This is a genomic window from Candidatus Nitrosopumilus sp. bin_7KS (assembly GCF_054095835.1).
This window is the reverse complement of sequence record NZ_JBSWSO010000005.1, coordinates 56,608-105,437: the sequence shown is the minus strand read 5'-3', so window position 1 is coordinate 105,437 and position 48,830 is coordinate 56,608. Positions and strand designations below refer to the sequence as shown.

The following is a 48,830-nucleotide window of genomic DNA, read 5'->3' as shown; positions in this document are numbered from 1 at the left end:
AAACTGTCTCGTGGGCTCGGAGATGTGTATAAGAGACAGCACCAGAACCAACACCAGAACCAACACCAGAACCAACACCAGAACCAACACCCAAAGTACAATCAACCTCTGATGATCCCTTTGATGGAATCAAAGACGAAGACATTGCAACATATTCTGATTTGTTTGATATTCCTCCACCTGAAAATGACAACGACGCAATCAGTTTAGGAAACAAGATTCGTAAATGGATTAAAGATGGCAGACCTGAACCTGGACTAACAAAAAATGATCAAGATGATACAACAGATGAAGAAGAGATACAAAAACATGATAAGGAAGAACCTAAAAAGAAGAAAGGTAGGTTCGGGTTCTTTAAGAAATGAAATTAAAAACAAAAAATTTACTCACTTTGGGAGAATTGTCCTCAAAGGAATTTGTAGGACTAATTGATGAATCAATCAAACTAAAAAAAGAACTCAAAAAAGGTGGAAACAAACCTGTTCTAAAAAATAAAACATTAACAATGATTTTCCAAAAACCATCTACACGAACACGTGTTAGTTTTGAGATAGGTATGTATCAGTTGGGTGGACATGCAGTTAATCTCTCATCAAATGAAATGCAACTCTCTCGTGGAGAATCAATTGAAGATACTGCAAAAACTCTTTCACGATACTCAAACTGTATCATGGCACGTGTATATGATCATAAATTACTTGAAACACTTTCTGAACATGCAAGTGTACCTGTGATAAATGGTCTTTCTGATACTTTTCATCCTTGTCAAATCTTGGCAGACTTTATGACGATTAAAGAAAAAAAGAAAAAATTCAAGGGATTAAAAATTGCCTGGATTGGTGATGGAAATAATGTATGCAACTCAATGATTTACGGTGCAGCACTAGCTGGTGCAAAAATATCTATTGCAACTCCAAAAGGATTTGAGCCAAACAAAGATGTTGTAGCGCAAGCAAAAAAATCAACTACCGTTGAATTGACAACTGATCCCTTTATAGCATCTAAAAATGCAGATGTGATAGTTGCTGATACTTTTTCATCGATTCATAATGTAGATAAAAAAAGATTACACAAATTCTTGCCAAAGTATCAAGTCAATGACAAACTAATGAAGTCTGCAAAAAAAGATGCGATCTTTTTACATTGTCTTCCAGCAAAGCGAGGGGAAGAAGTTACTGCATCTGTAATTGATGGTCCGCAATCAGTTGTTTGGGATGAGGCAGAAAATCGATTACATACACAGAAATCTTTGCTAGCTGCTCTAATTCACGCTTAACGTATATAAGAGCAGATTCAAACTCGGTCTCTATAGATGGCTTATTCGAAAATATTGAGACGTTTAAGAGAGGAAAAGACCAATTATAAAAAACGTGGAACCATGTTGATGGGAAAACGAGATTTTATCACTGTAAATATTACTAATCAAAATACCCAAGTCCAAATTCTAACACCTGGCATGACTGGTGACACTGTTGTCGCCTCTGCTCATTCTAGATATCTACTTGAAAAAGGATGGAAGGGTTCTAGAAAAAGTGTACCTGCAGCATATCTAACTGGTTACTTGGCAGGAAAGAAAGCAATAGGAAAAGGTGCAAAGGGTGCTATCATGTATTCTGGAACAAGAAGATTTACTCAAAGAATGGCAGCAGCTCTTAAAGGAATAATTGATGCTGGTCTTGAAGTCCCAGCAGATCCTGCAAGATTTCCAGCAGAGGAGAGAATTAACGGTGAACACTTGACAGTAAAAAATGAAGTTTCAAAAATAAAATCCGCAATTGATAGCGAGGTCAAATAGAAATGAGTCAAGCAGCATCAACTAAACCGGGACAAAAACCAGGACAAGGAGGACGAGGTAGAGGTCCACCAGTTTATGGTAGAGGACCACCAGGTGGAGTTAAAGACCGTCCAAGAAGACCAAGAAGAGAACCAGAAGAAGAAGTTTGGGTACCAAAAACTGTTTTGGGACAAAAAGTTTCATCTGGAGAAATATCATCATTAGAAGAAATTATCGAAGCCGGATTACGTATTCAAGAATCTGGAATTATCAAGAAACTATTACCTGACTTGAAAAGTGAAGTAGTAGATGTAGGTATCATTCAAAAAATGACTTCAAACGGTCAATCAACTAGATTCAAAGCAATTGTTGCAACAGGCAATGAGAATGGATACTTGGGAATTGGTCAAGGAAAATCAAAACAAATGAGAATTGCAATTGAAAAAGCAACTAGTCAAGCTTTCCTAAATGTACAACCAATCAAAATGGGATGTGGCAGTTGGGAATGCAGATGTGATCAAAAACATTCTGTACCATTCAAAGTAAGAGGAAAAGGTGGAAGTGTTACAATTGAAATTATTCCTGCACCTAGAGGATTAGGTCTTGTAGCAGGTGGTAAAATTAAACGATTATTGGAATTAGCCGGTCTCAAAGACGCATGGACCACTGCTAAAGGTTCTACCCCAACTATGAACTCAACTTCTAAAGCCGTATTGGATTGTCTGAGACAGACATTTAGTCAGGGTTGATAAATTATGGCAAATGCATATCTTGTTGTTAGAATAAAAGGTCAAGCAGACTGTCCATACTGGGCAACCACTACTATGACTTTGTTGAAATTAGACAAAAAATATCGTGCAACTATTCTTCCTGCCAAAGACAATACTTTGGGTATGCTAAGAAAAGTACAACACTATGTTTCTTGGGTAGAAATTGATGCATCTTTGGCAACTGAGTTGCTAGACAAGAAAGCAAGAAAAGGTGGTTATCAAAAAGTAACTGATGAAGATTTGAAAGAATTAGGATTTGCAAATACTAAAGAACTGGGAACAGCTTTGGCTGAAGGTAAAGCCACATTATCAAAATTAAAACCACTCAAACCTTGGTTTGCTTTAGCACCTCCAGTCCACGGATTCAAAAAAAGCACAAAGAAACTTTATGGACAAAAAGGTGTTCTTGGACAAAACAAAGAACTTGACACTATAGTAAGGAGAATGATTTAACATGGCAACTAGATTAAGAAAAACAAGACGACTTAGAGGCGGACGACACATGGGATGGGGACAAGTAGGTCAACACCGTGCTAGTGGTCACAAAGGTGGTCTTGGAGTTACTGGAATGAAGAAACATCATAGAAGTACTATGATTAAAGAAGAACCAGATCATTACGGCCATGATATACCTAAAACACCTCACCCAAATATTATCAAAAACTGGGCAAGTCTTAGAGATCTAGATGACCTGTTCATAAAATTCGGTAAAGAAGAAGGAGGCAAAAAAATTGTAGACCTTGTAAGTGCAGGGTACAAAAAACTCCTCGGTGGCGGAAAAATAACAAATGCTTATTCCGTCAAAGTTGAACAATTTACTGCATCTGCTGAAGAAAAACTAAAAGCTGTTGGGGGAGAAGTGTTAACTGAAAATGGCTGAGGGTACACTCACTGCAACTATTCGAAAAATCGTTTTCAAAGCAGAACCATATTTACCACAAGTTCCAAAACCTAAAAAGAAAATTCCACTACAAGTAAGATTACTCTGGTGTGGAATTGCATTACTTATCTACATGATAATGGGCCAGACTCCACTATTTGGAGCAACTGCCCCTCAATTTGATTTCCTAGCCTTTGCTAGAGTTATTTTTGCATCACAACAAGGAACTTTAGTTGAACTGGGGATTGGACCGATAGTTACAGCTGGACTCTTGATGCAATTGCTGAGAGGTTCAGACATTCTAAAATTTGATTTCAAAAAACCAGAAGAGAGAGGAATCTTTCAGACTGCAACTAAACTTGTAACATATGTCGTAATTGTTGCTGAATCAATTGTATATGCCATGGCAGTGTATGGTCCTGGAGTTACAGAACCATATGTCTTGTATGTCCTGATAGGGCAGCTGATGGCAGCGTCAATTATCATCATGTTCTTAGATGAACTAATTCAGAAAGGATGGGGACTTGGCAGTGGAATCAGTCTGTTCATTATGGCAGGTGTTGCACAGCAAATTCTTTGGAGTATGTTCAGTCCGTTGCCTGCTGGAGATGGAGGAATGATTGGTATTATTCCATATATTATCGAATCCTTAACTGGCAGTGGAAATATCGAAAATGTTTTCTTCCGTTCAAATCAATTACCGAGTATCTTTGGATTGTTCCTTACCGCAGGAATTTTGCTAGTACTTGTATTTACTCAGGGAATCAAAATTGAAATTCCAATTGTCTCTACAAAATACAGAGGATTTTCAGCAGTTTATCCTATCAAGTTAATGTATGTCTCAAACATTCCAGTCATTTTAGCATCTGCTTTAACTGCAAACGCAGTTTTCATCTTCCAGATGCTGTGGGCAAACATGAACCCGCGTAACAATAATTTCTTCATGAACTTTGTAGCCCAATTTGATCCTACTAGTCCTAACACTCCAGTTGGAGGTATCATTTACTATATCACTCCGCCAAGAGGATTGGATGTTGCAGCATTAGATCCAATGCGTGCAGTAGGTTATGTTCTGTTTATGATTGGAATTGTAATTGTATTTGGTAGATTGTGGGTCGAGCTTGGTGGTTTGTCACCAAAGAGTGCGGCTCAAAACTTACTTGATGCAGATGTGCAAATTCCTGGATTTAGAAGATCAAATGCACCAGTTGAAGCATTACTAAACAAATACATCCCATCAGTTACCATCATTGGTTCTGCAATTTTGGGTGGATTAGCCGGAGTATCAGATGTCCTTGGAGTCTTTGGTTCTGGAATCGGTATTTTACTTATGGTCGATATTCTCATCAACTATTACACACAGTTAGTCCGAGAACAAGTTGAAGTCGTCATGCCGCGTTTGGGTGCTTTACTTGGTAGAAAATAAAAAAGTTGTAATGGTAGGAATACCTGGTGTTGGAAAAACCACCCTGCTATCTCAAATGGAGCAAATAATAAAAAATAATAAAAAAAGTGTCTGCGTTATTAGTTTTGGAACTTTGATGTTTGAGCTTGCAAAAGAAAATGGTCTTAAAGATAGAGATGAATTGCGAAAACTATCTGTATCTGAACAACAAAAACTACAAAAACTTGCAGCAGAGAAAATTGCCTTACGTGATGAAGATGTTGTAATTATTGATACACATGCATTCATCAGTTCTTCAGAAGGATACTATCCTGGTTTACCTGAACACGTTCTCAAAATTATAAAACCTACAAACTTTGTCTCAGTTTCTGCAAAACCTGAAGAAATTTACAATAGACGAATGAAAGACGATACTCGAAATAGAGATAAAATCACTTTGGCCAACATTAAGAAGGAGTTAGATGCTCAATCAGGTATGATTTCCGCCTGCTCAGTAATTTCAGGCTCCCCAGTAAAGCATATTCTAAATGGTGAGGGAAAGGTTGATGAAGCGGCTGATAAAATCATTAATGCAATAGGACTGTAAAAATGGATTTCAACTTTATTCTACTCTTTATCGATGTAATACATCTCCAGATGCCCGACTTCCTCGGCGGCGAAAGAGGAGCTTTGGGTAGTGATGATCCTATTATTCAAGGAGTAATTCTCTCAATGTTTGCAGTATCTGGATTTGGTATCTTACTGAACATCTTCAACGCTGCAGTTAGAAAGAAAATGGTAGACCAAGTAAAACTAAAACGAATTATGAAAGAGACTCGTGGATGGCAAAAAGAAAGAATGGCTGCAATGAGAGCAAAAGACCAAGCAAAGATTGCAGAACTTGGAAAAAAATCATCGTACATGAACAAAATGTCAATGGAGATGATGCAGATGAATATGAGACCAATGATGATTACATTTGTTCCTTTAATCTTGATCTTCTATCTAGTATTACCACAACTATTTTCATACACTGTAGCTTTCTCCCCAATTCCTCTAAATGTAATCCCTGGAGACATGTTCCAATTGACATGTACTGCAGAACAAGCACTTGAAGAAGGACATCATTGTTTTGGCAAAGAAAATGCTCTGTATCTTTGGGCTTGGTATTTCCTTTCATCTATTGCATTTAGTGGAATTATAATGAGACTCACCAAAACATCTATGGATCTCAGTTGACCAAATCTATTGTTATTTCTGGTCCTCCCGCAGTAGGAAAAACAACTGTTGCTAAAGGATTGGCAGAAGAATTTCAATTAAAATATCTTAGTGGTGGTGATGTTCTAAAAGAAATGGCAGAAGAACACGGATTTAATTCTAAGGGTGATGATTGGTGGGATACTGAAGAGGGAATGAAGTTTCTCAAACAACGCGAAGAAAATTCTGAATTTGATAAAAAACTAGATGAAAAATTAATTGATTTTTTTGACAAGGGTGGAATGGTAATTACCAGTTACACTTTGCCTTGGCTGATTAAAGACGGGATAAGAATTTGGCTTGAGGGTTCCCATGAAAGTAGCACCAAAAGAATGCAGTCAAGGGACAGCATGAGCCCAGAAGATGCCTATGAGATTACAAAAAAAAGATTTGATAGGAATAAAGCATTGTACAAGAAATTATACGATTTTGATTTCGGAGAAGACAAATCTGTATTTGATTTAATTATAAATACGGATAATTTAACAGCAAAACAAGTTATTGATGTAACTAAAGAAACTGTGAGAAAATTACTATGACGCTAAAACAATTACAAAACCTTGTAGAAATTGATCAAGACATCACTGATGATGCATACGGAACGTATTATGATAAAAGAACAATTGAACAATTACTAAATTACGGAATCATTCTCTTGGATAAACCTCCTGGCCCTACAAGTCATGAGACTGTTGCATGGACAAAACGACTCTTAAAACTTCCAAAGATTGGTCACAGTGGTACACTTGATCCTCAAGTTTCTGGAGTTTTACCTTTGGGATTAGGTGAGGCAACTAAAGCCCTGGGAGTTTTACTGTATGGTCCTAAAGAGTATCATGCTCTAGGACGAGTGCATTCTCTTCCATCAAAAGAAAAATTAAATGAAATTGTTGAAATGTTTAGAGGAGAGATTTTCCAAAAACCTCCACAACGCTCTGCAGTACTAAGACAGACAAGAACTAGAACCATCTATGAATTTGAGATAATTGAACAAAAAGAGAGATTATTACTAACTAGAATTTTATGCGAAGCTGGAACTTACATTAGAAAACTATACTATGATATCGGAGAAATCTTGGGTCCTGGTGCAACTATGGTTGAGCTTAGAAGAACTAGAGTTGATCAATTCTCTGAATGTGATGGTTTGGTAACCTTACATGAACTTGCAGATGCATTTGCAATTTGGGAGGAGAAAAAAGATGATACCAAACTCTTGAAGATGATCAAACCAGTTGAATATGCTCTTAGTGAATTAAAATCTGTAGTAGTTCGAGATTCTGCAGTTGATGCAATGTGCCATGGTGCACAACTAGCAATTCCTGGAATTTTACAAATTTCTCAAAATCTCAAAAAAGGCGATATCGTTGGAGTTTATACACAAAAAGGAGAAGCAGTGGCACTAGCTGAAGCTACAATGTCTGAGGAAGAAATCAAAGATGCTGCCAAAGGATATGCATTTGAAACAAAAAGAATCATCATGGCACCTAAAACTTATCCTAAAAAATGGAGAACAAAACCAACACCTCCAAAGGATTAAAAAATCAAGAATTATTTTAAAAGAAATTGTTAGCAAAAAGCCTCGTACTTTTTATTGGAATTGGCGTGGTTGCAGGTCTTGCTTTTGGAGTATATCTAATTGATTTTAAAAGCACTAGTCATTTAGTTTTTGTTGAAGGCCCTTCGGTTTCAATAGTTACTGAAAAATCTGATTTTAAAAAAGGTGAGACAATACTTATTCGAATTGTAAATTCTGGAACAGTTCCACTATCATTTCCTGATTCATCTTATGGATTACGAATAACTGGATTATCTGGAATTCTAATGTTTTCACCTGCAGTTTCAGAAACACAAGGAATGTCAAATTTAGAACCTGGTGATGAAATTTCTTTTTCATGGAATCAAATAAAAAATGATGGAGATACAGCTCTGGAAGGTCTTTACAAAATATCTACAAAAGGAATCAACGATCAAGGAAATAATGTAGAGAAATCCACAACTATTACGATTTGGAAATAGTTTCTCAGTAACATAATTTATAATCACAAATTATAGAACATTAATGTCGCAAGACTAGTGCCGGGGTCGCCTAGCCTGGTAGGGCGCGCGCCTGGAAATAATTAACCATAAAGCGCGTTCTCGCAAGGGAACGGGAGTTCAAATCTCCCTCCCGGCGCCATCATATCTTTACTATTTTTGGAAATGTTAGTCCTAAACTAAATTTCCTTTTCGGAATCGATCAATGTTTAAAAATTCCACGATTTCTATTAACAAATTCCTCATACGTTCTTTGAAGACTGATGATTGTTGAAAAAGAAATTCAAACTTTTGATTCTAAAATAGAATTCCTTTCCAAAATGACTAATGATGTTTTGATTAAAATAAAACAACAATTCCCTTTGGCGGAATAAATTATCCAATAAAGGTTCAAGCCTTTACGGATTCAAATTAAATTAAAGAAAAATAAAAGAGAGGATTAACAATCCTCAAAGTTATCATATGATTCCGAGTCAAAGTTATCATCGTCGAAATCATCGTCGTTGTCTTTTGCATTGTAGCTCATGACAAATGTGGGTTGAAATTCTAAAATATAAACAAGATGAACGATTTATACTAAACTTCTAATAATTACTCAAAATGACCCCATTCTTGGTCAGGATTTTCTAATTGTTCCCATTTGTTTTGAATTATTTTGAATATGTTTTTTTTATTTTTTATTTGAGGCATAGATTCCATTATGCAAAATTTGTATTTAAGCACGATGTAGAAATTATACTGAAAAAATATTGTATTCAAAAACTCGTGTCAAAGGAGAGAATGACGTCTCGACGCACTTTTCTCTCACTTGCACTAATCTAATATAACGAAATTTGTATTTAAGATCATATACATTTTACAATAACCCAACTGGACCACTAGGTGAATCCCGTGGAGTCATACTTACCTCATGTTAGTGTCAATATAATCTGAAAAATCGCACTCCTGGCGCCATTTTTAATTTGAATTTTATATGAACACATTTACCATTAATCGTTGAATACTCTGGAATCTTCTGAAATCTCATCAACTGAATGGATATCTATCAATCAGTTTCTTCATGAGATAAAATCAATTCACTCTACATGTGTGTCTGTTTATTATCCATACGGTAAGGGTTCTGAAATAATTTCTTTACTAACTGAAAACAAACGTAGTGAAATTGTTGAAAGAATTGAATCTAAAATAGAGGAAAGAATTCTAGAATTAAAAAAGAGCCCTTCGCTACTTGGAAAATATGCCCAAACTCTTTGTATTTTTGGTTGGGTAAATAATGATAAAATAATAATTAAAGAGATTGGAACATCAAAAAAACTTCCTTACATATACATGAAAAGTAAAAAACCATACATCAAGCCATTCAATGATGTTCTAAAAACAAATTATGATGTTTTGTTAGTAACCCTTGATCAAAAGACTGCAAGAATACAAAAATTTCATGGCAGTCAGATTTTACAAGAAGCAAAACTCAAAATTGATTTACAGGGTAGGCATAAAAAAGGAGGACAAAGCCAGGGGAGATTTTTGAGAGCAAGACAAACAAAAATCCATGTTTTCTTTAAGAAAGTTGCAAATAAAATTAAAACAATGGATTCCAATTCGGAACTGCTTTTGTTGGGCGGCTCTGGTCCTGCAAAAACAGAATTTTTCGATGAACTTGATTCAGAATTGATGAAAAAATGCAGATTTGTAGAAAACCTGTCTTTTTCAACTCCGTTTAAAGAAATTAATGAGAAGATTATCCATCATCTATACCAGCATAGGAGAAAACATGTAGTTGAGTTGCTTGCAAAATATGAAACTCTAGTCAAGGATGGATTAACTGCAAAAAGAAATGCTGTCATTTACAAGGCATTGGAAAAGGGCGCAGTTGATACCTTGATTGTTTCTGCCAATTATCACACAAATTCTCAATTCAAAAATATTGTGAAAATGCTTGAACTTGCAAAAAGTACTTCCTGTAAAATAGAATTTGCAGTATCTCCAAATATCATTAAAAAATTAGAGATTGATAATTCTGTTTTGGCAATTCTCAGATATAGAATAAAATAATATCAGTTAATCTACTGTATTTTTTGGATTATTTCATTGAATTTCCAAGGACCACATTGCGCTTCAATATCTTCACACTGAAAGAATCCTTTCCAATGTAGGTGATTTACAATGTGTGCAGCAAATGGCAAAGCCCCTGTTGCCCCTGGTGAATTGTAATTTAAAATATGAAATGATTCATCATCATCAATCTGAATTACATCTGGCACAAATTTTCCATTCTCATCGATGATTGAAGATCTTATTCCTGCTGTACCTTTCTCAGTTATTTTGTCAGCATCTATTTTCGGCAAAAATTTTTTTACTCTATTGACCATTGCACTTTTTGACATTGATGATTGTATTTCATTTACTGCAAGCTCTTGAAATTGTTTATCAAAAATTGCTTTTCTTGCACCAGAGCCTAACATCTCTAGCATCTTTGGAATGAATTCTTTGATGTTTTCTACCTTATCGTATCCGTATGGACTGAAAACTGGTACTGCATTGGGGCCAATTTCACAACTACCATCTACTCTGAGAATCCAATGTGGATCTAAGAATGGATAATCTGGAAATTCAGGTACTGAATACACGCTAGATTTTGTAAGGTTGTTGTATGCTTTGGGAACTTTCCAATATTCTCCTCTAAAATGTACGTCTGTAACTTTTTTTGCAACTCCTATACTGTGTGCAATGTCTACTGCTTCCCCTCCTGCAGCGTTGATTAAAAATTTTGTATACATCTCATGTTGGCCATCTATTGTAATTGCCCATCTGTCTTTTTCTTTTCTTATCTTTGTAACTCTTGTATCAAGCAAAAGTGTTGTACCGTTTTTCTCACTGTCTTTCATTATTGAATTTGTAAATAAAGAATAATCTGTAGATGCATCTTTGTATACACATAATGCAGATTCACATTTAATTTCCGGCTCTATTTTTTTTATTTCTTCTTTGTTTAGTAGTTCAATGTCACAATCTTCTAAACCATTTTCTTTTCCCCACTTTAGATATTTTTCAAGAACCTTGATTCCTTTTTGATCCAAGGCAACTTCAATTACTCCGTCTTTTTTAAATGGTAATTTTTTTAATTTTGCATATGTTTCCCACATTTCATAACCGTGGAATGCTGATTTTGCAAACAATTTTTTCTTTATTGGATTGTAAAGATATGGAGCATGAACTTTTCCGGTATTTCTTCCACTTGTGTGAAAAGCAACCTTGTGAGCTTGTTCAATAACTGCTATTTTTTTTGATTTATTTAGGGATGATAAAAAATACGATATCGAAGTTCCAAGAATACCTCCTCCGATAATGATAACATCAAAACTATGTCCCAATAACTTTCAACTATAATTTGATGAAGTTGATAATAAATTGAATCGCTGACAATCAAGATTAATATCCGATAAAATTCTAAATCAAACCATGCTACCTGACAAATGCTCAGTAACAGAAGAAGGAAAACAATGCGTTAATGCTCCTCAATTTATCGTATCAATTGTTTCTAGTTCTGATGAGTATATGGTTGGAGTAACTTGTCAAAAACACAAGCATATTGTATCTGGTAAAATAGGTATTTTACAAAAAGAAGGTAAGATGCATGATGGAAAAATTAGTTTTGAACCAGTAAAAGCAATTGGAACTGATTGTGTTCATGGTGATACTGATGATTTTGTCCAAATTGACATGAATCGTTCCAAAAATTGAAATAATTTCCTTTCATAGAACTAATCATGCTTTTAGAATTATTATCTGATTTGATAAAAATTGATGATATTTTACTTATCATAAAAAATAATGGTGCCACAAGTGAGATTCGAAGTAATTCTCTCAGTATTAGACAAAAGGACAAATGGATTACAATTGGAGATAATGACGGGCCAGCCCATATGCATCTGAATTCTGAGGTGGTAAAATCTGCAGAATTTATTCAAGAACAAAAACCTGAAAAAATTAGTTTTAGTGTTAGATTCTTTGATGAAAGTGGTGAACGTATTCTTGCAGCATTTTTTACAAAGATGTATGATGATTCAAACCAATTGGTTGCTGAAAGAAAAAAACTCTATGATCAACTAAACCAAAAATTTTCTTCTAGTCTTAAATTTTAAAAAAAACCTTGTCTGAAAAAGACAAGGAGGAAAAATATTATTCTTCAGATTCTTTTAACTTCTTCTCTTTTTCAGATTGAATCTTAGCTAATTCTAATTCTTCATTCGTATGTTTGAATTTTTTCATTCTGATTTTAGATTACAATTTAGATATAAAAACTGCGCATTATACCCGGTGCCAACCCATGCGTGAAAATCAATATCCAACTGAATAGGTTGGTTTTTTTCCATTAATTCCTAGATCCAAATTCTTTACAGTAATTTCAGCCATTTTGGTTCTTGTCTCTATTGTTGAGCTTCCTATGTGTGGAGCAAGTATGATGTTTGGTAATTTTACAAATGGATGATTTTTCTTGATTGGCTCGCTTTCAAAAACATCCAAGCCTGCACCTGAAATGATTTTTTTCTTTAATGCAATGGCAAGATCTTTCTCATTTACCACTTTTCCCCTTGATGTGTTGATTAGAAATGATGTTTTTTTCATTTTTTTAAAAATTTTCATGTCGAACAATCTGTCTGTTTCTTTTGTGTGAGGCACATGTATTGAAAGAAAATCACTTTCAGTGATTATCTTTTCAAATGAGACATATTTTGCACCAAGGGATTTTTCTTTAGATTTTGAAGCGTGTTTTCTGTTGTGATAAATTATTTTCATATCGAATGCCTTTGCTCGCTTTGCAAGTGCACTGCCGATTCTACCTAAACCTAAAATTCCAATTGTTTTTCCTTGAAGGTCAACTCCGACATAATCATATGCACCGTAGATTTCTTTCCATCTTCCATCTCGAATAATTCTATCTCCTTCAGTTGTTCTTCTGGCAATATCTAACAATAATGAAAAAGCTAAATCTGCTGTCGCATCTGTTAAAACTTCTGGAGTGTAACCCACACGGATTTTCTTTTCTTTGGCGTATTGGGTATCTATATGATCAAAACCTACGCTGTACGTACTAATGACTTTGAGATTTTTACCCTCATCAATCATCTCTTTGTTGATTTTATCATATGGAAAACAAATCAGCCCATCGATATCTTTAATCTTTGATCGTAGTTTTGTTTGTGGAATTGGGATTTGACCTGAATGAATTTCAATTTGATATTTTTTTCTTAACTCTTTTAGTGCAAAATCGTGTAAAATTCTTGTAAGGAAAACTTTCTTTTTCATCAGTCTTGACATTCATCTCAAACCATTTATACGATTTCCTTGTACTTTTAGTAATGACTTCTAACGTTGAAGAGGAAGAATTTGCTATTTGTGTTGAATGTGGAAATTCAATTGAAAAATGTATTTGTGTATGTCCTTATTGTGGTGAACGTGATAAATGCGAATGTGCATTGTTTGATGCAGCCACCGGAGGTTAGAAGAAATGAACCAACTTACTATTAAAATTCAGGAAATATGTGATTCGTTGTGAGTTCACTTGACTTTACTTGGCTAATTGGAGGCCCTCAAGGCAGTGGTGTTGACTCTGGTGCTAATATTTTCTCCAAAGTCTGCGCTGAAATGGGATATCAGATATTTGGAAAACGTGAATTCTACTCTAACATCAAGGGTGAACATAGTTACTTTACAGTTAGAGTATCTGATGAACAAATTAATTCAAATATTAATGCCGTAAACTTGATGGCGTCCTTTGACGCTGAAACAATCTTTCGTCACTATGATGAAGTAATATCTGGTGGAGGAATAATTTATGATTCTGATTTAGATGTAATAAAAACAGATTCTGTTCATACACTTGATGCTCCATTCAAAGAAAGATTGCACAAGGAACTAGAATCTAAAAATAAACCATTAACAATTGCTGGTGTTTTAGAGATTGCAAAAGATAACGGTGTGAAATTATATCCTGTATCTTTTAAATCGATTCTTGAATCTTTGGCTGAAGAAACTGAGAATCCTCGGTTGAAAGGATTGATTAGAATGTATAATGTCATTGGGGTTTCTTTATCTTTAGGATTAGTCAAGATGCCTACTGGTTCACTACTAAATGCAATCGGAGATATCTTTTCTGCAAAACCTGAAATTGCAAAAATAAACCAACAAGCTGCAAACTATTCTTACAATTATGTTATAGTAAAATATGAAAACTTTGGTCATATTTTATCTGGGACTGAGAAAGAACCTGGAACTATTTTAGCTCAAGGTTTTCAGGGAACTGCACTAGGAAAAATGGCTGCCGGATGTAGATTACAACCATACTATCCAATCACTCCTGCATCTGATGAATCTGAATTTCTTGAATCAAATGAAATTTTAGAAATTATGGGTGATAGACCTGGATCAACTGCAATAATTCAAACCGAAGATGAAATTTCTGCAATGGGGATGACTATTGGTGGAGCACTAACTGGAACTCGCTCAGCTACATGTACGTCTGGACCTGGATTTGCATTGATGGCTGAAATGATAGGTTGGGCAGGAATTAACGAAGTGCCAATTGTAATTACAAATTATCAGAGGAGTGGACCATCAACTGGTCTGCCCACTCGACATGGTCAGGATGATTTACTATTTGCAGTGCATGCAGGACATGGTGATTTTCCAAAAATTGTTTATGCATCAGGTGATATTGAGGAGAGTTTCTATGATACTGGAAATTGCTTCAATTATGCAGAAATTTTCCAAGTACCATTAATTCATCTTATGGATAAATTCCTTGCCAGTTCTGTAATTACTTGCAAGAGATTTGATCCTACGAAACTCTCAATCAATAGAGGAAAACTCTTGGAAAAAGTAGATGATGGGTATAGGCGATTTGAATTTGCAGAAGATGGTATCTCTCCTCGTTCAAGATTGGGAATGGATAATGGAATTTTTTGGAATACCGGAGATGAGTCTGATGAAACTGGTCACATTACTGAGGATCCAATTTTACGTGTAAAAATGATGGATAAGAGAATGTCTAGATTAGATTTAATTCTAAAAGAGATACCTGATGATGAACAAGCAAAGTCTTTTGGCATTGAAGAGCACACGATAATTTCCTGGGGTTCTGCCAAAGGTCCAATTCTTGATGCATTAAAGATGCTCAAAAAAGAAGGAGTATCCATAGGATTCATTCAACTAAAATTATTACATCCATTTCCAGGTGATTATGTTAATTCTTTATTGAAAGATGTAAAAACGATCATTGACATTGAGGCAAATCATTCAGGACAACTAGGAAAACTTTTCAAACAAAATACATCTCGTGATATTGATTACTTTATCTTAAAATACAATGGACGAGCAATGACTAGTACTGAAATTTATGATTCACTTAAAAAAATTATTGAAAATAAAGCAGATAAACGAGAGGTACTAATGCATGGCGCTTAAACTTGCAGATTACAAGACAGACGTCCACAATGATTGGTGTGCTGGTTGTGGGGATTTTGGGATAGTCAATGCAATTCAGATGGCATTGGCTGAGATGGGTGTTGAAAGAGATAAAGCTGTAATGTTTTCTGGAATTGGTTGTTCTGGTAAAACATCGCATTTCATTAACACATATGGTGTGCACACATTACATGGAAGAGTTTTAACATTTGCCCAAGGTGCAAAGATTGCAAATCCTGATCTTACCGTTGTTGCAATAGGTGGAGATGGTGATGGTTTGGGAATTGGTGCTGGACATTTTGTTGCAGCCGGTAGACGAAATGTGGATATGACTTACATTATTTTTGATAATGGAGTTTATGGTTTGACAAAAGGCCAAGCATCTCCTACTTTGAGATTGGGAGAGAAAACAAAATCGTTACCTTCATCAAATACAAATTCTAATGTTAATCCAATTGGATTGGCAATTACAAGTGGTTTTACATTTGTAGCTCGGGGCTATTCTTATGATGTTAGACATCTCAAAGATTTGATTGTACAGGCAGTGAATCACAAAGGTCTTTCATTTCTTGATGTATTGCAACCATGTCCAACTTACAATGATCTTAACACTCGAGATTGGTATGCTGGTGCTGATTTAGTCGATGAGGCACAAAAAAGACATTCTAGAATTTACAAATTAGAAGAAGAGGGGTATGATCCGTTAGTTCACTATGGTTCTGAAGTCGAAGTTAACGAAAAACTCTCTCAAGCTTTGATTAAATCACTTGAATGGGGAGACAAAATTCCAACTGGTGTCTTTTACAAAAATGGACTGATATCTCCATACACTCAAAGAATTAAAGACAAAATTCCAAATTATTTGGAAAATCCTCCTGCAAAACAAAAGATTTCAGAAAATGGTCATCCTAATACTGATATTTCAAAAATATTGGATTCTCTAGAAGTCTAAATTCTACCCTGTAACCTAACAAGTTATAGGCAAGTTTCGTAGAATATTATTTTGCATTTGAATATTAATGAAGCAAACAAAATATTTCGAAAATCTATCATAAAGGGTTTCTTTGAACCACAATTAGTTAATTTAGATTTTCAAAAATCATCTATCAATCATCCTATAATTAATGACGATGGTCTTATGCAGTCTGATTTACTGCATGTGTTTTTTGATGTGGAGACTGGCTCTGATTATCCTGATGGTGATGAATGGTTTATTGTAGATATGCTATTTCCACATGATGTGAAATTACCTGATTCGCTAAAGGGTACTGATTATTTTACTACCTTGTCTGTTGATGACAAGCAAACGTTTTGGCATCATAGGGAATTGATTCGTTTCAAATATGGAAAATCAAAAAAACTTGTTGATGCATTGGAGTTTTTAGAGTCAAAGTATAAGGAATTACATGAACTGCTAGAGCCTTTACAAAAAGATCTCAAGTAATTTCTTTCCAGGAATCTCCACTGAATGTATATTTTTTATTTTCAGATGAGGCAGTATCAAGACGCCATCTGATTGACTCTGGATCAAACCTGTAAATTATTTTAGAGATGCCTGCTGGGATTTTTTCTGGATCTAGATGATATGGAAGTAATTCTAGAACAAAATCAATTTTTTCTAATGCGTTGTCAAACCATTGTTTGTCTTCGATATCTATTATGAAAATAATTTTTGGGTGTCCGGAAAAATTAATTACAATTTTTAAAGCATTCCCACTGCCTCTTCTTCTCTTCATTTCTTTGAACACTGCTTTGATTTGTTCCCAACGTTTGAAATCAAACCATTGGAAAAATTCTTCATTAAACTGTAATGGGATATCAATATCTAGAAAACTAACAAAATTTTCATCATCTGCCTCTATCTCATCTTGAATTATGGTAAATCGGGAATTTAGATATCCGTACAGAACTTCAATCTCCCAAGGTGAAATCCCATAATAGCGTAATGTCGTCTTTACATTTTCTGACAATGATTTAAAATTCCAAAAATTGTAATTAAAGCTTCAATCTTGCCTGATCTAGTGCAATTTGACCTTAAAACTAAAATTATATTGAATACCACACTATTCTAGATATGAAGAAAGAATTTGTAGTAAAAAGCATTGATTCTGCACCTGACGGGGCACCATATGTTGTAGTTTCACTATCCTCTCTAAAAGATCTAAAGGAAGGAACAACTACTCAACCACAACCATTTGGAGCACCCAAAGTGATGGGATTTTCAAACATGAATGACATGGTGAAAGACTTGAACAAGATGATGTCTGGAATGGGTGGAGCAGGAATGCAATCAGGTGTTACTCAATTGAAACTTGAAATGCATGAGTACAAAGAGATGGGTCTCTCAGTTGGTGATAAGGTATTCTTAGAACTAAGTAAGGCTGAAACTCTCGGCGTATAATCTTACCAGATTGTGTTAAAGTATTTCCAACCATAAAATGCTGCTATAGTGCCAATTACAAATAACATTGGTTTCCATGCAAACACTGGGATGCTCGGTGTTGCAAGTTTTACTTTATAGTTATCAACTATGGCAGTTACATTTTTCTTAATTTTATCGTGCCAAATATTGTAATCTACTTGATATTTTTTTAAAATTTCTTCTACTTCATAAACTACTGGTGTTCTTTGAGAAAACAAATGTTGTAGATAGTCCCTTGAAACTTCTACTTCTGCATGAATTCCGATTAATCCTTTTTTCAAATCAACCATTCTCACATGCATCTCCCAAGGTTTTTTTAATTTTAAATTCAAACCACTTCCAATCTGGTCTGGTTGTTTATGTTCTAGTTTTACTTTGGTAAATCCTTCAGATGTGAAAATTTTTGTTAATTCTTCAAAACTTTTCTTTACTACAATATGGAGTTGCTCTACACCATCTTTACTATCAACATCGATCTTGTGTTTTATTCCATCAAAGAAAGACACTGTTTTGGGATATGTGGTGAGATATTCCATTGAGTCTTTCACCAAATTCCTCTATTTAAAGCAGAACCAGATTTTAGGTTTAGGTTTTTGGAGGATTTGACAGACCTCTGACGTAAACACATTGATCAGGAGAAATTGCCATCTCTGATGGATTTATTTTTCTATCTGTAAGAACTACTTCTGAATTCCTAACTATTGCAAATGGTTTTGATTCTGCTCCCTCTCCCATCTTGTGATTTGCAATTGTTGCAAGATTATCCACAACTGCTTGAAATGTAACTTTTAATGGATTGCCATCGAGATCTTTTTTTGCTCTCATATCTAAGACTGGTTCAATTCCTGCACAAGATATTGCAACACCTGATGTACCAATTCTTGCAGGCATTAGTCTGCTATCTACAAGAATTATTCCTACATGAATGAAAAATTTTAAGAAAATTTTTCTACGAATTTCTTCTGCAGTTTGATATGGATTAGTTGGGTAAAGTATGGCCAGACCTTTTTTTGCATTTGATTTATCAATTCCTGCATTTGGTGCCATGATGTTATCAGCTGATGTAATTACAAATCCTCCAATTCCGCCGAAAATTTTATCTGATTCTCTAATGATGATTTCTGCAATTTCTGGTTTTAGTTGATATTCCTTTGATACTTTTCTCCCTTCATCTGATGTGATAATTTTCTCCAAATCTACGATTCTTCCTTGTGAGTTTGAAATGTATTTTGTAGATATTACCAAAACATCTCCCTCTTGCAAGGATTCGTTGTTGTTTTCTAATGTTTTTAGCAATGTTTCAAAGACATCAAATTTTGTATCCATTCTTTCTGCTAAAAGTGGGAAAACTGTTAATTGCACAATATTCTGTACGTTCCTTTTCTTTTTTATTGTTGTGAATAATTAGAATATGGTAAGGGTATTAGAAATGGAACAAAAAGAAATTGATGAAATATTAGAGCACATCAACACCAAAGTGGCTGAAAATGTTCCCAGTCTTGTAAAAATGATTGTTAGGAAAAAACTTGGCAGTTTTCAATCTTTTGAGGCAGAATCCTTGCCTGAATCTCTAAGAAATTGTTCTGTTGAGGAGTTGATTTCTATAGTTAAACACGGTCTGGATACTGGAAAATTAAAAATTTAATTCTGAAAATAATTTTAATGGATCATTTGTTCATTAAGGTTTTAAACAAATTCTACTAATCTATGTCATGTCAAATGATAAATCTGAATCTTGGGAACAATTGCTTGGTCTATCTTGGACTATAATTGATGAAGAATAAACTAGAAATCTGATACTGATATTCTTATATTTTTACAACAATGTTTGATGGGAATGCAATTGCTATTGATTGGATGTCTTTTCGAACCCTGTAGTGTGTAATATCTGACATGCGGACATCTGAAAAGCTTTTAATCTGTAGAAAAAGCTTTTTTCATTATGAATCTTGTAGAGAAGATCCTTGCACGTGGTGCTGGAAAGTCATCTGTTTCTCCAGATGATGTGGTTTTTGCCAATGTGGATAAGGTAATGATGCATGATGTGTCCGGACCAGGCGTGATTAAGGTATTTGACAAACTAAAGAAACAAGGATTCTCAGTCGACAAACTATGGGATCCTACCAAAGTTTGGGTAGCAGAAGACCACTTTGTACCATCTGCTGAAAAAGTATCTGCTGAAAATATTGTAAAATTATCAAAATTTACTAAACAATATGGAATTGAAAAGCATTTCAAATATGGAATGGGTCAGTATGGAATTTGCCATACAATATCACATGAAGAGGCAATGGTGTTACCGGGAGAAATTTATGTTGGTGGGGACTCTCATACAAACACAACAGGTGCATTGGGGGCTTTTGCTTGCGGTCTGGGACACACTGACATTGCCTATGTTTTGTTAAATGGAAAAATTTGGTTCAAAGTTCCTGAAACCTATTACTTTAAGCTAAATGGAAAATTACCTGATCATGTGATGGCCAAGGATGTAATTCTAAAAATTATTGGAGATATTGGAAATGATGGAGGATCTTACAGAACCATGCAGTTTGGCGGAAGTGGAATTGATGAAATGTCTGTAGAGAGCCGATTGACTTTATGTAACATGACAACAGAGGCTGGTGCAAAGAATGGTATTGTAGAGGCCGATCAAAAAGTAGCAGATTATCTTACTCAAAGAGGAGCAACTAATTTGAATTTGGTTAAAGGTGATGCTGATTCTGAATATGCTAAAACGTTTGAGTATGAAGCATCAGAGATGGAACCAACTGTTGCAAAACCATTTTCTCCTGAAAACATTTGTGTAGTACGAGAAGCTCCTTCTGTTGAATTAGATAAATCATACATTGGTTCTTGCACTGGTGCAAAATACGAAGACTTGGTAGCAGCTGCCAGTGTACTCAAAGGACGCAAGGTAAAGATTCGAACAGAAATTTTACCTGCAGCAATTTCAATTTATCAAAAAGCAATGGAGAATGGATTGTTGAAAATATTCTTAGATGCCGGAGTTACAGTTGGACCGCCAACTTGTGGTGCCTGCTGTGGTGCCCATATGGGAGTATTGGCAAAAGATGAAATTTGTATCAGTACCACTAACAGAAACTTCCCAGGTAGAATGGGGCATGTAGAGTCCCAGACATATCTCGCATCACCTCTAGTTGCAGCAGCTTCTGCAGTAACTGGAAAAATTACAGATCCGAGGGATTTGAAATGAAAGGTAACGTCATAAAATATGCACGAGACAACATTGACACTGATGTTATCATTCCTGGCACATATCTAAAAATTCACGATTATGCAGAACTTGCAACACATGCAATGGAGGGATTGGACCCTGATTTTCATTCCAAAGTGAAAGAAGGTGATTTTATCTTATCAGGTAGGAATTTTGGTTGTGGCTCTTCACGTGAACACGCTCCAATTGCTTTGGCACATTCTGGAATCAAGGCAGTCCTTGCATTATCCTTTGCAAGAATTTTTTACCGAAATGCAGTTGATGGTGCATTTTTGTTACCAATTGAGATTGAACAGGATGCATATGAAGGAATTTCAGAAAGTGATGAGATTGAAATTGATGTATCCAAAAATGAAATTAAAAATATTACAAAAAATCAAACATACAAAATGAAACCATTTTCAGAAATTATTGGAAAGATAATTGCTGCAGGTGGTCTATTCAAGTACAAGCCAGACCAGGATTAAAATGGGAAAAACACTTTTTGAAAAAATCTGGGAATCCCACATTGTTGTTGAAAAACAAAATAATCCATCATTAATCTACATAGATAGACATCTAGTCCATGAAGTAACTTCTCCACAAGCTTTTGAAGGGTTGCGAATGAATAACAGAAAAGTCAGACGACCTGATCTTACTATAGCTACTATGGATCACAATGTTCCAACAACTGACCGCTCTTTACCAATGTTGGACCAAACATCTTCTGTTCAAATTAAAACTCTGGAAAAAAATTGTAAAGATTTTGGAATTAAATTATTTGGAATCAATAGCCCTAATCAGGGAATTGTCCATGTAATTGGTCCTCAGTTGGGAATTACACTACCTGGCTCTACCATTGTTTGCGGTGATAGTCATACATCTACACATGGTGCTTTTGGAGCGTTGGCCTTAGGGATTGGAACTAGTGATGTGGAGCATGTCTTGGCATCTCAAACTATGTGGCTAGAAAAGCCAAAACCTTTTGAAATTAGAGTTGAAGGGAAACGAAAAAACCCTCATGCAGTAACTGCAAAAGATATTGTTCTATCAATTATCAAAAATATTGGAACTGGTGGGGGAACAGGCACTGTAATTGAGTATCGTGGTGAGGGAATTACTGATTTATCCATGGAGCAGCGAATGACTATCTGTAACATGTCAATTGAGGCAGGAGCTCGTGCTGGTTTGATAGCACCTGATGAAAAAACCTTTGATTATCTACGAGATAGAGAGTACACTCCAAAGAACTATGAATCTCTAGTTGATTCTTGGAGGAATCATTTGAAAACTGATGGTGATGCAAAGTTTGAGAAAGAATTTACTTTACACATTGATGAGATTGCTCCACAAGTAAGTTGGGGGACAAATCCTGGCATGACATGCGATGTATCTGATACTATTCCATCCCCTGATGCATTTTCTAAAGGTGATTCAAATCAAAAGAGAGGTGCTGAAAAAGCACTAGAGTATATGGATTTGAAACCTGGAACTTTGATTGAAGATATCAAGATAGACCGGGTATTCATTGGCTCCTGCACTAATGCTCGATTAGAAGATCTCATTGAAGCATCCAAAGTAATCAAGGGGCAAAAAATTTCTCCAAATGTTCAGGCAATGGTAGTTCCTGGTTCTCAAATGGTGAAAAAACAAGCAGAAGAGATGGGCTTGGATAAAATTTTCACTGATGCTAATTTTGAATGGAGGGAAGCTGGTTGCAGTATGTGTCTTGGAATGAATCCTGATATTTTATCTCCAGGGGAGAGATGTGCAAGTACATCAAATAGAAATTTTGAAGGAAGACAAGGTACTGGCGGTAGAACTCATTTGGTTAGTCCAGTGATGGCAGCAGCTGCTGCAATTCATGGGCATTTTGTAGATGTAAGGACGATGGATTTGAATTAAGATGGATTGCTTTAAAAAAATAACTAGCATTGTAACTCCACTTGATAAAGTAAATGTCGATACTGATCAGATTGTTCCAAAACAATTCTTAAAACTAGTTCAAAAATCGGGATTTGGAGAATTTTTATTTTTTGATTGGAGATATGATGAGCAGAAAAACAAAAAATCTGATTTTGTCTTGAATAATCCAAAATATGAAAATTCACAGATTCTTGTGGCAGGAGATAATTTTGGGTGTGGTTCTAGTCGTGAACATGCTGTTTGGGCACTCCTTGACTATGGATTTGCAGTAATTATTGCCCCTTCATTTGCAGATATTTTCTTTAGCAATTGTTTCAAAAACGGAGTTTTACCCATTACTTTGGAACAAAAAATTGTGGAAAAACTGCTTCAAGAGACTGGTAAGATTGAAGTAGATTTGGAGGGCCAAACTATCAAAACTCCATCAGGTGAAATATCTTTTGAGATTGATTCGTATCAGAAAAAAATTCTTCTAGAGGGACTGGATGATATTGCAATTACATATCAATACGAAGATAAAATTTCAGCTTTTGAAAAACAGTCTAAAATCCCATCTGTTTTATAATCTTCTTTACGGTTTTCTCGTTTCTCTCTAAGACCATTGGGGATTCAGCATCTATCCATTCTTTATCGCCAATGTCAAAGGCACTAATTTTTCCTTCTTTAGATAAATCTTGTAAAATATCAAATGAGAGATTGATTTCCTTTTGTTTTTGTTTTGCTTTAATTTTTTTGATAATCTCATTTCCTAACATGTAAACCCCAAGACACTCTGATAGTTGTAATTTCATTACTGGTTTTTCTTTAAACTCTTTTATGATTCCATTTTCCACTGTTGCAAATCCTGTCTCTTCTTTTCTTTTAGTTCTAGTTGCAACACATGCCGAACTTTTTCTCTCTTTGAACACTTGCTTCATCTTACCAAGATCTATTGCACACAAGTTATCTACAAACCATAACACAAATTCTGATTCGTTTTTGAGTTTATCTGCAATGTGTAATAGGTCCCCCCCTGTTCCACTTTGAGAATCCTGGACAAACGTGATGTTTTTTTGTTTTCCGTAATAGTTTTTGATTTGTCCACCTAATCCATTAAAGTCTGAGATGATGATTACCTCATTTACAAAACTAAATGATTTTAGATATTTTACAATGTAATCAATCATTGGCTTTCCATTGATTGGAGTCATGGCTTTTGGAAAATATTCAGTATATGGTTTGCCTCTGGTTCCCTTGCCACCTGCAAGAATTACAGCCTTCACAGCCTAACGGTATGATTTCTGCTTTCTTCTTCTTGCACCAGGTCCGCCAAATTTCTTTGGTTCTCTTCTTCTGGCATCGCCACTGACTAGGTATTTATCAAAATCAGTGATTCGTTTTCTAAGGTCTTCTCTAGTTGATTTTGGGAAAGGATGATCTTTTGGTTCTTTTTTAGATTTGGTCCATCCTGTTAGTGCTCTTGAAATTCCAGTTGCTATTGCACTTGCTTGGCCCATAAAGCCTCCACCTCTAACTCTAACAGAAATATCGATTTTATCTCTCAAATCTCCTGTAATCTCTAATGGTGCTAGAATTACTTCACGAGCAGTTTCCTGTGGAATCATCTCTACTGGAACGTTGTTAATTCTAACTTTGCCTTTTCCTTTAGTAATGTAAACATGGGCACTAGCTGTTTTTCTAGTTGCAAAATAGATTTCAGTTTTTGGAGTTGTCATTCAGTCCACCCAATTATTCTACATAATTCGCTTAGTGCTGTATAGTTTGATGCAGTTTTTCTAATCAATGCTTTTTCAAATTGAATTTTTTCTAATGATTTAATTTCTTGAGGAGAACCAATGTATGTTCTAAGTCTTTGATGTGCTTCTTTACCTGATGGTTTTCTGTCATATGGTAACATTTGACGAATCATTTTTGCCATCAAGGTATCAGGTCTTCTATAGTGTACAGGACCGTGTTTGTAATTGATGATACTGTTAATTTCTAAAAATTCTCTTTGTTCTTTAATTTGATTGCTTCTTGTTCCACTCATCATGATTTTTTCACAATTAACAACTGAAACTCTGTGTCCTTGCATTAGTAATTTTGCAACATTTGATGCTAGTCTTCCTGCAATATGGTTAGTTGCATCAACTACAATTGGTCTGTCGGTTCTAATTACAACTTCTTGTTTAGAAGTATTTGAATTTCTTCCAGCTGGTTTGTTGATTCTTCCATTAGCCAAGTAAAACGACTCCTTTTCCAGTTGGGTTTTGCTCAATTAAGTCTGAATGGGTGATTAGTTTGCCACCTTTCTCAACAATTTTGGCTGCTGCAGAGCTTGAAATTGAAAATGAGAATAATGTGATTTTGTGAGAAATATTTCCTGTTCCGAGGACCTTACCTGGGAATACTACAATGTCGTTTTCTTTGGTTAATTGATCGATTCTATTCAAATTGAGATCTCTTCTTGCAATGGATGGTTTTAATGCATATTCTGCTAATTTTCCCCAAATTGCGGCATCATTTTTTGCAGATGCTTTCTTTAGATCTTTTGCCATGTGTATTACGACTTGACTAGTCATGTGAATAATGCGGTTTGAAACCCAAATATAATGTCTATGTTTAATTACGCTTCAACATGGTCAATCATTTCTTTAAATTGACCAATTCTATTGCTGACCTCGTCAACTCCTGAAACAATAATTTGTTCTGGTTTGAGGGCGCCTGTTGATTCTACAGTTAGTACTTTGACATCTTCTTTGTCAGTATCTGTAAGTGTTGAGATATTTGCAGAATTCCATTTTGCGTGTTCAGTTCCACGACCTAGTCTGGCATAGCACTCAATTTTGATTCTTTGACCTGGTGCTAGTTGAACTATTGGAATTTTATCTGAAACTGGTTTAATTGCATCATCTTCTGATGATAACTCGTTAGTGAAAACAGATCTTGTAACGTCTGAGTCTCCAGAGTCTAAAACTAACATAACTTTACAGTTTGAACATCCTGTCTCACTTTGGCACTCACATTTTGATGGTTCATTGAATCTACTCAAATCTGTAGTAATTGGGATTAGTCCTAATCTATGTGCTAGACCTTCATCTGGTAATACTGATGAATTTTCAATAATATCTACAGTATCAATTGCAAAAACTGGAACTCCGTTTAGACAAACTCGTCTAAGGGCATTTGCGTACTGTAATGGGATGCCCTTTAGCTTTACAGCTATCTTATCATTATCTTTACTAATTACCTCTAAGGATGACAAATCTTGAAGAAAATCTTCAAAGTCCACATAAAAATCTAGCTGGTTTTACGTATAGATAAATACCAAATTACCATAGATGTTTTAGAAATGGCAGACTATACGTTGGTTAGATATTCCTTTGAAGGCGAAAAGTTTGAAATTATGGTAAAGCCTGATCCTGCACTTGATTATAGGATGGGTAAGAAAAAGGATATTTCCGCAATCTTGGTTTCTGAAGAAATCTACACTGATGCCAGTAAAGGCACTAGGCCTGCAGCGGAAAAATTACTCCATGCTTTCAAAACTGAAGATCAAGCTGAAATTGCTGAAATTATTCTCAAGAAAGGTGATCTAAATCTTACAACTGAACAAAGACGAAAGATGATTGAAGAGAAGAGAAAACAGATTGTCACGTTTATTGCTAGAACTTTCGTTGATCCTAGAACTCACTTGCCACACCCTCCAGTTAGAATTGAGCAAGCTATGAAGGATGCACGAGTATCAATTGATCCTCACAAAACAGTCGATGAACAGGTTAAGGATATAGTGGAAAATTTGCGTTCTATAATTTCTCTAAAGTCTGAGAATCTCAAATTGGAGATTATAATCCCTGCACAATATGCATCTCAATCATATGCGGTTTTAAAATCTACAGGTTCTCTAACTTCAGAAGAATGGCAAAATAATGGTTCATTAAAAGCAATACTTGAAATACCCGCTGCAGCAAGGCCAAACGTGATAGACAGATTAGGTTCTATAACCAAGGGCTCTGCTTCAGTCGAGGTAGTTCAATAATGGATAATAAGAGAAAATATGTTATTCCAGGCGATGTTGTAACTACTGGTCCATTCAGACCTGAACAAAATGTAATCCTTGAAGGCGAAAAGATAATTTCTACAACAATTGGTATTTCCGAAATTTATGAAGATTCAGTTCGTGTAATTACGTTAACAGGAAAATATATTCCAAAAATCGATGATCTTGTTATTGGCAAAGTAAACTCTCACACTTCCTTGTCATGGGAGTTGGACATCAATTCATGTTATGTTGGATTTTTGCCTGCACAAGATGTTTTTGGACGAGATTTTTCTGCTCATGCTGATGAACTTTCAACTAAACTAAAAACAGGAGATCTGGTGGCAGCAAGAATTGCTAATTTTGATAGAACAAGAGATCCTCTAGTTACAATTTCTGATAGAGACTTGGGTGCAATTGACTCTGGTGAGTTAGTAGAAATCTCCCCAAGTAAGGTTCCACGCCTAATTGGAAAGAGAGGTAGCATGATTCAGATGATAGAGATGGCAACAAATGCTGCAGTTACAATTGGTCAGAATGGCTGGGTTGTAGTTTCATGTGAGAGTCCCGAGGGATTATTAAAGGCTAAAAAAGCAATTGAAATGGTTAACCAAAAAGCACATGTTGCTAATTTGACTGACCAAATTAAAGAAATGTTAGAAATAAAGGATGATGAAACTTAATGGGCGGAAGAGACGCAACAATGGTCCTATTGGACGAGAATGGTATTCGTTGTGATGGTCGTAAAGTAGACGAGACACGACGAATTATGATTAAAGCCGGTGGACTAAAAAATGCTGATGGTTCTGCTTACATTGAATTTGGTGATAACAAAATTTTGGTCGGAGTTTTTGGTCCAAGAGATGTACATCCAAAACACATGTCAAATACTGATACTGGAATTTTAAGAGTTAGATATCACATGGAACCATTCTCTGTTGGTGATAGAAAAAACCCTGCACCTTCAAGAAGAGAAATTGAAATATCCAAAGTAATCAAAGAAGCATTAGAACCTGCAGTAATGTTGGAGAATTTCCCAAGAACTGCAGTTGATGTATTTATCGAAGTATTACAAGCCGATGGTGGAACAAGATGCGCTGCACTTACTGCAGCATCTGTTGCACTAGCTGATGCTGGAATTCCAATGCGAGATATGGTTGCAGCAGTTGCAGCAGGAAAAGTTGCAGATACAATAATTCTTGATGTTAACAATGAAGAAGACCAAGCAGGTCAAGCAGACATGCCAATTGGTTACATGCCAAGTCTTGATAAAATTACACTATTACAATTAGATGGAGTTTTGACTCCAGAAGAATACAAAAAATGTGTTGATGTTGGAGTAAAGGGCTGCAAAGTTGTTTACGAACTACAAAAGAAAGCACTAAAAGACAAATACTTTGGAAACGGAGGAGACTAAAATTGACATCCGTTTCTGTTATTGATGAATTAAAGAAAACACAAATTCTTGAATTACTAGAACAAGGAAAACGTGTTGATGGACGTGCCTTTGATGAACCACGTGAACTTAAAATTGAAATTAACGCAATTCCACACGCTAATGGATCAGCAAGAGTCTATCTTGGTGATACTGAAACAATCTGTGGAGTAAAAATTAAACCTGATAGACCATTCCCAGACACTGGCGATAGAGGTCTTTTCATTTGTACTGCTGAACTTTTACCATTATCTCATCCAACTGTTGAGACTGGTCCTCCACAACCACCTGTTATTGAATTAGCAAGAGTTACTGATAGAGGAATTAGAGAAAGTCACATGGTTGATGTTTCTCAATTAGTTATTGAAAAAGACAAATCCGTAATTGGTGTATTTGCTGATATTGTTGTTGTTGATTATGATGGAAATCTCTTTGATGCATGCTCTTATGCTGCAACAGCCGCTTTACTTACATCAACAACCCCAAAATGGACTTGGACTGATGAACAACCAAAACTTGTTGAAGGTGAAGAAACTCCTTTACCAATAACTACAATCCCAGTATCTGTAACTATGGGAAAAATTGGTAAACATATCATAGTTGATCCAAATGGAGATGAATGGGCTAGTATGGATGCTCGTGTTACAATTACAACTGATTCTGATGGAAATATCTGTGCATTACAAAAAGGTGGCAGCGATGGATTTACACAAGATGAAATTAATCAATGCGGTGACATCTCTGTACGTGTAGGTGCACAGATAAGAGAAAAAATAAAAGCAGCTCAAAAGGACAGTCAGTAAAATGGTTAAGCACTCTAAAGCAAAAAAAGCCCTTAAAGGATTAGGCGCTCGTTACGGAATTAAACTTAGAAAACAATATTCTAAAGTTCATTTTACTTTAAAAGAAAAACGAACTTGCCCTGAGTGCGGTTCACAAAACTTTGGACGTGATGCCGTTGGAATTTGGTCTTGTAAAAAATGCAGCTATAAAGTAGCCGGAACTGCATATGACATTAAACTTTAGTGCCAAAATCACAGTTGATGCAAAAGATAAGACAAAAGCAATTTTTGAATCTGTAAATACAGACAATGAATTTTATCCTGAAAATCCTGTAAAAACAAAGATGACTTTTGATAAAAAAATCACCATTGCTGTTGAAACGAATCAATTACCTCATCTTCGAGCAAACTTGAATTCAACTCTTCGATTAATTCAAGCAAGTTATGATTCAATAGAATCGGTAAAGATATAATGAAACAAATTTTTTGGTAAATTATGTCAGCAGGACAAATGCCACCATGGCTTCAAGAGCAAATTATGAAATTACAACAAGCACAACAGAGTCTTCAATCAGTAATGACTCAAAAACAACATCTTGAAATTGAAAATGCAGAAACAGAAAAGGCACTTGAAGAATTACGTAAAGTTGCTGATGGTGATGCAGTGTTCAAACAAGCTGGTACTGTTTTGATTAAATCAAAAAAAGAAGAGTTAGTTGCTGAATTAGAAGAACGAATTGAACTAACTAAAACACGTGCAACAGTTCTTGAAAAACAAGAAACACGTCTAAAAGAATCTCTAAAAGAGCAAGAAGCAAAAATCACTGAACAAATGAAAGGTGGTTCTACCGGTGCTCCTCCAAAGTCACCTCCTGTAGAAGACAATCCTAGAAAATAATTTCCTAGTTTCATACAAGATATTAACAATTCTTTTGTAACAATGATGTGAATTTAGAAAATCTTAGAATTGTAGTGGATGAGCGGGAGAGAAAAAGTGGAATTCCTGATTTGTTAAAGTCTATTGGATTAAACATTGAAATGAAAACACTTCCAATTGGTGATTACATTGTTGCACCTGAAACAATAGTTGAGAGAAAAAGTATACGTGATCTGATGGCTTCTGTTTTTGATGGTAGATTGTTTGATCAATGCGCAAGATTGAAAGAACATTTTGAGCATCCTGTAGTTCTCATGGAAGGTAACGTTGATGAAATTGAAGAAATCACTGAAAATCCTTTGATTTTTTATGGTGCACTCTCAACTGTAGTTTTAGATTTTAAAATTCCTGTAATTCCAACACCTAGTGCTGCACATACTGCTAAACTTTTGGTTTCAATGTGCTCGAGAAAAGATACTCCTAAAGGCCCATATCTAAAAAAGATAAAAAAATCATCTGATCTGGAAAAACAACAACTTTCAGTTCTTTGCAGTTTACCTGGAATTGGAGAAAAGTTTGCCGTTAGAATGCTAACTAAATTTGGAACTCCTCTGAAAGTTTTTAGTGCCACTGCTGCTGAATTGGCAAAAGTTGAAGGTCTGGGTGATGCTCGTGCAAAAAAAATCAAAAAAACTCTAGATACTAAAAGTAAATTACTAAAATCATCAAACCAACAAACTTTACATGACTCTTGATTAAATTAATTTTTAAATTCTAACTGTATAGTTTCAGCTTATTTGTTTGAGTAATTTTCTTTTTAATGGAGTTCCACACATTGGACATTGTGTTCCTCTTGTGTGATTTGTTCTACACCCTGGACAGTAATGAATCCATTTTCCAACATCTGCAATACCTTTAGTCATGATAGGCATAATTTCTAAACCTAAATTCTTGGCAACATTTGAAATTGCAAAATCATCACTAATTATCTGACCCTTCATTTCAATACCTAGTGCAATGATTGAGATATCTTGTTTTGATAACTGAGGAAAATCTCCTGTATCTTTTGATGATTTGATTGCAGCTTTTACAGATTCTAAATCTGGCTCTCTAATTTTTAATCTGTTAGTTTCAAGTAAAGTTCCTAAAGCGTCATGGTTTTTCTTTATGTGTTTAATTTCTTCATAAACTAGTGAGGTTGTGTAACAATCATCTGATGATCTAAATGGTACTCCTGCATAAAATGCACTGGCATCTAAAATTCTAAAATCCAAGCTTGCTCATCTGTCTTAGTCCTCTTTTCTTTAATCTTAGAAAGACTGCATGTTTTTTGTATCTCCTAATGGTGATTGGTTCTCCATATCCAACTGCTTTGACTACTTGTGCATCCATTGCAATATGGCAATCATGAGAAGATGTAATTTCAATTTTTTCATCTGGAACAACCAACGATGCTAATCTATACACGGGTGCAACAGGTGTAATGATTAAAACATCTAAACTTTCATGCAAAATTGGACCTCCTAATGAAAAAGAGTGACCTGTAGAACCACTTGGTGTTGCAATGATCACTCCATCCATTTTCTGCTTAACTATGTCGTCTTGAAATTTAATTGTGATTTCTGCAGTTTTAGTCAAGTTTGTTCTAGTGATGTAAATTTCATTTAGTGCTGGTGGAAATTCTTTTCCTCCGCAAGATGCGACAACTCTAATCCTTTTATCTAAAAAGAAATTATCTTTTAAAATTTGGTCAATTGCATCATCAATTTCTTCAATTGTTATTTCTGCTAAAATTCCTCTATTTCCTCCTACATTGATAGTCAGAATTGGGGTCTCATTTTCCAAGTTTCTAAATACGCGAAGTGTTGTTCCATCTCCCCCTAAGGTAATGACTAGGTCTAGTTTCTCTTTTTTTAATTCCTCCAAAGTCTCTATCTGTTTTGCGCCCTCAACTTCAATTGGTGAGATGGTAAACACTGTAATTTTTTTTGCTAATAGCTTTTTTGTAACGTCTTTTGCAGCTTGTTCTGAATCCTTGGACCCGACTTTACTAACTACTGCTACTTTTTCTAATTTCAACCAGTTCTTCTGAATCGTATTTACTTAAAAATGATATTTTTCCTATTATTTTGAAAAACAAATAAGTATGAAAACAAATCCGTACAAATTATGAGTTACGCACATCCTGAAGTTTTAGTTGATACAGAATGGGTATCACAGAATCCTCCTAATGAAAAAAGGAAATTAGTTGAAGTTGATTATGATCCTGTAAATGGATATCAAAAAGGTCACATTAATGGTGCCAGTTTAATTTGGTGGAAACGAGACATTAATGATCCTGTAACTCGAGATATCATTAGTAAAAAAGAATTTGAAGCATTAATGGCCAAAAATGGAATTACTGCAGATACTGAAGTTATTCTTTATGGTGACTTTAACAACTGGTTTGCAGCATTTGCTTTTTGGGTTTTCAAAATTTACGGTCATGAAAATCTCAAAATCATGAACGGTGGACGAAAAAAATGGGAATTAGAAAATAAAGATTACACTACTGACGAACCTCAAATGGCTCCGACAACTTATGTTGCACAACCTCCAGATGAGGGATTACGTGCATATCTATTTGATGTTAGCAGAGCTTTAGGAAAAGAAGATACTGTAATGGTAGATGTAAGATCTCCTGCAGAGTTTACTGGTCAAATTACTGCACCTCCAGAATATCCAATGGAGCATGCACAAAGAGGTGGCCATATTCCTGATGCAAATAATATTCCTTGGGCAACTGCAGTTAATGATGCAGATGGTACTTTCAAAGCAGTTGAAGAATTAAAACAAAATTATGAACCAAAAGGAGTCACTCCTGACAAAGATGTAATTTGTTATTGCAGAATTGGAGAGCGTTCTTCACACAGTTGGTTTGTATTGAAATATCTACTTGGATATCCAAAAGTTAGAAACTATGATGGTTCCTGGACTGAATGGGGAAACATGATAGGAAATCCAGTGGAAAAATAAATTGCTTTTAGACCTTCCTGTTCTTGAGAAAGGTACTTTCTATTTTATCAAAGACGGCGAGTCTGATATTATTCTCGAGGACAAAACTAAACGTGGTCTTGAAATTAGAGAAACATCTATTGATGAAAAAATCAATGTCAAAGCCGATAAGGGAATGATCCATGATATGGATGGAATTGGACATTGGGTTCCAATTCGTTGGTATTTTGCAAAAGATTCCTTTGATCTATCTCAGGTATTGGTTTACGCAGAAGCGATGGATGAAAAGTACACAAAACTCCGAGAACTCACATGTCCTGATGATGACGACTGATAACCTTTTTATCTAAAATAAGATGAATAATCTCAGATGTCTTTACTCCTAAAAGATCGAGTTTGGTCAATGGAGGCCGCAACTGCAAAACGTGGCGTTTATCCTTTACATGGATTCAAACTTGGCTTGTACCGATTACCAATTAAACTCGAAGAACCAGTTGAACTAAAATCAGTTCATGATGGTCTCAAAAAAGCATTTGAAATGGACATGTATGCAGATAGAATTTACGCAACATATCGTTGGAAGGAGCAAAACATGGATGATCCTGATGCTAAAGGATATCAAGAAGTTGATTTGTCAGTTACAGTTGAAATTGTCACTGGTGAAGTTGTAGATATTATTTATCAAATTTTCCCAATTGAAAAGTTCGGTGATCCTAATTGGGTTAAAGATTATAGAAAAAAGGCTGATCATTTTGCTAAAATGGTAATTGATACTATTTTACGAAATACTATTTTGGCTGATAAGATGATTTCTCATTTTGCAAAAACTGAAAAAATTTCTGAAGTTGCTGCTATTCAAAAACTAGAAGAACTAACTCCTCTTGCAAAAATTGTTCTTGGTGCAAAACCAAAACCAGTTGAGGCAAAAGAAGATGAAGATGGTGAAGAAGATGACAGTTCTATTGAAATTCCAGATGGAGCAAAACCTGGACCAATTGATGTTGATTATAAATCAAAAATGAAACCTTCTGCAGCATACGAAGCACCTGAACACACAATCAAAACTTGGGGAAGGAGAGGTACAAGTAATGGTATCATGGGCGTTTGGGGAGAATTTGTTTCCGTAGATTATGATATTTGTGTAGCAGATGGTGGTTGTATTGAAGCATGTCCTGTTGCTGTATACGAATGGTTTGATACTCCTGGAAATCCAGCATCTGAGAAAAAGCCGTTAATGTCAAAAGAACCTGATTGTATTTTCTGTCTTGCATGTGAAGGCGTATGTCCCCCACAAGCAATCAAGATTTATGAGCAAAAATAAATTTAATTTCTTTCCACTTAAATAGCGATTAGCAATTCCTTGAATTTAGTGATATGGCAATCAATCCTTTCACCTCATTTGTATTTGATCTGTTTATCTTATCTGCCATAATTATTACTGCATACACTGTTAATTTTTACTATCTTGCATTTCTTTCAAGAACTAGAAAAGAATCTCATCCTACAATTGATTGGGGAACGCCAACTATTACTATACAATTACCAATTTACAATGAAAAGTATGTGGCAAAACGACTCGTTGATGCAGTTTGTCATATGGATTATCCAAAAGACAAAATGAGAATAATGGTATGCGATGATTCAGATGATGATACCGTTGAATTACTCCGAGATGTAGTTGATGGTTACAAAAAAGACGGATATCAAATTGAACATGTGCGACGTGGAACAAGAATAGGTTACAAAGCAGGTGCATTGAAACATGCAATGAAAACAACTGATACAGAACTTGTTGCAATATTTGATGCTGATTTTATTCCACCCACTTGGTTTCTTAAACGAGCAATACCTCATTTTGCAACATCAAAAATTGGTCTGGTTCAATGCAGGTGGGGCCATGTTAACGAAAATTATTCTACAATTACCCAGGTACAAGCCCTCAGTATTGATTTTCATTTCCTTGTAGAGCAGAAAGCCAAAAGTAATTCTAATCTCTTCATGAATTTTAACGGTACTGCTGGTATTTGGAGACGTGATTGTATTGAAGATGCTGGAGGTTGGCATACTGCAACTCTTGTGGAAGACCTTGATCTAAGCTATCGTGCGCAAATGAAAGGATGGAAATGTTTGTTTTTACCTGATATTGTAGTTGATGCTGAATTACCTGCACAAATGAATGGGGCAAAACGACAACAATTTCGTTGGGCAAAAGGATCAATTCAATGTGCAATCAAATTACTTTCTGATGTTGCTCTAAAACGTCATGTTGCAATTGAAGCCAAACTTCAAGCATTCATTCAACTTACTCGTCATATTGTGTATCCTCTAGTATTGATACAATTTTTATCATTACCTGTATTGCTTGCAGCTCAAGTTAATCTTTATGTTGTAAGTGTTCTACCTGCATTGACGATTGCAACATATCTTGCAATGGGGCCTGGTGCATATGTTTTAGTGATTCAGGGAATGTATGGTAAAAATTGGAAATCTAAAGCAAAATTACTTCCAGCATTACTAATCTATAATGCTGGCATGTCTGTCAATAATACAGTAGCAGTATTTGATGCAGTACTTGGAAAGAAAAATGAATTTCACAGAACTCCAAAATATGGACTAGTAACAAAAAAAGATGATTGGAAAGACAAGGCGTATAATTTACCATTTACACAAACAACTCTTTTAGAAATATTTTTTGGGGTTTATGGAGTGATGGGAATCTTTATTGCAATTTTTTCAAACAATCCAGTGTTTGTACCAATCATTGCTCTTCAAACAATTGGCTTTTTTTTCATTGCATACCTGAGTTTATCTCATACTAGATTTAAAAGAAATAAATCAAGTGAAAATCGAGCAAAAACTAAGAAGGAAAAGATGGCAAATAAAATTTACAAACTTTCTATGATTGGAATACTTGGAATTATTATTTTTGGAGGATATATGGCAATATCTGGTTACAATTCTGATATTTACCCTCTTGATAGAATACGAGGAAATCTTGATGGAATTGTGTCTTCATCAGATCCTAAAATGATTCGTGATCATTTAGTGGCAATCCAAGGAGATTTGGATATAGTAATGGTGAATTTACCTGATACCTGGGATACTGAAGGCAACATAATTTCAAAAAACCCTGTTTGGATATTTGGAACAGAATCTACTAACTTTCTTAGAATTCAAAATAACATAGACACCATGTTTACAGGCGTTAATGAAATATCCCATATTCCTAAAGATAATTCTGCATATCATACAGGTATGTTGGATATCAAGGAGAGGGCATTACTGTTAAAAATCAACATCATGGATGCAACTCCGTACATGTATGTCAGTCCTGCAAACATGATGCTTAGTGGAATTTGGATTGCAGCAATTATAGGAATTTTTGCAGCATTAAAACGAAAGAAAGAACAACTCAACAAAACTGATCTAGAATAATTAAGAAATATTTAGATCTTTTCTAATTTCATCAACAGCTCTTATTCCATAAATGTCTCGCACTTGTTGAATTCTAATTGATTCTTTTAACATGTCTCTACCAATAGCGTTTGTTAAAATTGAATACACATCACTGAATCTTACTTCCCACTTGTCTGCACAATCTAATATTTTACTAACAGCCCACTGTCGAACTTCATGAGGTAGAGGAATTTTTTCTCCAGATTCAATTGAAATTCGATCAAAGAGATTTACAATATCTGCTGTTTGAGATGCCATTTTTTCTATGTCTTTTGACACTCCGTATTTTGATTCGGCATTCATTCTAATGTTTGACTGGTATTCTGATAACTTTAACAAAGCCATCATCTCTTTAGATGAATCACTAGATGCCTTGTTGGTGACTTCTTTGACTGATTGTATCTCTTGAAATAGGCTTTCAGATTTTTTATGGAATTCTATCGTAGATTCGTCTTGTCTTTTTAGGGTGTCTGACACTGATGATATTTTTTGTTCAATACTGTTTGTTTTATCAAATACGTTTTGTTTGAAATTTGCAACTTCTTCTTGAACTGATTTTAGTCCTTCACCTACAAATGCTGTGGAATCTGCTCTTTGTGCTAGTGCTCCAATCTCCGTCTCAATTTTATCAATTTTGCCTCCTAGCTCTTTAATTGATTCTAGGCTCAAATTATCTATAGAATTTGCTTTTGCTGCAATGGAGTCAAACTGTTGTTTTAGTCCATCAATTACTCCTGCTAGAGAATCAATTTTTGATGCTTTTGATGATATTGCATCAATTGTAATTTTAATTGCATCAAGTTCTGCATTTAGATTTGAACTAGATGATACTCCTTCTGAGATTCTTCCTAATTCTTGTTTGAGACTTTCAATGATTTGAGTGCCTGTATCTAATTTTGCTGTTTTTCCAGAAAGTTCATTAATTGTATTTTTTAGATTGTCCATCTCAGAACCAATTTCTAAGAATGAATCTGTCTTTCCAGAAACTTTTCTTAAGTCATCTCTAACTTCATCAATCCTTTGTGCAATTTTGATGATCATTTGAGAATTATTCTTTATCGAATTCATACTTTCTTCAACTTGTTCTGATATGTCTTGAGATTTTGATGAATTTTGTAATTCTGAAATTTTACTGATCTCTTTTTCTAATTTAGCAGTCTGGTCATTAATTTTATTGACTAGATTTGATTGAGATCTGACTTGATTTAATCCTGCGTAGAGTTTTTGTGTATCATCTTCTATAATGTTGATTTGTTTTGATTGTTTTTGAATATGTTCAAGTGTAGATGTTAGTGTGTCAATCATTCCTTTCATGGATACTAACACTTTTTGATTTTCACCAAAGATTTTTGACATTACTTTAATTTCTTTTTGTAATGCTTTGTTTGAATCTGAGACTGATGCTACCTTTTTTAATAACGCTGATGGATTAGGCTCTTTCTTTGCCTTGACTGGCGTTTTCTTTTTTGTAGTTTTGGTAGCCATATGAAATCATTTAAAATTTAAAGATAAAAAAGTTGGGTGTAAAAATAAAAATGTAAAGAGTTACTTGTTTACAACTTCTGGTTCATGAAGTAATTCATGAAATGTCTTTTCAGCCAATCCATTCACTGTTTCAATAAACCCTCTTGGACAATATTCGCATTGAATCATATAGTACGGTATGGTACCGTACTATTAATAGTAAGGTGATTGCAAAATAACCAATTATGCAGTCAGATACCCCAGGTCATATCTCTTCATTTAATTCAGATGACCTAATCATCACTCTGCACATCGATTATGTTGTCTGGGCATAAAGAGGTTAAAGATTTTCAAAATTGCTGAGCCTGATATTATGTCTAGAATATTCCAAATTTGCAATTCACAATCATTTTTTAAACAATTTTGTTGATTGATAACATGCAAAACATTCCACTTCAGATTACTGGTGGAATTCAAAATACACTAAACAATACTGTAACTAGTTTAATTGAACAAATAACTCCTGAATTACCTCACACCAGTTTTGTCACTGATTTGGCATTCATTATGATTATTGGCGCTGTTGTGACTCTGGCTTTTTTTAAAATTAAACAACCATTGATCATCGGCTATCTTTTTGCAGGGATGTTGATTGGTCCTCTCTCCCCGTTTTGGTCTTGGGTCTTACCTGAAGGAGGTCCGTCTGGTGATGCGTTGGGAGGTGTTGGAATATTATCTGATATCTCTGCATTGAATCTTTTTGCTGAAATTGGAGTTATCTTACTTCTCTTTGTAATTGGAATAGAGTTTCCATATGCAAAAATCAAAAGTATTGGAAGAGTGGCAATTGGAGTTGGAACTATAGGATTGTTTTCAACCTTGGGTGTTTTGTTCTATACTGCTACAGCCCTTGGATTGGGATTCATGGATGCTTTGTTTATTTCTGCAGCCCTGTCAATATCTAGTACTGCAATTATCGTAAAATTGTTAGAAGACATGGGAAAAATCAAAAAAGAATCATCCATTATGGTTCTTGGTATTTTGATTGTAGAGGATGTGATAGCGGTCATCTTAATTTCATCTTTACAATCTATTGCATTAGTTGGAACTGTATCTATAGAATCAATCCTTGTGGTTGTATTGGTTGCCACTGGACTTATTGTAGGTACATTTACTATTGGAACTCGTGTAATCCCACCACTAATTGATAGGGTTGCAGCAGCAGAACATCGAGAAATATTATTGCTTAGTGTCTTAGGTCTTTGCTTTGGTTATGCATTATTTGCAAATATTGTGGGACTATCTGTAGCAATTGGGGCATTTTTGGCAGGAGTTTTGGTAGCAGAATCTAAATCTGCTGAGGTAGCAAAGTTACTTTCAAGCCCAATCAAAGACATGTTTGTTGCTATCTTTTTTATTTCAGTTGGAGCCTTGATGGATGTCTCACAACTAGAAAATTATATTTTTGTAGCAATTGCTTTGATTGCAGTTGCAACCGGAATGAAATTTGGAGGTAATATGATTGGAAATTTCATTTTCAGACAAAAACGTGGCAAGGCACTTCGTTCTGCATTCACTTTGGCTGCACCTCGAGGGGAATTCTCTATTGTCATTGTAAAAGTTGGAGTGGATATAGGTGCAGTTAGTGCTTTCTTGTTCCCATTAGTTGGTATAATTTCTATTATCACTGCTTTCATCTCTCCATTTTTGATGAAGGCAGGTGACAAAGTAATCCCTGTATTGGAAGATAAAAAAAATGTCTGATGAACTCAAAGAATTCTTAGATAGAGTACATCCTGGAATTACTACTTTTGATTTTGAAGGAAACGAGACACCTTGTATTGAATTGGAGGAGAAAAGATATGATGACATATTGTCAAAAGTTGCAGGGCAACCATTATCCATTAACACTGATTTGAATATTTTACAAGATGGATTGGGCAATGCATTTGTTGATGTAACATTAACTTTTTCAACTGGGAATATCACTGAAACATTTCTTGTGAATGCAAAAACTCACCTTGTGTTTTTCCAATCACTTGCAAAAACATCCATGCTTGCCCTCACTTCTCCAAAATCTAATTTTGGAAAAGATAAGGTGTTTATGATTCAATTACCACGTCCAGAAAAAGCTCAAGATGCACTTGAGATAATAAAAAATGCATTGATTCCAAAGAACAAATAAAGTGGTGCAGTTACCGGGATTTGAACCCGGGTCACGTACTTGGCAAGCACGAGTACTAACCAGACTGTACTATAACTGCAACAAACCTCAAGGCTGAATTTGGATATTAAACTGTTTTTAACTATTTCAATTAAGATAGATTATGGATGAAACTCTTCTAAAGAAAATTGAGCAAAAAATTCAAGATTCTATATCAAATAAAGATGAAATTAAACAATTAATCAAATCACTATCCTTAATTGATGATTCAAAATCTTTTGCTTTGGGAATTGTTGTTGGAAGAATCTATAATACATTTTATTATCAATCTAAAAGAATTCTAAATCGAGAACCAACAAAACAAGAATTTCAAGAATTTTTAGAATTTGTTAAAAATAAGAAATCTGATTTAGATAACTTATGGTGATAGTTTGTTCCAATCAATTACTTTGATGAGTGGTGTTCCTGGTAATTTTACACATGAACCATGTAGTGCTTTTTTTGCAGCTGTTAAGTGAGCATCACCGTTTACGTACAATTCCATAATGCATTGTCCTTGTTTTACTCTGGCACCTAGACTGACTGCTTTTCCCCATGATCTTCGCATTCCTTCTGAAACTCTATCTGCACCTGCAGTTGCAATCTGTTTGTTCTCTCTGAGAAGATTGTGTGGGTAAATTCTTAATCTTGAATAATATCCTGTTTCACCAGTTGTTTTTTCTAGTGTTTTGTTTGCAGCTAATCTTGTAGATTCAATAGCCATATGTCTAATCTGAATTTTTTCGTTTAACAATAATTGAACACAGTACTGATATGTTCCTCTTTTACCACCTTGAAATTTTGCAATTTTGATTTGTGGTTTACCTTTGATGTATTCTTTTCTTGTAAAGACTTGACCTTTTCCATCTCGATAATTAGCACCATGCATGATATTTTCAAGCCAGAATGCCCATATTTTAACGGTTAGCAGGACATCCCTCGTATTCTCCAATGCTTATATGGAAATCCTTTGATTTTCACTTTATTATGGATGATACCCCATTAGTTGATGGAGAGTTAGTTTCAGATCAAACATGTATCACACAAAAGAACATGATTCATGAATTAGAATTAAAGGGGTTTGGAGAAATTGAAGAAGAAAAATTATTCCTAAAATCATTTGAAACTCTTTACTTGTTGTATACAAAAAGACTGATTCTAAAAAAGAACAAAAAACAAATTAATTTTGATATTTTTATGAGTATCTGTCAGGAAACTGATTTTGAAACTCTTACAAAATTTTTGATTTATCGTGATCTACGGAATAGGGGATATGTTGTCAAAGATGGATTTGGATTTGGTTCTGATTTTAGAGTGTATGAGAGGGGCCATTATGGTGAAAAAGGTGCAAAATTCCTAATCTTTGGACTCAATGAGGGTCAACAAGAAAAGATGGGAACTCTACAAAAAAAGATTGAAGAAATTACTCAAATGGGAAAAGAACCAATTATTGCAGTAATAGAACGCCGTGGTGAAGTTATTTACTATAAAATCAATAAAATGGATTTTGCCGAAAACAAATCTAGACTTGAAGAACCCTTTGATCTCTAATCCTTCATAATCCATTCTGAAGAATATTTTAAAAGATTATTTTCTTCAGCATACATAAAATCGTACACTTCCACATGCTTTGTTTTATTTTGCCACAAATCTTCAAAGTCTTTTATTTTTCTTTCGACTCTGGATTTATCATTCCATGAAGTAAAGACATCCACTGATTCAAAGTCTCTAGATTGTGCAGAAAATGATTCTTTAGATGTTCCTGTAAATGCAACTGTTTGATCATCATCGTCTCTAAAAATTCCAATTCTTTCTGAAAATGTATCTGTTATGCTCTCTGAATTTGGAATTGCAATTTTTAATTCAACTTGTCCCTTATTTACAATGTCTTGAAGTTTTTGGATTTTGACATCTTTGATTAATTTTCCCTTGAATGACTTTGTATATTTTTCAGAAAAGAGTTTTGTAAATATATTGAGATCACTGGTTCTAAATCTGTGCCCTGTAACCATTCTCAATTTTGCTTTCCCCTCTGCAAATTTATCAAATGCTACTGAGAATGTTGATAATGTCTGAATAGATAGAAAATCAACACACCTATCATATTGAATGCAATTACTTAGACAGGGAAGAAAAAACTCAGAAACAATATCGTCTTTGTCTGAACGATATTCTTCTTTTAATTGAATTTCTCTTAGGCCCAATAAATTTAATTGAAAATTTTGTTATTTAAAGAAACAATTTTGAAATTAGAATATTATTGGAGTGCTTCTGTACCGTGTGCGCCATCACGAATCTTGACTAATTTTTCAATCTTGTAACAAAATACAATGCCGTCTCCTTTTTCACCAGTACTTGCAGTTTTTTGTATAATTTCTATAATTTTGTCTTTATCTTCATCTGAACATAAAAGTTCAATCTTAGATTTTGGAATGTAATTACTTGAATGTGTTCTTACACCTTCATGTGCATGATGTATCCCGCTAATTTGAACTTGATATGCAGAAAATGTCACAATACCTACTTCTCCCAAGGCTTTTTTCACTTCGTAAAAAGTTGAGTTTCTAACTATTGCTTCAATTTTGTACATATTGCGTTTAATTTGTAATGAAATAAAAACTAAGATCAATTCCTAAACTAAAATATTAATTTGCTATTTAATTGATGAAATCGTGGTTTTTAAAATAATGTATAAATTTCAAGATGATGATAAATCGTATACTTGCTACGTGACACATTCACAGTATGTTAATTTCAAAAAATTACCTACAATCAAAGAAATTATTATTCTAAAAAGAAATCAGATAGAGATGAAACAATATGAGGAGGAGATGCAGCGCTCAATTGATGAGGCATTTGCAAACAGCACTTCTCACATAAAAAATCTCTCTGATGAACTTTGAGATTTTTTTCTTCAAAAAGTCAAACATCCCTTACTCTAACCTGAGACTAGACAAATCTATCTAAAATCATAACTAGTAATTCCTGATTAATAAAAAAATAAAAAAGGTGTAGGTGATTTACTGAACAGTAAATTCATCTACGAACTTTTCATAATCATCTGTTGATGGGTTTACTGCTTCAACATTTACTAATCCACTCTGAATCAATGGCATGTGTATGCCATTTTCTGCTGAATGAATTTTTGCTGCTGTAAAGGCCATCACAAATGTTCCTTGCTCATCATATACTGGTGTATAATGTCCTCTTAGAATAATTCTAAAGGATTCACCTGAATCTAATGTGCCAGTACCATGAAGTTTGATTTTACCATTGATTGCTTTACCTTTTAATTCCAATGTTGCATGGCGGTCTGCTGCAGTAATTTCTGCATCCGATGAAACTTTCCATATACCATTATCATTACGTACTGCTTTTCCATCAATAGCAATTTTTGCTTCATGTGCTTGACCTGCTATAATTGCCCAGCCACTTGTAGTTCCATCAAATTGAACTTGTGGTCTAACTACAGTGTCTACAGGACGTTCTGCTGCTACACTTGTTGAAATGCTAGCATCTGCAGATACTCCTGCCACATTTGTAGTTGTAGCAATGTTACTATCTGCATTTACGGCTAATGCCATAGGTGAGAAAGCAACTGCCATTATTGCAACTAGTGCAATCATAGCGGGTAACGCTTGTTTTGTTTTCATTGACAACTAGACGAGAAATTCTACTTAAAAGAAACTAGCAGAAATTACCAGTAGGAATCATTAGTAGGAATCATCAGTACGAACTAAATACTTTTTTTGAATAGTAAATTCAATTGGAATTGTCACCAAACAACTAATCGTTGCTGGTCTTAAGATTCAATTTTTATTATTTACCAGTTATACATCCAAAACTATCTCAAAAATAATTCAAACCTTTAAGGATCATTTGTTCGTTAATCTTTTAAGTAAATTTTGTATATCTAAATCATGTCAACTTTAATGCAATACAAACATGAACCAATCCAAAATCAATCTATTTCTCTGGTTAAACGTGAATCAGAAACTCCAATTTCATCTAGAATAACTGCAATGGATATGGTTGGTCTTACATGGATCTTCAAAAAAGACGAAGACCTACTTGATGAATTTAGGTAATTTAGACTATTTCTAAAAACTATTTTTTATGATATTCTAGTTTTCTGCCCCATTTTATTTTCAAATTGGCAGGCAAGTCCATTAAGACAGTGTAATATACGATAAAAGTCACATTGTGATATGGTAAAAGTAACAATCCAAGCAAAAGAAAACGGTCCATTAATTGTAGAAACTGATGGAAAGAGACTATGTGCATTATGCAGATGTACTGCATCTGAAAACAAACCAAATTGTGATGGCTCACATGCAAAATCAGGTTTTAAAGCAGAAGCATCAGAAATCAAAGTCTGTGATTAAGTTTACACGACGTTTTTTCTTATTTCCTGCCTTTTCTGCGTCCATTTTTATCCTCAATTTGGGTACTTTTATTGATTAAATCATATGGTGAAAAAGGAAATAACAAAAGAAAAATTTTGTATGAGCTGTAAATCAAAAAATAACCTACAATCTAGCATTAACCTTCTAACCGATCCTGCATATCTTTGCAGTAAATGTATTTCAGATTATGATGGTTGGAAAAAGAAAAATAAAAAAAGACTCTAGAGTTGTTTACTCTTCATATTAAGAAACACACCTTTCTGCGTTTCATTTTAACTCCAAAAATGGTTCAAACCTTTAAGGATTCATCTAAAATCGAGATCATTCTTAACTCTTAGTTTGTTTTGATTGAATTATGGCTTTTACTAGATGTGACAAATGTGGCGAACTCAGATTTGATGGAAAAATTAATCTTTGTGCAAATTGTGGTCATCGAATTACAAAGACTGCCAAGACCTTTGAGTGAAATTAGAACTGTTAGACTTTTTCCTTGCAATCTTTTTTGTGTTTTCTTAGATCATCAGTAGTGTGAAATTCAGAACCACAGGCTCTACATTTTTCCTTTTTCTTGTTATGTGCAATTTCTTTATGTTTTTTCAGTCTTTCAGGATACTTGAATCGTGATCCACATTTATCACATTTTAGTTTCCTTACACTTTCATCAAAAACCATACTTTGTATGATATCTTCTAGTACTAAAACCAATTCTAACCTCTGTACTAGTTAAATCTAGAAAAAATCATTAAAGTCATGATGATCCTATCTTGCTATGGATAATGTAGCAGTTAGAACATCATCTGGCAAAGATGTCTCAATGATTCTTGGATTGTTGTATGATCTAGGACGTCCAAAACCACAAAAAGACTCTGAGGTTGAAACATTTCGTAAACTAGTTACAAAATATGTGAAAGATTCAGACAAGGCAATACTTGTTGCAGAACTTGATGATGTGAGAATTATTGGTATGGTAAGTGTAGTATATTTGTCCAGATTAAATCAATCTACATTGGAGATGTATATTCCAGAATTAGTTGTTCTTGAAAAATATCATAATCATGGAATAGGCAAAAAACTAATCAATTTTTGTATTGCTCTTGCAAAAGAGAAAAAATGCTATAGAATTAGATTGGAATCTGGAAATCAACGCAAAGAATCTCACCAATTCTATCAACATTTGGGATTTGAGCAATCTTCCCTTTCATTTACATTGAATTTAGATTAATTCAAAATCTGATGGATTTACATTAGGGGGATGTTAAAATTGATTAAAGGAAACATGTTATGGTTGAAGAATTTTATCTCTTATTTGCATCATTAATTATTTCAGTAGTACTCTTACTCGTAATTAGATATACTCTTCACAAAAAAATGAAAAATTTTGTTGGGACGCAAAAAATAATTGGTTTTGTTTCTGTCATCATCATAGTTTCAGAAGCTACATATCTTGGTTCATCTTTAGGATTATTCCAAATTGCACTAGAGGTAATTACCTCCATTGGTGTAGGTATGGTAATATTTGGAATTGCATTACAACATCAGTTAAAGAACATTGCAGCAGGAATTGGAATATTTTTTAATTCTGATGTAAATGTTGGAGATTCTATCACAATCAAAGAAACAAAGGGCGTGATCATAGAACTACATCTAACAAAAATTGTTGCTTTGAGTGAAGATGGTGGTAGAATTATAATTCCAAATCAAAAACTGGCAGAAGACTTTGTAATTGTATACAATAAACAAAGAAAATTCTAAAAACTGATAATAAAATATACTGATTGATGCAGCCAAAACCAGAAAAATTGTTTATAAGGTAAACCTCACATTAAACTATAATGGGCGATTTTCTATTACCTGATTTACCATATGCATATGATGCACTAGAGCCCCACATCGATGCTCAAACAATGGAGATACATCATTCTAAACATCATCAAGCCTACACAAACGGATTAAACGATGCATGGGATGAGATGGCAAAAGAAAATCAAGACAAAGGATTACTAATAATATTATCTGATTTAGATCAAATGAAACCTGAAATCAGAGAGCGAATCAATTTCCATGGTGGTGGGTACAACAACCATGAATTATTTTGGAAAAGCATGAAACCTGGTGGCGGTGGAGAACCAGGTGGGAAATTAAAAGATGCAATAGATAAAGAATTTGGAAGTTTTGAGAAGTTCAAAGAAAAATTCTCAGCAGAGACTGCAGTAATACAGGGCAGCGGTTGGGGTTGGCTAATATTTAATCCAGTTACAAAAAAAATTCAATTCAAAACAACTGCAAATCAAGACAGTCCAATCACTGAAGAGCTTGTACCTCTATTAGGATTGGATGTTTGGGAGCACGCATATTATCTAAAATATGAAAACAAGAGACCATCTTACATTGCAGCATGGTGGAATGTAATTAATTGGGAAGAGATAGAACTTCGATTTACAAGAGCAGAAAATACTGCAAAGGCATTATTTACAAAATATCGTTGAGCCTAGAGTATCTCATAAAGTTTAAATTTTGGATTTTAAATCCCCACTTTGCCGTTACAAGGTTTGTAGGCAAAACCTAGTTGGCCAAAATCCACACGGAAAGAAAAACCTTCTATTACAATTAATATTTTAAATTAAGATTTTTTACATTTGTAAAATAAATAAAAAATGACAGAAGATATCCTCTGTCATGTTGAGGTGTTATTGAAATTAAATATTGGTAGCAATAAAGGCACCAATACCCATTCCCATTACAACACCCAAGCCCATACAGAACAGATCAAATTTTATGACCTTTCTAAATGGTGCATGTACCATTCTATCTAATGTGCTGGTTTTGTGAGTTTGCATATCTTTCACCTCGGGCAACCCATAACACGGTAAAATAATTAAACAAACGGCAAGTTGATTTCGTTTTGAATTAAATCAACTATCATTTTCCTTAATTAGAAAAATAACATTTGGTATGTAGGAAGTTTAAAATGAATATCTACGATACAAAATCCATCTATTGCAAGGATTGTGGAAAATCTATAGGTGAAATAGAATATGATGCAAATGTAATCTTACCTGAATGTGGACAGTGTGCTAATCCTATGCCTGAAGGCGATAACATATTGTATACAGTAAATGCGATCAAAAATCAATCAAAATCTGTAATCACTATATGATAATTGGAATTGAATCATTATGGGACTAGGAAACTGTAAAAATCAATGCATAGTGTTTGAAAAATCATCCAAACAAGAAGCATACACTACTGGTGGATGTTTTTGTCAAAATTGTGATTACTATTACCAAGAAAAATTTCCAAGATGTCCGTGTTGTAACAGTAGAGTTCGTTATACAACTCGCTCTAACAAACATAGATCAGAGTCTAATGTACAACGCATTTGAAAATTTTTTTTGATAGTTTGTAAAATTCGTAGTAAAATTATTTGAGTTTATATAAAAAAATTCTGATGTGCATGTTATTTACTTCATGTTTTATCGTGATCACTCATGGCAACAAAAAAACGTGCAGCTAAAAGAAAACCTGTAAGGAAAATAAAGAGAGCTGTAAGAAAAACTGCTAGTAAAGCAAAGAGAACTGCCACAAAAGCAAGAAAAACTGTAAGAAAAGCAAAAGGTACAGTTAGCAAGGCAAAGAAACGAGCGACACTAGTAGCAAACAAAAGAAAAAGAGAACTTCTACAAGCAAACAACAAGATCAAAACTGTAAAGAAGGCTCTAAAAACTGCAGAAAAATCTGCTAAAACAAAGAAAACAAACTATCAAAAAGCATTGAAAAGAGCAGCAACAACTCAATAGTTGTTAGTTTGAATTCTAATTTTTTTATTCTTATTTTTACATTAATTCCATCACGAATTTGAAAAAGACAACTACAAGAGTAATGGGAATCATAGATAGCATATGACCAAAGAAGATGCTGCAAAACATTCAAAAAAATGCATGTATTGTGGAAAATCTGATGATGTGAAATATTTGGGAGGGGTGGATTGGTTCTGCAACAAGGGCTGCCATTACAACTATAGACAATTAACTGACAATATACGACGAAGTGATACACGAATTAGAAGATAG

General features: G+C 34.5%; 70 protein-coding genes and 2 tRNA genes. 52 read left to right on the top strand and 20 right to left on the bottom strand.

All coding sequences use genetic code 11. The features are described from left to right. The first annotated feature begins 161 nt into the window (after positions 1-161). From ACW9W4_RS06115 to ACW9W4_RS06050, 14 genes are all read left to right on the top strand, one after another. Complete coding sequence (locus tag ACW9W4_RS06115) at positions 162-365, top strand: hypothetical protein (RefSeq protein WP_457761589.1); 204 nt, start codon at positions 162-164, stop codon at positions 363-365. Then, positions 362-1,276 (top strand): ornithine carbamoyltransferase, encoded by a 915-nt coding sequence (gene argF, locus ACW9W4_RS06110; protein ID WP_457761588.1) that lies wholly within the window; start codon positions 362-364, stop codon positions 1,274-1,276. The genes ACW9W4_RS06115 and argF overlap by 4 nt, the downstream gene beginning before the upstream one ends. Positions 1,277-1,312: 36 nt before the next feature. Then, a complete protein-coding gene (locus ACW9W4_RS06105) occupies positions 1,313-1,795 on the top strand; it encodes a 50S ribosomal protein L18 (RefSeq protein WP_457761587.1) in 483 nt (160 codons plus the stop codon). Between the two features lie 2 nt (positions 1,796-1,797). Further along, positions 1,798-2,523 carry a 30S ribosomal protein S5 gene (locus tag ACW9W4_RS06100; RefSeq protein WP_457761586.1) on the top strand — a complete coding sequence of 242 codons (726 nt, stop codon included), beginning with the start codon at positions 1,798-1,800 and terminating at the stop codon, positions 2,521-2,523. 6 nt (positions 2,524-2,529) lie between these two features. Beyond that, positions 2,530-2,997 carry a 50S ribosomal protein L30 gene (locus ACW9W4_RS06095; RefSeq protein WP_457761585.1) on the top strand — a complete coding sequence of 156 codons (468 nt, stop codon included), beginning with the start codon at positions 2,530-2,532 and terminating at the stop codon, positions 2,995-2,997. Between the two features lies 1 nt (position 2,998). Then, positions 2,999-3,424: an uL15 family ribosomal protein gene (locus ACW9W4_RS06090; RefSeq protein WP_457761584.1), complete on the top strand. Its 426-nt coding sequence runs from the start codon at positions 2,999-3,001 to the stop codon at positions 3,422-3,424. Beyond that, a complete protein-coding gene (gene secY, locus ACW9W4_RS06085) occupies positions 3,417-4,850 on the top strand; it encodes a preprotein translocase subunit SecY (RefSeq protein WP_457761583.1) in 1,434 nt (477 codons plus the stop codon). Before ACW9W4_RS06090 ends, secY begins: the two co-directional genes overlap by 8 nt. Continuing rightward, positions 4,828-5,415, top strand: coding sequence for an adenylate kinase (locus ACW9W4_RS06080; protein ID WP_457761591.1), 588 nt, complete (start codon positions 4,828-4,830; stop codon positions 5,413-5,415). Before secY ends, ACW9W4_RS06080 begins: the two co-directional genes overlap by 23 nt. Before the next feature lie 2 nt (positions 5,416-5,417). Continuing rightward, positions 5,418-6,047, top strand: coding sequence for an EMC3/TMCO1 family protein (locus ACW9W4_RS06075; RefSeq protein WP_457761582.1), 630 nt, complete (start codon positions 5,418-5,420; stop codon positions 6,045-6,047). Continuing rightward, positions 6,044-6,604, top strand: coding sequence for a cytidylate kinase-like family protein (locus ACW9W4_RS06070; protein WP_457761581.1), 561 nt, complete (start codon positions 6,044-6,046; stop codon positions 6,602-6,604). Before ACW9W4_RS06075 ends, ACW9W4_RS06070 begins: the two co-directional genes overlap by 4 nt. Beyond that, positions 6,601-7,602, top strand: coding sequence for an RNA-guided pseudouridylation complex pseudouridine synthase subunit Cbf5 (locus ACW9W4_RS06065; RefSeq protein WP_457761580.1), 1,002 nt, complete (start codon positions 6,601-6,603; stop codon positions 7,600-7,602). The genes ACW9W4_RS06070 and ACW9W4_RS06065 overlap by 4 nt, the downstream gene beginning before the upstream one ends. 26 nt (positions 7,603-7,628) lie before the next feature. Beyond that, entirely contained in the window at positions 7,629-8,081 is a 453-nt protein-coding gene (locus ACW9W4_RS06060) for a hypothetical protein (protein ID WP_457761579.1), read from the top strand. A 59-nt stretch (positions 8,082-8,140) separates the two neighbouring features. Further along, positions 8,141-8,241: transfer RNA gene (locus tag ACW9W4_RS06055), tRNA-Ser, on the top strand. Between the two features lie 854 nt (positions 8,242-9,095). Further along, the gene (locus ACW9W4_RS06050; RefSeq protein ID WP_457761578.1) at positions 9,096-10,151 is read left to right on the top strand and encodes a baeRF10 domain-containing protein; all 1,056 of its coding nucleotides are present in this window, start codon (positions 9,096-9,098) and stop codon (positions 10,149-10,151) included. A gap of 11 nt (positions 10,152-10,162) precedes the next feature. On the opposite strand, the gene ACW9W4_RS06045 is transcribed toward ACW9W4_RS06050, so the two are convergent. Further along, positions 10,163-11,470, bottom strand: coding sequence for an NAD(P)/FAD-dependent oxidoreductase (locus ACW9W4_RS06045; protein WP_457761577.1), 1,308 nt, complete (start codon positions 11,468-11,470; stop codon positions 10,163-10,165). Between the two features lie 88 nt (positions 11,471-11,558). Here ACW9W4_RS06045 and ACW9W4_RS06040 point away from each other — a divergent pair, with 88 nt between their 5' ends. Further along, positions 11,559-11,840 carry a hypothetical protein gene (locus ACW9W4_RS06040; RefSeq protein WP_457761576.1) on the top strand — a complete coding sequence of 94 codons (282 nt, stop codon included), beginning with the start codon at positions 11,559-11,561 and terminating at the stop codon, positions 11,838-11,840. A 26-nt stretch (positions 11,841-11,866) separates the two neighbouring features. Continuing rightward, positions 11,867-12,241, top strand: coding sequence for a ChuX/HutX family heme-like substrate-binding protein (locus ACW9W4_RS06035; RefSeq protein WP_457761575.1), 375 nt, complete (start codon positions 11,867-11,869; stop codon positions 12,239-12,241). Between the two features lie 196 nt (positions 12,242-12,437). Here the strand turns inward: ACW9W4_RS06035 and ACW9W4_RS06030 are convergent, their stop codons facing one another. Then, positions 12,438-13,406 (bottom strand): 2-hydroxyacid dehydrogenase, encoded by a 969-nt coding sequence (locus ACW9W4_RS06030; protein ID WP_457761574.1) that lies wholly within the window; start codon positions 13,404-13,406, stop codon positions 12,438-12,440. 53 nt (positions 13,407-13,459) lie between these two features. Here ACW9W4_RS06030 and ACW9W4_RS06025 point away from each other — a divergent pair, with 53 nt between their 5' ends. Genes ACW9W4_RS06025 through ACW9W4_RS06010 form a run of 4 tightly spaced genes read left to right on the top strand, consistent with a single transcriptional unit; the run spans position 13,460 to position 17,007 of the window. Beyond that, positions 13,460-13,603 carry a hypothetical protein gene (locus ACW9W4_RS06025; RefSeq protein ID WP_457761573.1) on the top strand — a complete coding sequence of 48 codons (144 nt, stop codon included), beginning with the start codon at positions 13,460-13,462 and terminating at the stop codon, positions 13,601-13,603. A gap of 49 nt (positions 13,604-13,652) precedes the next feature. Next, positions 13,653-15,563, top strand: coding sequence for a 2-oxoacid:ferredoxin oxidoreductase subunit alpha (locus tag ACW9W4_RS06020; protein WP_457761572.1), 1,911 nt, complete (start codon positions 13,653-13,655; stop codon positions 15,561-15,563). Next, complete coding sequence (locus ACW9W4_RS06015) at positions 15,553-16,515, top strand: 2-oxoacid:ferredoxin oxidoreductase subunit beta (protein WP_457761571.1); 963 nt, start codon at positions 15,553-15,555, stop codon at positions 16,513-16,515. Before ACW9W4_RS06020 ends, ACW9W4_RS06015 begins: the two co-directional genes overlap by 11 nt. 51 nt (positions 16,516-16,566) lie before the next feature. Next, on the top strand, positions 16,567-17,007 hold the full coding sequence (locus ACW9W4_RS06010; protein ID WP_457761570.1) for a hypothetical protein: 441 nt from the start codon (positions 16,567-16,569) through the stop codon (positions 17,005-17,007). On the opposite strand, the gene ACW9W4_RS06005 is transcribed toward ACW9W4_RS06010, so the two are convergent. Next, complete coding sequence (locus tag ACW9W4_RS06005) at positions 17,000-17,533, bottom strand: hypothetical protein (RefSeq protein WP_457761569.1); 534 nt, start codon at positions 17,531-17,533, stop codon at positions 17,000-17,002. The two genes, ACW9W4_RS06010 and ACW9W4_RS06005, sit on opposite strands and share 8 nt — an antisense overlap. A 104-nt stretch (positions 17,534-17,637) precedes the next feature. Here ACW9W4_RS06005 and ACW9W4_RS06000 point away from each other — a divergent pair, with 104 nt between their 5' ends. Further along, complete coding sequence (locus ACW9W4_RS06000) at positions 17,638-17,964, top strand: hypothetical protein (RefSeq protein WP_457761568.1); 327 nt, start codon at positions 17,638-17,640, stop codon at positions 17,962-17,964. 2 nt (positions 17,965-17,966) lie between these two features. Here the strand turns inward: ACW9W4_RS06000 and ACW9W4_RS05995 are convergent, their stop codons facing one another. Beyond that, on the bottom strand, positions 17,967-18,521 hold the full coding sequence (locus ACW9W4_RS05995) for a hypothetical protein (protein ID WP_457761567.1): 555 nt from the start codon (positions 18,519-18,521) through the stop codon (positions 17,967-17,969). A gap of 49 nt (positions 18,522-18,570) precedes the next feature. Continuing rightward, complete coding sequence (locus tag ACW9W4_RS05990; protein WP_457761566.1) at positions 18,571-19,347, bottom strand: coenzyme F420-0:L-glutamate ligase; 777 nt, start codon at positions 19,345-19,347, stop codon at positions 18,571-18,573. Positions 19,348-19,414: 67 nt separating this feature from the next. Here ACW9W4_RS05990 and ACW9W4_RS05985 point away from each other — a divergent pair, with 67 nt between their 5' ends. The 5 genes from ACW9W4_RS05985 to leuD all read left to right on the top strand — a co-directional run bounded on the left by ACW9W4_RS05985 (position 19,415) and on the right by leuD (position 23,690). Beyond that, positions 19,415-19,630 (top strand): hypothetical protein, encoded by a 216-nt coding sequence (locus ACW9W4_RS05985; RefSeq protein ID WP_457761565.1) that lies wholly within the window; start codon positions 19,415-19,417, stop codon positions 19,628-19,630. A gap of 297 nt (positions 19,631-19,927) precedes the next feature. Then, positions 19,928-21,199 carry a 3-isopropylmalate dehydratase large subunit gene (locus tag ACW9W4_RS05980; RefSeq protein ID WP_457761564.1) on the top strand — a complete coding sequence of 424 codons (1,272 nt, stop codon included), beginning with the start codon at positions 19,928-19,930 and terminating at the stop codon, positions 21,197-21,199. After that, positions 21,196-21,687: a LeuD/DmdB family oxidoreductase small subunit gene (locus ACW9W4_RS05975; RefSeq protein WP_457761563.1), complete on the top strand. Its 492-nt coding sequence runs from the start codon at positions 21,196-21,198 to the stop codon at positions 21,685-21,687. The genes ACW9W4_RS05980 and ACW9W4_RS05975 overlap by 4 nt, the downstream gene beginning before the upstream one ends. A gap of 1 nt (position 21,688) precedes the next feature. Further along, entirely contained in the window at positions 21,689-23,104 is a 1,416-nt protein-coding gene (gene leuC / locus ACW9W4_RS05970; protein ID WP_457761562.1) for a 3-isopropylmalate dehydratase large subunit, read from the top strand. Between the two features lies 1 nt (position 23,105). Further along, positions 23,106-23,690, top strand: coding sequence for a 3-isopropylmalate dehydratase small subunit (gene leuD / locus ACW9W4_RS05965; protein WP_457761561.1), 585 nt, complete (start codon positions 23,106-23,108; stop codon positions 23,688-23,690). Here the strand turns inward: leuD and ACW9W4_RS05960 are convergent. Genes ACW9W4_RS05960 through ACW9W4_RS05940 form a run of 5 tightly spaced genes read right to left on the bottom strand, consistent with a single transcriptional unit; the run spans position 23,668 to position 26,369 of the window. Further along, entirely contained in the window at positions 23,668-24,387 is a 720-nt protein-coding gene (locus ACW9W4_RS05960) for a nucleotidyltransferase family protein (protein ID WP_457761560.1), read from the bottom strand. The genes leuD and ACW9W4_RS05960 overlap by 23 nt on opposite strands. A gap of 3 nt (positions 24,388-24,390) precedes the next feature. Next, the gene (gene rpsI / locus ACW9W4_RS05955; protein ID WP_179363153.1) at positions 24,391-24,840 is read right to left on the bottom strand and encodes a 30S ribosomal protein S9; all 450 of its coding nucleotides are present in this window, start codon (positions 24,838-24,840) and stop codon (positions 24,391-24,393) included. Continuing rightward, positions 24,837-25,346, bottom strand: a complete 510-nt coding sequence (gene rplM / locus ACW9W4_RS05950; protein WP_457761559.1) for a 50S ribosomal protein L13 — start codon at positions 25,344-25,346, stop codon at positions 24,837-24,839. Before rplM ends, rpsI begins: the two co-directional genes overlap by 4 nt. Then, positions 25,339-25,686 carry a 50S ribosomal protein L18e gene (locus ACW9W4_RS05945; RefSeq protein ID WP_179363155.1) on the bottom strand — a complete coding sequence of 116 codons (348 nt, stop codon included), beginning with the start codon at positions 25,684-25,686 and terminating at the stop codon, positions 25,339-25,341. The genes rplM and ACW9W4_RS05945 overlap by 8 nt, the downstream gene beginning before the upstream one ends. A 44-nt stretch (positions 25,687-25,730) precedes the next feature. Next, complete coding sequence (locus ACW9W4_RS05940; RefSeq protein ID WP_457761558.1) at positions 25,731-26,369, bottom strand: DNA-directed RNA polymerase subunit D; 639 nt, start codon at positions 26,367-26,369, stop codon at positions 25,731-25,733. An 87-nt stretch (positions 26,370-26,456) separates the two neighbouring features. On the opposite strand from ACW9W4_RS05940, the gene ACW9W4_RS05935 reads away from it, so the two are divergent. The 8 genes from ACW9W4_RS05935 to ACW9W4_RS05900 are packed head-to-tail and all read left to right on the top strand — an operon-like array spanning position 26,457 to position 30,992. Beyond that, positions 26,457-27,143 (top strand): ribosome assembly factor SBDS, encoded by a 687-nt coding sequence (locus tag ACW9W4_RS05935; protein WP_457761557.1) that lies wholly within the window; start codon positions 26,457-26,459, stop codon positions 27,141-27,143. Then, complete coding sequence (rrp4, locus tag ACW9W4_RS05930) at positions 27,143-27,826, top strand: exosome complex RNA-binding protein Rrp4 (protein ID WP_179363158.1); 684 nt, start codon at positions 27,143-27,145, stop codon at positions 27,824-27,826. Before ACW9W4_RS05935 ends, rrp4 begins: the two co-directional genes overlap by 1 nt. After that, the gene (gene rrp41, locus ACW9W4_RS05925; RefSeq protein WP_457761556.1) at positions 27,826-28,560 is read left to right on the top strand and encodes an exosome complex exonuclease Rrp41; all 735 of its coding nucleotides are present in this window, start codon (positions 27,826-27,828) and stop codon (positions 28,558-28,560) included. The genes rrp4 and rrp41 overlap by 1 nt, the downstream gene beginning before the upstream one ends. A gap of 2 nt (positions 28,561-28,562) precedes the next feature. Next, entirely contained in the window at positions 28,563-29,381 is an 819-nt protein-coding gene (rrp42, locus tag ACW9W4_RS05920; protein ID WP_457761555.1) for an exosome complex protein Rrp42, read from the top strand. A gap of 1 nt (position 29,382) precedes the next feature. Next, positions 29,383-29,604, top strand: coding sequence for an eL43 family ribosomal protein (locus ACW9W4_RS05915; protein ID WP_179363161.1), 222 nt, complete (start codon positions 29,383-29,385; stop codon positions 29,602-29,604). After that, positions 29,588-29,833 (top strand): KEOPS complex subunit Pcc1, encoded by a 246-nt coding sequence (locus tag ACW9W4_RS05910; protein ID WP_457761554.1) that lies wholly within the window; start codon positions 29,588-29,590, stop codon positions 29,831-29,833. The genes ACW9W4_RS05915 and ACW9W4_RS05910 overlap by 17 nt, the downstream gene beginning before the upstream one ends. A gap of 23 nt (positions 29,834-29,856) precedes the next feature. Beyond that, complete coding sequence (locus ACW9W4_RS05905; RefSeq protein WP_457761553.1) at positions 29,857-30,258, top strand: prefoldin subunit beta; 402 nt, start codon at positions 29,857-29,859, stop codon at positions 30,256-30,258. A 47-nt stretch (positions 30,259-30,305) separates the two neighbouring features. Next, complete coding sequence (locus tag ACW9W4_RS05900) at positions 30,306-30,992, top strand: ERCC4 domain-containing protein (protein ID WP_457761552.1); 687 nt, start codon at positions 30,306-30,308, stop codon at positions 30,990-30,992. Positions 30,993-31,025: 33 nt separating this feature from the next. Here the strand turns inward: ACW9W4_RS05900 and ACW9W4_RS05895 are convergent, their stop codons facing one another. Both ACW9W4_RS05895 and ACW9W4_RS05890 read right to left on the bottom strand, forming a co-directional pair. After that, complete coding sequence (locus tag ACW9W4_RS05895; RefSeq protein ID WP_457761551.1) at positions 31,026-31,511, bottom strand: NOB1 family endonuclease; 486 nt, start codon at positions 31,509-31,511, stop codon at positions 31,026-31,028. Further along, positions 31,501-32,316, bottom strand: a complete 816-nt coding sequence (locus ACW9W4_RS05890) for an NAD(+)/NADH kinase (protein WP_457761550.1) — start codon at positions 32,314-32,316, stop codon at positions 31,501-31,503. Before ACW9W4_RS05890 ends, ACW9W4_RS05895 begins: the two co-directional genes overlap by 11 nt. A gap of 90 nt (positions 32,317-32,406) precedes the next feature. Between ACW9W4_RS05890 and ACW9W4_RS05885 the strand changes: the two genes are divergently transcribed. The 4 genes from ACW9W4_RS05885 to ACW9W4_RS05870 are packed head-to-tail and all read left to right on the top strand — an operon-like array spanning position 32,407 to position 36,666. Beyond that, positions 32,407-33,252 (top strand): sulfurtransferase, encoded by an 846-nt coding sequence (locus ACW9W4_RS05885; RefSeq protein ID WP_457761549.1) that lies wholly within the window; start codon positions 32,407-32,409, stop codon positions 33,250-33,252. A 1-nt stretch (position 33,253) separates the two neighbouring features. Next, the gene (locus tag ACW9W4_RS05880; protein ID WP_457761548.1) at positions 33,254-33,565 is read left to right on the top strand and encodes a hypothetical protein; all 312 of its coding nucleotides are present in this window, start codon (positions 33,254-33,256) and stop codon (positions 33,563-33,565) included. 36 nt (positions 33,566-33,601) lie between these two features. Then, positions 33,602-34,552 (top strand): 4Fe-4S dicluster domain-containing protein, encoded by a 951-nt coding sequence (locus tag ACW9W4_RS05875; RefSeq protein ID WP_457761547.1) that lies wholly within the window; start codon positions 33,602-33,604, stop codon positions 34,550-34,552. Positions 34,553-34,605: 53 nt separating this feature from the next. Then, the gene (locus tag ACW9W4_RS05870; RefSeq protein ID WP_457761546.1) at positions 34,606-36,666 is read left to right on the top strand and encodes a cellulose synthase family protein; all 2,061 of its coding nucleotides are present in this window, start codon (positions 34,606-34,608) and stop codon (positions 36,664-36,666) included. Here the strand turns inward: ACW9W4_RS05870 and ACW9W4_RS05865 are convergent, their stop codons facing one another. Then, positions 36,667-38,172, bottom strand: coding sequence for a chemotaxis protein (locus tag ACW9W4_RS05865; protein ID WP_457761545.1), 1,506 nt, complete (start codon positions 38,170-38,172; stop codon positions 36,667-36,669). A gap of 417 nt (positions 38,173-38,589) precedes the next feature. On the opposite strand from ACW9W4_RS05865, the gene ACW9W4_RS05860 reads away from it, so the two are divergent. Together ACW9W4_RS05860 and ACW9W4_RS05855 are read left to right on the top strand one after the other, a co-directional pair. Then, entirely contained in the window at positions 38,590-39,915 is a 1,326-nt protein-coding gene (locus ACW9W4_RS05860) for a cation:proton antiporter domain-containing protein (RefSeq protein WP_457761544.1), read from the top strand. After that, positions 39,908-40,336 (top strand): hypothetical protein, encoded by a 429-nt coding sequence (locus ACW9W4_RS05855; RefSeq protein ID WP_457761543.1) that lies wholly within the window; start codon positions 39,908-39,910, stop codon positions 40,334-40,336. The genes ACW9W4_RS05860 and ACW9W4_RS05855 overlap by 8 nt, the downstream gene beginning before the upstream one ends. Before the next feature lie 2 nt (positions 40,337-40,338). Here the strand turns inward: ACW9W4_RS05855 and ACW9W4_RS05850 are convergent. Beyond that, positions 40,339-40,415, bottom strand: a tRNA-Gly gene (locus ACW9W4_RS05850). 63 nt (positions 40,416-40,478) lie between these two features. Here ACW9W4_RS05850 and ACW9W4_RS05845 point away from each other — a divergent pair. Beyond that, on the top strand, positions 40,479-40,742 hold the full coding sequence (locus ACW9W4_RS05845; protein ID WP_457761542.1) for a hypothetical protein: 264 nt from the start codon (positions 40,479-40,481) through the stop codon (positions 40,740-40,742). Here the strand turns inward: ACW9W4_RS05845 and ACW9W4_RS05840 are convergent. Continuing rightward, the gene (locus ACW9W4_RS05840) at positions 40,734-41,243 is read right to left on the bottom strand and encodes a 50S ribosomal protein L16 (protein WP_457761541.1); all 510 of its coding nucleotides are present in this window, start codon (positions 41,241-41,243) and stop codon (positions 40,734-40,736) included. The two genes, ACW9W4_RS05845 and ACW9W4_RS05840, sit on opposite strands and share 9 nt — an antisense overlap. 98 nt (positions 41,244-41,341) lie before the next feature. On the opposite strand from ACW9W4_RS05840, the gene endA reads away from it, so the two are divergent. Further along, positions 41,342-41,905: a tRNA-intron lyase gene (endA, locus tag ACW9W4_RS05835; protein WP_457761540.1), complete on the top strand. Its 564-nt coding sequence runs from the start codon at positions 41,342-41,344 to the stop codon at positions 41,903-41,905. Here endA and ACW9W4_RS05830 read toward each other — a convergent pair. Together ACW9W4_RS05830 and ACW9W4_RS05825 are read right to left on the bottom strand one after the other, a co-directional pair. Continuing rightward, positions 41,902-42,558 (bottom strand): DNA repair helicase, encoded by a 657-nt coding sequence (locus ACW9W4_RS05830; RefSeq protein ID WP_457761539.1) that lies wholly within the window; start codon positions 42,556-42,558, stop codon positions 41,902-41,904. The two genes, endA and ACW9W4_RS05830, sit on opposite strands and share 4 nt — an antisense overlap. Before the next feature lie 53 nt (positions 42,559-42,611). Next, the gene (locus tag ACW9W4_RS05825) at positions 42,612-42,944 is read right to left on the bottom strand and encodes a P-II family nitrogen regulator (RefSeq protein WP_457761538.1); all 333 of its coding nucleotides are present in this window, start codon (positions 42,942-42,944) and stop codon (positions 42,612-42,614) included. A gap of 97 nt (positions 42,945-43,041) precedes the next feature. Between ACW9W4_RS05825 and ACW9W4_RS05820 the strand changes: the two genes are divergently transcribed. Beyond that, positions 43,042-43,257 (top strand): hypothetical protein, encoded by a 216-nt coding sequence (locus ACW9W4_RS05820; RefSeq protein ID WP_457761537.1) that lies wholly within the window; start codon positions 43,042-43,044, stop codon positions 43,255-43,257. Between the two features lie 117 nt (positions 43,258-43,374). On the opposite strand, the gene ACW9W4_RS05815 is transcribed toward ACW9W4_RS05820, so the two are convergent. Further along, entirely contained in the window at positions 43,375-44,007 is a 633-nt protein-coding gene (locus ACW9W4_RS05815; RefSeq protein ID WP_457761536.1) for a hypothetical protein, read from the bottom strand. 267 nt (positions 44,008-44,274) lie between these two features. On the opposite strand from ACW9W4_RS05815, the gene ACW9W4_RS05810 reads away from it, so the two are divergent. Continuing rightward, positions 44,275-44,442 (top strand): hypothetical protein, encoded by a 168-nt coding sequence (locus ACW9W4_RS05810; protein WP_457761535.1) that lies wholly within the window; start codon positions 44,275-44,277, stop codon positions 44,440-44,442. A gap of 120 nt (positions 44,443-44,562) precedes the next feature. Beyond that, positions 44,563-44,739: a CDGSH iron-sulfur domain-containing protein gene (locus tag ACW9W4_RS05805; protein WP_457761534.1), complete on the top strand. Its 177-nt coding sequence runs from the start codon at positions 44,563-44,565 to the stop codon at positions 44,737-44,739. 498 nt (positions 44,740-45,237) lie between these two features. Here ACW9W4_RS05805 and ACW9W4_RS05800 read toward each other — a convergent pair whose 3' ends face one another. Further along, complete coding sequence (locus ACW9W4_RS05800; protein ID WP_457761533.1) at positions 45,238-45,465, bottom strand: C2H2-type zinc finger protein; 228 nt, start codon at positions 45,463-45,465, stop codon at positions 45,238-45,240. 64 nt (positions 45,466-45,529) lie between these two features. Between ACW9W4_RS05800 and ACW9W4_RS05795 the strand changes: the two genes are divergently transcribed. The 3 genes from ACW9W4_RS05795 (at position 45,530) to ACW9W4_RS05785 (ending at position 47,246) form a co-directional block, all read left to right on the top strand. Further along, entirely contained in the window at positions 45,530-45,982 is a 453-nt protein-coding gene (locus ACW9W4_RS05795; protein WP_457761532.1) for a GNAT family N-acetyltransferase, read from the top strand. A 59-nt stretch (positions 45,983-46,041) separates the two neighbouring features. Beyond that, positions 46,042-46,512, top strand: coding sequence for a mechanosensitive ion channel domain-containing protein (locus tag ACW9W4_RS05790; protein WP_457761531.1), 471 nt, complete (start codon positions 46,042-46,044; stop codon positions 46,510-46,512). A gap of 80 nt (positions 46,513-46,592) precedes the next feature. After that, positions 46,593-47,246 carry a superoxide dismutase gene (locus ACW9W4_RS05785; RefSeq protein WP_457761530.1) on the top strand — a complete coding sequence of 218 codons (654 nt, stop codon included), beginning with the start codon at positions 46,593-46,595 and terminating at the stop codon, positions 47,244-47,246. A gap of 210 nt (positions 47,247-47,456) precedes the next feature. On the opposite strand, the gene ACW9W4_RS05780 is transcribed toward ACW9W4_RS05785, so the two are convergent. After that, positions 47,457-47,597, bottom strand: a complete 141-nt coding sequence (locus ACW9W4_RS05780) for a hypothetical protein (RefSeq protein WP_457761529.1) — start codon at positions 47,595-47,597, stop codon at positions 47,457-47,459. A 131-nt stretch (positions 47,598-47,728) separates the two neighbouring features. Here ACW9W4_RS05780 and ACW9W4_RS05775 point away from each other — a divergent pair, with 131 nt between their 5' ends. From ACW9W4_RS05775 to ACW9W4_RS05760, 4 genes are all read left to right on the top strand, one after another. Next, a complete protein-coding gene (locus tag ACW9W4_RS05775; protein ID WP_457761528.1) occupies positions 47,729-47,917 on the top strand; it encodes a hypothetical protein in 189 nt (62 codons plus the stop codon). Between the two features lie 19 nt (positions 47,918-47,936). After that, positions 47,937-48,143: a hypothetical protein gene (locus ACW9W4_RS05770; protein WP_457761527.1), complete on the top strand. Its 207-nt coding sequence runs from the start codon at positions 47,937-47,939 to the stop codon at positions 48,141-48,143. Positions 48,144-48,248: 105 nt separating this feature from the next. Beyond that, positions 48,249-48,557 carry a hypothetical protein gene (locus ACW9W4_RS05765; protein ID WP_457761526.1) on the top strand — a complete coding sequence of 103 codons (309 nt, stop codon included), beginning with the start codon at positions 48,249-48,251 and terminating at the stop codon, positions 48,555-48,557. Between the two features lie 102 nt (positions 48,558-48,659). Beyond that, complete coding sequence (locus tag ACW9W4_RS05760; protein WP_457761525.1) at positions 48,660-48,830, top strand: hypothetical protein; 171 nt, start codon at positions 48,660-48,662, stop codon at positions 48,828-48,830.

Excerpts from the sequence above, each read along its gene's own strand:
- ACW9W4_RS06105 (WP_457761587.1), top strand. The coding sequence starts at position 1,313 with ATGGCTTATTCGAAAATATTGAGACGTTTAAGAGAGGAAAAGACCAAT.
- ACW9W4_RS06090 (WP_457761584.1), top strand. The coding sequence starts at position 2,999 with ATGGCAACTAGATTAAGAAAAACAAGACGACTTAGAGGCGGACGACAC.
- ACW9W4_RS06095 (WP_457761585.1), top strand. The coding sequence starts at position 2,530 with ATGGCAAATGCATATCTTGTTGTTAGAATAAAAGGTCAAGCAGACTGT.
- ACW9W4_RS06030 (WP_457761574.1), bottom strand. The coding sequence starts at position 13,406 with ATGAAAAAGAAAGTTTTCCTTACAAGAATTTTACACGATTTTGCACTA.
- ACW9W4_RS05865 (WP_457761545.1), bottom strand. The coding sequence starts at position 38,172 with ATGGCTACCAAAACTACAAAAAAGAAAACGCCAGTCAAGGCAAAGAAA.
- ACW9W4_RS05770 (WP_457761527.1), top strand. The coding sequence starts at position 47,937 with ATGGGACTAGGAAACTGTAAAAATCAATGCATAGTGTTTGAAAAATCA.
- ACW9W4_RS06015 (WP_457761571.1), top strand. The coding sequence starts at position 15,553 with ATGGCGCTTAAACTTGCAGATTACAAGACAGACGTCCACAATGATTGG.
- leuD (WP_457761561.1), top strand. The coding sequence starts at position 23,106 with ATGGATTGCTTTAAAAAAATAACTAGCATTGTAACTCCACTTGATAAA.
- ACW9W4_RS05820 (WP_457761537.1), top strand. The coding sequence starts at position 43,042 with ATGTATAAATTTCAAGATGATGATAAATCGTATACTTGCTACGTGACA.
- ACW9W4_RS05905 (WP_457761553.1), top strand. The coding sequence starts at position 29,857 with ATGTCAGCAGGACAAATGCCACCATGGCTTCAAGAGCAAATTATGAAA.
- ACW9W4_RS05875 (WP_457761547.1), top strand. The coding sequence starts at position 33,602 with ATGTCTTTACTCCTAAAAGATCGAGTTTGGTCAATGGAGGCCGCAACT.
- ACW9W4_RS05825 (WP_457761538.1), bottom strand. The coding sequence starts at position 42,944 with ATGTACAAAATTGAAGCAATAGTTAGAAACTCAACTTTTTACGAAGTG.
- rpsI (WP_179363153.1), bottom strand. The coding sequence starts at position 24,840 with ATGACAACTCCAAAAACTGAAATCTATTTTGCAACTAGAAAAACAGCT.
- ACW9W4_RS05910 (WP_457761554.1), top strand. The coding sequence starts at position 29,588 with ATGACATTAAACTTTAGTGCCAAAATCACAGTTGATGCAAAAGATAAG.
- ACW9W4_RS05815 (WP_457761536.1), bottom strand. The coding sequence starts at position 44,007 with ATGAAAACAAAACAAGCGTTACCCGCTATGATTGCACTAGTTGCAATA.
- ACW9W4_RS06040 (WP_457761576.1), top strand. The coding sequence starts at position 11,559 with ATGCTACCTGACAAATGCTCAGTAACAGAAGAAGGAAAACAATGCGTT.
- ACW9W4_RS06075 (WP_457761582.1), top strand. The coding sequence starts at position 5,418 with ATGGATTTCAACTTTATTCTACTCTTTATCGATGTAATACATCTCCAG.
- ACW9W4_RS06000 (WP_457761568.1), top strand. The coding sequence starts at position 17,638 with ATGAAGAAAGAATTTGTAGTAAAAAGCATTGATTCTGCACCTGACGGG.
- rrp41 (WP_457761556.1), top strand. The coding sequence starts at position 27,826 with ATGGGCGGAAGAGACGCAACAATGGTCCTATTGGACGAGAATGGTATT.
- ACW9W4_RS05860 (WP_457761544.1), top strand. The coding sequence starts at position 38,590 with ATGCAAAACATTCCACTTCAGATTACTGGTGGAATTCAAAATACACTA.
- ACW9W4_RS05980 (WP_457761564.1), top strand. The coding sequence starts at position 19,928 with ATGAATCTTGTAGAGAAGATCCTTGCACGTGGTGCTGGAAAGTCATCT.
- argF (WP_457761588.1), top strand. The coding sequence starts at position 362 with ATGAAATTAAAAACAAAAAATTTACTCACTTTGGGAGAATTGTCCTCA.
- ACW9W4_RS05945 (WP_179363155.1), bottom strand. The coding sequence starts at position 25,686 with ATGACTAGTCAAGTCGTAATACACATGGCAAAAGATCTAAAGAAAGCA.
- ACW9W4_RS05975 (WP_457761563.1), top strand. The coding sequence starts at position 21,196 with ATGAAAGGTAACGTCATAAAATATGCACGAGACAACATTGACACTGAT.
- ACW9W4_RS05760 (WP_457761525.1), top strand. The coding sequence starts at position 48,660 with ATGACCAAAGAAGATGCTGCAAAACATTCAAAAAAATGCATGTATTGT.
- ACW9W4_RS05870 (WP_457761546.1), top strand. The coding sequence starts at position 34,606 with ATGGCAATCAATCCTTTCACCTCATTTGTATTTGATCTGTTTATCTTA.
- ACW9W4_RS05855 (WP_457761543.1), top strand. The coding sequence starts at position 39,908 with ATGTCTGATGAACTCAAAGAATTCTTAGATAGAGTACATCCTGGAATT.
- ACW9W4_RS05795 (WP_457761532.1), top strand. The coding sequence starts at position 45,530 with ATGGATAATGTAGCAGTTAGAACATCATCTGGCAAAGATGTCTCAATG.
- ACW9W4_RS05985 (WP_457761565.1), top strand. The coding sequence starts at position 19,415 with ATGGAACAAAAAGAAATTGATGAAATATTAGAGCACATCAACACCAAA.
- ACW9W4_RS05790 (WP_457761531.1), top strand. The coding sequence starts at position 46,042 with ATGGTTGAAGAATTTTATCTCTTATTTGCATCATTAATTATTTCAGTA.
- ACW9W4_RS05775 (WP_457761528.1), top strand. The coding sequence starts at position 47,729 with ATGAATATCTACGATACAAAATCCATCTATTGCAAGGATTGTGGAAAA.
- ACW9W4_RS05845 (WP_457761542.1), top strand. The coding sequence starts at position 40,479 with ATGGATGAAACTCTTCTAAAGAAAATTGAGCAAAAAATTCAAGATTCT.
- endA (WP_457761540.1), top strand. The coding sequence starts at position 41,342 with ATGGATGATACCCCATTAGTTGATGGAGAGTTAGTTTCAGATCAAACA.
- ACW9W4_RS05915 (WP_179363161.1), top strand. The coding sequence starts at position 29,383 with ATGGTTAAGCACTCTAAAGCAAAAAAAGCCCTTAAAGGATTAGGCGCT.
- leuC (WP_457761562.1), top strand. The coding sequence starts at position 21,689 with ATGGGAAAAACACTTTTTGAAAAAATCTGGGAATCCCACATTGTTGTT.
- ACW9W4_RS05780 (WP_457761529.1), bottom strand. The coding sequence starts at position 47,597 with ATGCAAACTCACAAAACCAGCACATTAGATAGAATGGTACATGCACCA.
- ACW9W4_RS05805 (WP_457761534.1), top strand. The coding sequence starts at position 44,563 with ATGGTAAAAGTAACAATCCAAGCAAAAGAAAACGGTCCATTAATTGTA.
- ACW9W4_RS05810 (WP_457761535.1), top strand. The coding sequence starts at position 44,275 with ATGTCAACTTTAATGCAATACAAACATGAACCAATCCAAAATCAATCT.
- ACW9W4_RS05785 (WP_457761530.1), top strand. The coding sequence starts at position 46,593 with ATGGGCGATTTTCTATTACCTGATTTACCATATGCATATGATGCACTA.
- ACW9W4_RS05935 (WP_457761557.1), top strand. The coding sequence starts at position 26,457 with ATGGCAGACTATACGTTGGTTAGATATTCCTTTGAAGGCGAAAAGTTT.
- ACW9W4_RS05995 (WP_457761567.1), bottom strand. The coding sequence starts at position 18,521 with ATGGAATATCTCACCACATATCCCAAAACAGTGTCTTTCTTTGATGGA.
- ACW9W4_RS05840 (WP_457761541.1), bottom strand. The coding sequence starts at position 41,243 with ATGCATGGTGCTAATTATCGAGATGGAAAAGGTCAAGTCTTTACAAGA.
- ACW9W4_RS05765 (WP_457761526.1), top strand. The coding sequence starts at position 48,249 with ATGGCAACAAAAAAACGTGCAGCTAAAAGAAAACCTGTAAGGAAAATA.
- ACW9W4_RS06065 (WP_457761580.1), top strand. The coding sequence starts at position 6,601 with ATGACGCTAAAACAATTACAAAACCTTGTAGAAATTGATCAAGACATC.
- secY (WP_457761583.1), top strand. The coding sequence starts at position 3,417 with ATGGCTGAGGGTACACTCACTGCAACTATTCGAAAAATCGTTTTCAAA.
- ACW9W4_RS05885 (WP_457761549.1), top strand. The coding sequence starts at position 32,407 with ATGAGTTACGCACATCCTGAAGTTTTAGTTGATACAGAATGGGTATCA.
- ACW9W4_RS06035 (WP_457761575.1), top strand. The coding sequence starts at position 11,867 with ATGCTTTTAGAATTATTATCTGATTTGATAAAAATTGATGATATTTTA.
- rrp4 (WP_179363158.1), top strand. The coding sequence starts at position 27,143 with ATGGATAATAAGAGAAAATATGTTATTCCAGGCGATGTTGTAACTACT.
- ACW9W4_RS06100 (WP_457761586.1), top strand. The coding sequence starts at position 1,798 with ATGAGTCAAGCAGCATCAACTAAACCGGGACAAAAACCAGGACAAGGA.
- ACW9W4_RS06025 (WP_457761573.1), top strand. The coding sequence starts at position 13,460 with ATGACTTCTAACGTTGAAGAGGAAGAATTTGCTATTTGTGTTGAATGT.